Source organism: Glaciihabitans sp. UYNi722, assembly GCF_040549465.1.
Lineage (GTDB): Bacteria > Actinomycetota > Actinomycetes > Actinomycetales > Microbacteriaceae > Lacisediminihabitans.
Genome location: NZ_JBEPTL010000010.1, coordinates 1 through 57,009, shown reverse-complemented (window position 1 = coordinate 57,009; position 57,009 = coordinate 1). Strand labels below are relative to the sequence as shown.

The window sequence follows — 57,009 nt, the reverse complement described above, 5'->3', positions numbered from 1 at the left end:
GGAGCGGATCAAGGCGGCGGTCTCCCTGCGTTCACTCGGTGGTTATAGTGTCAAGAGTCTGTTCAAGCGCTAGGCGGGTGGCGCTGGCAGGGTAGATCGAAATGGGGCTCGACGCGGTGAACTGCACATACTGCGGCACTGAGCTGCCACCCGGCGCGCTGTTCTGCGGCGAGTGCGGTCGGGCGGTGGCACCTGCGGCCTCCGCTGCCAACCAGTCCTCTGCCAACCAGTTCTCCGCTAACCAGTTCTCCGCTAACCAGTCGACGCGTGCCATACGCCTGCCGCTCACCGAGGAGCCGATGTCGCCCGCTGCGCCGGCGTTGAGACAGCCTCCGGTCAAGACCTCTCCGGAAGCCACACTGGCCGACTCCGTGGCAGATAACCCTGCCCAAGCGGATCTGTCCTCTGGCGCCGAGGTGCCAGAGGAGGAGTCGTCGCCCGAACCGCTGGTCGAGCCAGCCTTCGACGGCCTTCGCTGCACCCAGTGCGGTGCCCGGATGTCACCGAACGACATTTTCTGCGGCGAGTGCGGCCATGTCTCACATGAGATCAGCGCGAGTTTCAGTCGACCGAGGGACACCGTCGTCATCGAGCCGCTCTCATTCGCCCTCTCTCCGCCGCCGTCGATTCCGACACCGCCACCCGCGGCTCTCACGCCGCCAACCGATCGTCCGCGGCCGGAAGCTGTCGAGCATTTGGCCGGGACCTCGGATGAATCTTCTGACGCGTCCTCGGATGCCGACGACCTCGAGGCGACGCGCATCGTGAACCCCTCGCGCAAAGGTGGACGATTCATCCTGCAGTTCAGCACCGGTGAGACCTTCACGGTCTACGGATCCGGACTCGTCGGGCGCAACCCACAGCCGGAACCCGGCGAGTATTTCGACCAGCTCATCCGTGTGCTCGACCCCAGCCGGTCGGTATCCAAGACGCACCTCGAGTTCGGCCAGGATTCCGGTGCTTTCTGGCTTAAGGATCGATACTCCGGCAACGGTACGATCGTGCGGGAGCCCGACTCCCCACCCGTGCGCTGCCAGCCGGAGAAACGCGTCCGTATCGTGCGAGGCACCCGCGTAGACATCGGTGAGCAGTTCTTCATCATCAGCTGAGCACCTCTCCCCAACGGAGCGGATTATCGGCCAGGCATCCCCAGATCGCTCTCTGAGGCCTGTTTCGGGCGGCTGGCGGTGGTTGTGTCTCCAGCGTGACGATCGACGCTCAGCCCCGCATTCCACTGCCGCAGCCACCGGACGCCGCCCAGCCGTACAGCTTTCCGGTGGTGGCGTGCATCGCTCCGGTAATCGGCGCCGTGGTCATCTGGGCCATCACCCGATCGTCTTTCACTCTTGTCTTCGCCGCCCTCGGTCCGATCATCGCGATCGCGAGTTTCCTCGATTCGAAGCTGCAGGCGCGGCGTCGCTCGAAACGGGATGGGCTGAGGTTTGAGCGGCAGCTCCTTGAGTGCATCGACAGCATCGACCAGCAGCATGCGAGAGAACGGGCTGCGCTTCTGCGCCTGACCCCTGGATCGGGCGATATTCTCGCCATGTCGGCCGGAGATCCTGAGCGCTGGCGCAGTGACACCGATTCCGGCGTCTTCGTGAATCTCGGCACCGGAACGATCTACAGCGAGGTGCGCCTGGATGGCGCGCCGCGATTAAATGACGACACTGCGGATGCTGCGCTGACGGCCCTGCGTGAACAGGCGGCGGTGCTCGACGATGCGCCGATCGTCGTCGACGCACGACTCGGCATCGGCATCTGCGGACCGGCCACGCTGGCCATGGCGCTTGCTCGCAGTATCCTGGTGCAGCTTGCCACTGTGATCTCGCCGGCGAACGGTGGGATTGCGATTCCGGATGGGGCCGGGTGGGCCTGGCTGGCTGGACTTCCGCATCCGCACTCCGTGTCGTCAACCTCGGCTGTGCGCTGGTCGCTCGGTTCAGATACCTTCACGATCTCGGTCGCCGCGTTCGCCGAGTTGCTGCCCAGCGACTGCCGGGTGGTGCTCCGGGTGGGTGATGGGCGGAGGGTCGAACTGGTCCGCCATGCGAGCCATGAGGCTGGCGACTTCTTCGACGGGGGGTTCGTTTCTGCCGAGGAGGCGCTTCGCGGTGTCGAATTGCTCGCCCGCGCCGCCAGGGATCGTGGGCTCATTGGCGCCGGGTGCGAGCCGGTGAGCCACGATTTCGCCGCACTTCCTTCGAAGGAGGTGAAACGTGGCACGCTGCGATGCTCGTTCGCGTGGCACGATGCCGATCCTCTCTGGCTGGATCTCGTGACGGATGGCCCCCATGCGGTGATCGGCGGTACGACGGGCAGCGGCAAGAGCGAGCTGCTGGTGAGCTGGGTGCTGGCAATGGCGGCGAACGCGGGCCCTGAACAGGTCAATTTCCTGCTGGTCGATTTCAAGGGTGGGTCGTCGTTCGGTCCGATCGAAGACCTGCCCCACGTCGTCGGCCTGATTACCGACCTCGACGAACGGTCCGCTCATCGCGCACTGCTCAGCCTCCGTGCGGAACTCCGGTTTCGTGAGCGACGGTTGGCGGATGCCGGTGCGCGATCGATCGATGACCTCCCACCCGGCGATGAACTCCCACGGCTGGTGCTGGTCGTCGACGAGTTCGCAGCAATGGTGGCCGGTTTTCCAGAACTTCATGAGCTCTTCGCCGACCTCGCTGCGCGAGGGCGATCGCTCGGGCTCCACCTCATCCTGTGTACGCAGCGGCCAGCCGGGGTCGTGAGAGACGCGGTGCTCGCGAACGCGGCGCTGCGTATCTCCCTACGTGTCAACAACCGGGCGGACAGCGTGGCCGTCATCGGCAACGGCGACGCGGCCGAGCTTTCGGTCGAGTCGCCGGGTCGTGCGCTGCTGAGCCTCGCCGGTTCCGAACCGCTGCCGATGCAGGTGGCGCGGGCGACTGCCGCCGATGTCGCACTGATCGCTGGTCGTCGGCGCTCGGAGCTGGACAGCATCCGGCGACCATGGTGCGACGACCTACCGACTGTCATCCGTCTGGAGAAACTCGATCCGGTGGCATCCGGCCTACCGTTCGGTCTTCTCGACCTTCCGGAGCAGCAGCGCCAGCAGACGGCCGTCTACGAACCAGAAGTCGACGGCAACCTGCTCGTCGTCGGCGGCCAGCGATCCGGTAAGAGCGGGCTGTTGGCGACGTTGCAGGCGACGGTTGGTTCGGAGCTCCTTCCGGTGGACATCGAGGCGTCCTGGGATGCCCTCTCCGGCGCTGTCGACCGCGTGCGACGCATGCTCGTCGGCCCGCGGCTGCTCCTCGTCGATGACGTCGACGCCCTCATCGCACGCTTTCCCGAGGACTACCGCGCGCCGTTCGTCGACCTGCTGACCGAGCTCCTGCGTGAGGGAGGATCTGTGGGGCTGCGCGTGGTCATCACCGCCCGACGTCTTCCTCCCTCCCTCCAACCGCTCCTCGGGCTCTGTGACTCGCGGCTCGTCCTGCGGCTGCCGAACCGACAGGAGCACCTGCTGGCTGGCGGCACTCCTGGGGGCTTTGTCTCCGACGGCCGCCCAGGGGCGGGGGAGTGGCGCGGATCACGCCTTCAGCTCGCGCTCGCGGCAGCGCCGCAGTCCATGGTCGTGGCCGCCGTGATATCGCCACTGGACTTCGCCGAACATCGTGGCCTGATAGTCGTGTCGCGGCGGCCGGCCCAGTGCGCACGACGGCTCAGAGAGTCCGCGACGGTGGAGGTGATCGAGCTCGGCACAACAGTTCGCACCACCGAACTCTCCGTCGTGGACGCCGGGGCTTCGGTGATCGTGGTCGCCGATCCCGAGACCTGGCAGTCGCAGTGGTCGCTCCTCGCGTCGCTGCGCGCCAGGACGGCCATCCTGTTCGACGGATGCACCCCCGCCGAGTTCCGCGCCGTCAGCGGGCAGCGCAGGCTTCCGCCGCCGCTCTCCTCAGTCTCCGGAAGCCTGTGGCTGCTCGAGCCGGACGGAACACTCACCAGGACGCAGCTGCGGTGACCGCGCGGCAGGTTAGGCGAGCACGGACTCCAGTGGGCGGGAGGCGAGCCCGTGGGCCGTAGCGACAGGTTCGCTGATCACATCGCCGGCGTGGGCGTTGAGACCGAGCGCGAGAGCGTGATCGGCGCGCAGCGCTTCCTTCCAACCATCATTGGCGATCGCGCGCACGTACGGCATAGTCGCGTTGGTCAGCGCATAGGTGGAGGTGTGCGGCACAGCGCCCGGCATATTCGCCACGCAGTAGAAGAGCGACCCGTGCACCACGAAGGTGGGGTCGGCGTGGGTGGTCGGGTGGCTGTCGGCGAAGCATCCACCCTGGTCCACGGCGATGTCGACCAGAACGCTCCCCGGCTTCATGCGGGAGACGAGGTCGTTGCTGACCAGCTTCGGGGCTTTGGCACCCGGCACGAGAACGGAACCGATCACCATGTCGGCCATCGCGCAGGCCAGCTCGATCTCGAAGCCGTTGGACGCCACGGTGCGAACCCGCCCGGCGTAGAGGGCGTCGAGTTCGCGCAGTCGTTGGATGTTCGTATCGAGCACCACGACCTCCGCGCCGAGCCCGACCGCCACGGACACCGCGTTGGTTCCGGCGACTCCGCCCCCGAGCACCACGATCTTCGCAGGATAGGTGCCGGGCACTCCGGGGACCAGAAGCCCCGGACCGCCGCTGGGCTTGAGCATCGCATTGGCGCCGACGATGGGCGCAAGGCGACCGGCGACCTCGCTCATCGGGGCGAGAAGCGGGAGAGCGCGGGAGGGCAGCTGCACCGTCTCGTAGGCGATGGCGGTGACACGACTGGCGAGCAACTGCTCGGTGAGGGCTCGCTCGGCGGCCAGGTGCAGGTAGGTGAAGAGCAGAAGTCCGTCACGGAAGTAGCCGTACTCGCTGGCGACGGGTTCCTTCACCTTGAGAAGGAGGTCCGCGCTGTTCCAGGTTGACGCGGCATCCGGGCTGATGGTGGCGCCGGCTGCGACGTAGTCGTCGTCACTGATCGAAGAGCCGACGCCTGCCCCCGATTGGATGAGCACATCGTGGCCGTGGGCGACGAGGTCGTGCACTCCGGCCGGTGTTATCGCGACCCGGAACTCGTTGTTCTTGATCTCTGTGGGGACGGCGACTCTCATTGCGCTCCTACCTCTCAGCGGCTGCGCGGTTTGTGGCCGCGCCACACCGCTACGACATCGTGCCCGACACCGGGCCTCGACAACTCTGTCGATCTGTCGTCAAGCGTAGTCGCGGCACACGCACGAATCCGCACCGAAAAGCGGCGTAGCTGTACTGATTTCGTGAAGTTTGTGTTTCGAAATGGGCGATTTGCCCCATTAGTGGTGCGGTCGGCGCCTCCGCTGTGTCAGTATCGACCAACGCGGTTCGCCGGTGTCCGCGTCGATGCTCGCCGTCGTGAAGGAGTTGCCCGCCCATGACCAGAACGATGCCGCAAGACCCGATGATCCTGTCGTTGATCCAGCAAGCAAAGCGGGCGTCGTTCTCCCGCCGGAACATGCTGCAGGGAGCGGGAATCGGAGCTGCGACCCTCGCCCTCGCTGCGTGCTCGACGGGTGGTGCGTCGGCCAAGCCGACAGCCGCGGCCGACAAGTCGTCCACCAACAAGTCTCTCAACTGGGACAACTGGGCTGCCTACCTCGACGAAGACGACTCCGGCAAGACGCACCCGACCCTCGCCGCCTTTGAGAAGAAGACCGGTATCAAGGTCAAGTACGACGTGGCGGTCGATGACAACAACACCTACTACGGCAAGGTCAAGGGCCAGCTGGCGCTCGGCCAGGACATTGGAGCCGACCTGGTCTGTCTCACCGACTGGATGGTGAGCAGGCTCATCAACCTCGGTTACACCCAGGAATTCGATCTGAGCAAGATCCCGAATGCCAAGAACCTCACCCCGGCCCTGCAGAACCCAGACTTCGACCCTGGGCGTAAGAAATCCCTGCCATGGCAGGGTGGCTTCGCCGGCATCTGCTGGAACAAGGCGAAGGTTCCTGGTGGTCTCAAATCCGTCGAAGACCTGTGGGACTCGTCGCTCAAGGGCCGCGTCGGCGTGCTCTCCGAGATGCGCGACACTATGGGCCTTATCATGATGCAGCAGGGGGTTGACGTCAGCGGCAAGTGGAGCGACGACGAGTTCAACACCGCCCTCGATGTGTTCAAGAAGCAGGTCAACGACGGCCAGATCCGCAACATCAAAGGCAACGCCTACCTCGAGGATCTCAAGAGCGAAGACACCCTCGCCGCGATCTGCTGGTCGGGTGACATCACGGTGATCAATGCCGAGGCCGGCGACAAATGGGAGTTCGCCATTCCGACCGGCGGCGGCACACTGTGGAACGACAACTTCATCATTCCCATCGGTTCGCAGAAGAAGTCGGCGGGCGAAGATCTCATCAACTATTACTACGAGCCGGAGGTCGCCGCGGAGGTCGCCGCCTGGGTGAACTACATCACGCCGGTCGAGGGAGCGAAGGAAGCGATGATGAACATCGATCCCCAGCTGGCGGAGAACCAGCTGATTTTCCCGAACGAGGCCACCCTCGCCACCACCAAGGTCTTCCGCACCCTGACGAGTGCAGAGGAGAGCAAGTACGGCGCGTCCTTCCAGTCCGTGCTGTTGGGCTCCTGATGGCCACCGGAGCATTCGCCGAGGCCGGTGCGGACCTCGAACTGGTCGGCATCCAGAAGCGCTTCCCCGGGTTCACCGCCATCGAAGAACTCAGCCTCACCATTCCGGCTGGCTCGTTCTTCGCGCTGCTCGGCCCCTCCGGCTGTGGCAAAACCACCACGCTTCGCCTGGTCGCCGGCCTCGAGGAGGCGACGGCCGGTCGTATCCTCATCGGCGGCAAGGATGTGACCGACACCAAGCCATACCAGCGCCCGGTCAACACTGTCTTCCAAAGCTACGCTCTCTTCCCGCACATGTCGATCGTTGACAACGTGGCATTCGGGCTGCGCCGCAGGAAGATCTCGGATGCCGTCGGCAAGGCCCACGAGGCTCTCCGCCTCGTCGAACTGGACCACCTCGCCGCCCGCCGCCCTGCCCAGCTCTCCGGCGGACAGCAGCAACGAGTCGCACTAGCCAGGGCGATCGTCAACCGGCCGGCCCTGCTGTTGCTGGATGAGCCGCTTGGAGCCCTCGACCTCAAGCTGCGTCGCCAGATGCAGCTCGAACTCAAGTCGATCCAGGAGGAGGTTGGGCTCACCTTTCTGCACGTGACCCACGACCAGGAGGAGGCCATGACCATGGCCGACACCGTCGCCGTCATGAACAGGGGCCGCATCGAGCAGCTTGGTTCGCCTGAGTTACTCTACGAACTCCCGCGCACCGCTTTCGTTGCGAACTTCCTCGGCCAGTCGAACCTCTTCACCGGGCCTGTGGAAGGCACTACCGCAGACCGCATCTCGGTGAATATCGAGGGCAACAAGATCGTGGTGCCCAAGTCACGATCGCAACGTCACGCCGGTGAGGTGACGATCGGCGTCAGGCCGGAGAAACTCAGCCTGCACACCGCGGAGCCGGAGAAGGCCGCGGGCACGAACATTCTCGGCCCCGGCCGTATTATCGACGTGTCTTTCAGCGGCGTGAGCACGCAGTACATCATCGCGGTGCCCGGCCTCGGCTCTGTGGTCGTCTTCGCGCAGAACATGGGTGTCGGCCCGGCGGTCACCGAGGGATCTGAAGCCTGGGTCTCCTGGAAGGTCGAGCACGGATTCGGGCTCGAGGATGAGGCGCCCGCTCTGCCGCGATTCCCCGCCGATGCCGACACGGCATCCATCGCGGTGCAGAAGAAACGCGCGCTGATGTCGGAGCTCGAGGAGGCCTAGCCGTGGCTTTCTCCGCATTCGCGACGGGTACGGCGCAAGAACAGGCTCCGCGTCGCAGAAGTCGCATCGCCCTACTGTTGCTGCTGCCCGGCATCCTCTACCTCGTATTGTTCTTCCTGGTGCCTCTGGTGTCACTGGTGATCACTTCGCTGCAGGAACCCGCCGGCTTCGGCGACATCGGCCAGTACCAGGCGGCATTCAAGTGGGACAACTACGTCACCTCGATCTCGCAGTACGGCGAGCAGATCATCCGCTCCTTCATCTACGCGATCATCGCGACAGTCTTCGCGCTGATCTTCAGCTACCCGCTTGCCTACTTCATCGGGGTGAAAGCCAGGCGGTGGCCGCTGCTGCAGAACCTGATGCTGGTGCTGGTGATCGCACCGTTCTTCATCAGCTTCCTGCTGCGCACGCTGGCCTGGAAGTCGCTGCTCTCCGACGAATCCTTCGTGGTGACAGGGCTCAAGGCACTCTCGCTGCTTGCTCCGGATGCCCACGTCACCGGCACCCCGTTCTCCGTCGTCTTCGGCCTCACCTACAACTTCATCCCCTTCATGACGCTGCCTTTGTATGCCGCACTCGAGAGGCTCGACACCCGCTACCTTGAGGCCGGGAGCGACCTATACGCGCATCCGTTCACGGTCTTCCGCACTGTGACGATCCCGCTCTCCATGCCCGGCATCGTCTCCGGCGTGCTGCTGACCTTCATCCCGGCGGCCGGTGACTACGTCAATGCGAGTCGCGAGTTTCTCGGTGGAACAGGCACGGCGATGATGGGCAACGTGATCGAGAGCAACTTCCTGATCCTGTTGAACTATCCTGCGGCGGCATCGCTGTCGATCATCCTGATGGTCGTGATTCTCGCAATCGTGACCGTGTATGTGAAGCGCAGCGGAACGGAGGACCTGCTGTGAGCACCCAGGAAGGACTCGTGCTCGCGGAGGCGATAGGAGCCCCGCAGAAGCCCCGTACTCGCCGCCCCCGCTTCAGCCTCGGATCGTGGCTGCTTCCGGTCTACACGGCCCTGGCACTGATCTTCCTCCTGGTGCCGATCGCCTACACCTTCGTCTTCTCCTTCAACGATTCCCTGAAGTCGAACATCTCCTGGCGCGGCTTCACCCTCGACAACTGGATCAACGTCTGTGCGGCGCAGGATGTCTGCCAGGCTTTCGGCAACAGCATCCTGATCGGCGTGATCGCCACTGTGATCGCGACGATCCTCGGCACGATGATCGCGATTGCCCTGGTGCGTTACCGCTTCCGCTTCCGTTCGGCGATCAGCCTCCTGCTCTTCCTGCCGATGGCGACACCGGAGGTCGTGCTCGGTGCCGGGCTCGCGGCCGAGTTCCTTGGAGCGGGCGTACAGATGGGGCTGGTCACCATCATCCTGGCGCACACGATGTTCTGCATCAGCTTCGTGGTGGTGACGGTGAAGGCACGTGTCTCGAGCCTTGACCCGGCGCTCGAGGAGGCGGGCAGGGACCTCTACGGCTCTCCTGGCCAGGTCTTCTGGCGCATCACCTTCCCGTTGCTATTGCCAGGGATTGTCGCCGCCGCCCTGCTCTCCTTCGCGCTGAGCTTCGACGACTTCATCATCACGAACTTCAATTCGGGTTCGGCAACCACTTTCCCCAAGTTCATTTACATCGCGGCCGCCCGCGGCATCCCGGCCGAAGCGAATGTCATCGCGTCTGCGGTGTTCATCCTGGCCATCGTGCTGGTGGTGGCGCAGCAGGTTTCGGCGGCCGCCAGACGCAAGCGTCAGGCCAAACTCGGCTGAGCTGGTCTCAGCGATGAACGTCGGCGAACGACCCCCGAGAGCGGATGGCTCACAGGGTTGCGAGCGCCTCGTCGAGCACGCCCAGCGCCTCGGTGAGAAGGGCGTCGCTGATCGCGAGACTGGGCAGGAAGCGGATGACGTTGCCCCAGGTGCCAGCGTTCAGCAACAACACACCGTGCCGGGCCGCGTAGGCGGTGATGACCGTGACAGCGGCAGGGTTCGGTTCGAGAGTGCCCGGCTGCACCAGCTCGATCGCGAGCATCGCGCCGATACCGCGCACATCGCCGATCACCTCGTACTTCTGTTGCAGGGCGAGCAGCGCGGGCTTGAGCAGACGCTCAATGCGCGCGCCCTCGGCGAGGAGTCCTCGGGACTCGATCGACTCGAAGACCGCGACGGCGGCTGCGGCGGCGACGGGATTCCCAGCGAAGGTTCCTCCGAGACCGCCGGGGTGCGAGGCATCCATGATCTCAGCCCTGCCGGTGACCCCCGCGATCGGCAGGCCGCCCGCGATGCCCTTAGCGCTCAGCACCAGGTCGGGCACGATTCCGAAGTGCTCAGAGGCAAAGTACACGCCGGTGCGGGCCATGCCGCTCTGGATCTCGTCGGCGATGAACACAACGCCATTGGCTGCGCACCACTCCTGCAGCGCGGGCAGGTAACCCTCGGCGGGCACGACGAAGCCACCCTCGCCCTGGATGGGTTCGACCACGAGGCAGGCGAGGTCGGATGCCCCGACGGCCTTCTCGAGATAGGCGATGGTGCGTGCTGCGGAATCTGCACCGCTCAGTCCGTCGCGGAACGGGTAGGAGTTCGGCGCGTGATGCACGTCGCTCGCGAACGGACCGAAACCCAGCTTGTATGGCATCGACTTGTAGGTCATCGCCATGGTGAGGTTGGTGCGTCCGTGGTAGGCGTGGTCGAGCACGGCAACGCCGGTGCGTCCGGTGTATTTGCGGGCGATTTTGACGGCGTTCTCCACAGCCTCCGCGCCGGAGTTGAGCAGCACAGTCTTCTTCGGGAAGTCGCCCGGCGTGTGCTGGGCAAGCAGCTCAGCCACCCGCACGTAGCCCTCGTAGGGTGTGATGGTGAACATCACGTGGGTGAACTCGCCGAGCTGGGCGGTGGCCGCCGCGACCACGGCCTCGTCGGTGTGGCCGATGGTCATCACGCCGATGCCCGCTCCGAGATCGATGAACTGGTTGCCGTCGACATCCACCACGATGGCACCGTGGGCACGCTCGATGAACACGGGGAGGGCTGAGGAGACCCCCACGGGAACGACTGCTAATCGTCGCTCGGTGAGCGCGTGAGATTTCGGGCCGGGAATGGCCGTGACGATACGGCGTTCCTGGCTGATTCCGGAGGTCTCTGAGGCGGTTACGAGGGTGTCAGTCATGGTGTTCCGAGCCTATCCCCGCAATGCTGTCGACCCCAAGGTGTAGCGTGCACAGCGTGAATCTCGAGCATCATTTCTCTGTCGGCCTCGAATGGCTCGGCAATCGCGGCACAGGCACCAGCGACTACAGGTCTTATGGACGGGATCATGTCCTTCACGCGGAGGGCAAGCACGACATCAGCGGCTCGAGCGATCGTGCGTTTCGCGGCGACGTGGACCGTTGGAACCCCGAGGAGTTGCTTATCGCCGCTCTCAGCCAGTGTCATCTGCTCAGCTACCTGCACGTGGCCGCCACGAACGGCGTCGTCGTCATCGGCTACACGGATGCGGCGATCGGCACCATGGAGCAGACGGCGGATGGCGGAGGGCATTTCACCTCGGTCACGCTGCGCCCCGTCGTCACGATCTCGTCCGGGAACGCGGATCTCGCGCTCGCCCTGCACCACGAGGCGAGTACGAAGTGTTTCATCGCGAGCTCGGTTAACTTCCCGGTGAGCCACGATCCGGAGATCCGTCTCGCGGAGACCTCACTCGCGTAAAGTTGTGCGCGGCCAGCCCGTTTCAGCTTGCGCATAGGTAGGCGCGGAATACTGGGCTGATCCCAGATGATCTTCAGAAAGCAGAACTGTGTCGAAAATCCTCAGCACGATCGCCATCGCGGGAGTCGTCGCGCTTGCGCTCGTCGGCTGCAGTAGCGGAACGAAGGGCGATGCCAACACGGCGTCGACAGCCTGCGTCGCGACGAAGGCGGGCGACAGCTCAGCGAAGGTGAAGGTCTCCGGCAAGTTCGGCGCGGATCCGACTGTCACTTTCACCACACCGCTGTCGAGCAAGTCCACAGAGCGCACTGTCGTGAGCAAGGGCAGCGGAACCCTCGCCAGCTCCGGAAGCGCCGTGACAGTCACCTACGCCGTTTACAACGGCACAACCGGCAAGCAGATCGACACGACCGGATTCGGCGCCGCCAAGGCCCAGCCGCTCCAGCTCGACGAGAAGTCGATCATTCCGGGTCTCTACAAGGCGATTGCCTGTTCCCCTGAGGGCTCGCGGGTCACCGCCGTCGTGCCACCGACCGACGGCGTGAGTGCCGCCAACCAGACCGGTCTCGGCCTGTCGGCAACCGACTCGATCGTCTTCGTGATCGACGTCGTCAGCGCTAAAAAGCCGGTGAAGACGTTGAGCAAGGCGAACGGCGCGGCGCAGCCCGCACCCACGGGCTACCCCACGGTGAAGCTCGGAAAAGACGGCGCACCGACGATCACCGTTCCGAAGACCGACGCTCCGACAAAACTCGAGATCGCGGATCTCAAGAAGGGCACGGGGGCCACCGTCAAGGAGGGCGCATCGGTCACCGTGAACTACACCGGCGTCGTCTGGGCCACCGGCAAGGTCTTCGACTCCAGCTGGACGGCAGGGCAGCCAGCCACTTTCCCCACCGGCGGGGTGATTCCCGGTTTCGGCAAGGCTCTCGTCGGGCAGAAGGTCGGCTCGCAGGTCATCGCGATCATCCCGCCGGCTGATGGCTACGCCGATAAGGTGCCGGGCAATCAGACGGATATCACCCCGACGAGCACCCTGGTCTTCGTCGTCGACATCCTCGCCACCCAGTAGCGAGTCGCGGGTAGTCTCGAAATTTCGGCAGCGCGACCGGCTAGCGTTGCCTCATGCGTCGCGTCATCATCCTGGGATCAACCGGTTCGATCGGCGTGCAGGCCCTCGAGGTCATCGCCGCGAATCGTGACAGCTTCGAGATAGTCGGTCTCGCCGCGGGAAGCCAGCGCGAAGCGCTGGAGGCCCAGGCGCGGGAGTTCGGCGTCGAACACCTCGCCCTCGGCGAGATCGAGGCCGAGCAGCTCGTGCGCACCGTCGAAGCGGATGTCGTGCTCAACGGCATCACAGGCTCGGTCGGTCTCGGCCCGACCCTGGCCGCGCTCGAAACGGGTACGACTCTCGCTCTCGCCAACAAAGAGAGTCTCATCGTCGGGGGAGAACTCGTGCTCGCGCTCGCCGCACCAGGGCAGATCGTTCCGGTGGATTCCGAGCACTCCGCCATCGCGCAGGCCCTCCGTTCCGGTACCACAGCCGAGGTGAGGCGACTCGTGCTCACGGCGTCTGGTGGGCCGTTCCGTGGCCGATCGCGCCACTCGTTGCGGCACGTGACGCCGGCTGAGGCCCTCGCGCATCCGACCTGGGACATGGGGCTCGTGGTCACTACAAATTCCTCGACCCTGGTGAACAAGGGCCTCGAGGTGATCGAGGCGCACTACCTCTTCGACGTGGGCTACGACGACATCGACGTGACGGTGCATCCACAGTCCATCGTGCATTCGATGGTGGAGTTCGTCGACGGCTCCACCATCGCCCAGTGTTCGCCACCCGACATGCGCCTGCCGATCTCTCTGGGTCTGGACTGGCCCAACAGGGTCGCCGGAGTGGGTGTGTCTCTCGACTGGACCGCGGCCAGTTCGTGGACTTTCGAGCCCCTCGACAACGAGGCATTTCCCGCTGTAGAGCTGGCCAAACGGGTGGGGCGCGAAGGCCGCACCTTCCCCGCCGTCTTCAACGCGGCGAACGAGCAGGCTGTGCACGCCTTCCACGCGGGGACTATCGGGTATCTCGACATCCTCAACACGGTAGAGGCCGTGGTCGACGCACACGCGCCGGAGGAACCGGTGGCGACCCTCGAGGGGGTCCTCGACGCGGAGCGCTGGGCTCGCGCGGAGGCGGATCGGCTGTTGGCGATTTCCCGCTGAGCGCTCGGCTGAGAACTCGGCTGAGCGCTCGGCCAGTCGCCGGCCGCTCAGCCGGTTGAAAGCTTGGGGCGGTTACTCTGTGCAAGTGGAAACCGTCCTTCTCTATGTGCTCGGCGTCGTCATCGTCGCCGTCGGCATAGCCCTGTCGATAGCTCTCCACGAGATCGGCCACCTGGTGCCGGCCAAGCTCTTCAAAGTGCGGGTCGGCCAGTACATGATCGGTTTCGGGCCGACCATCTTCTCCCGTAAGAAGGGTGAGACCGAGTACGGCGTCAAGGCCATTCCGATGGGCGGTTACATCTCCATGGCCGGCATGTACCCGCCGCAGCGCAAGGGCGGAAAGCCGCGCGCCTCCGGCACCGACGCCTTCGTCGCGGAGGCCGAGTACGAAGACGCGGGCCGCACATCGAGTACCGGTTTCTTCCAGACCCTGGTTCAGGATGCCCGCACCGCCAGCGCGGAGACGATCCCGGAAGGCTCAGAGGACCGCGTCTTCTACAAGCTGCCGGTTGTCAAGCGCGTCATCATCATGCTCGGCGGACCGTTCATGAACCTGGTGATCGCCGTGGTGCTGTTCGCCGTGGTGATCTCCGGGTTCGGCACCCAACAGATCAGCACGACCATCAACACGGTGTCGGCCTGCGTACTGCCTGCCACCAGCGACCGCCAGAAGTGCGCGTCATCCGACCCGGAAGCGCCAGCCGCCGCGGCTGGTCTCAAGCCCGGCGACACGATCCAGTCCATCGACGGCACCCCCGCTACCAGCTACGCCCAGACCTCGAAGCTGATCCGCTCCTCCGGCGGCAAAGAACTCACGATCGCGGTGCTCCGCGACGGCAAGCCGCTGACCGTGAAGGCCACACCGACGCTGAGCGAGCAGAGCGTCGCAGATGCTCAGGGTCAGCCGGTCAAGGGTGCCGATGGCAAGCTGGTGACCAAGAAGGTCGGTATCCTCGGCTTCACCTGGGCGTACGAACTGCAGCAGCAGCCGCTGACCGCCGTGCTGCCCGCCGTCGGCAACAACATCGGCCAGGACTTCCACTTGATCCTCAACCTGCCGCAGCGACTGATCGACGTCGCCAAGGCGGCGTTCGGATCGGGCGCGCGCGATCCGAACGGACCCGTCGGTGTCGTCGGCGTCGGGCGACTTGCCGGCGAGGTGGCCGCCACAAATTCCGTCTCGCTGTCCCAGCGCCTGTCGACCCTCATCGGCATCGTCGCGTCGGTGAACGTCGCCCTGTTGGTCTTCAACCTCGTGCCGCTCATGCCGCTGGACGGCGGACACGTCGCCGCGGCTCTCTGGGAAGGCATCCGCAGGTTCTTCGCGAAGCTGTTCAAACGCAGGGATCCAGGCCCGGTGGACGCCGCGCGGATCATCCCGCTCACCTTCGCCGTGGTGATCATCCTCGGTGGGATGAGCCTGCTGCTGCTCTACGCGGACATCGTCAAGCCGATCACCCTCTGACCCGATCATCTTCTGACCAGTCGACTCTGTGTCGCCGTTCAGCCTGCGTACGACCGGCACTCAGCCGGAGTTCACACCGCACGCTTAGAATCGCAGGGTGCCAGCAATCAATCTGGGTATGCCCAAAGCCCCCGAAATACTCGCCCCACGACGCAAGACTCGACAGATCACGGTCGGCAAAGTCGGTGTCGGCAGCGAGTCTCAGGTGAGCGTGCAGTCGATGACTACGACGCAGACCACGAACATCAACGCGACCCTCCAGCAGATCGCGGAGCTAACCGCCACCGGATGTGACATCGTGCGCGTCGCGGTGCCGCACCAGGACGACGCCGATGTCCTCGCAATCATCGCGGCCAAGAGCCAGCTGCCGATCATCGCCGACATCCACTTTCAGCCGCGCTACGTGTTCGCGGCCATCGACGCCGGTGTCGGCGCGGTGCGCGTGAACCCCGGCAACATCCGCAAGTTCGATGACCAGGTTGGTGCCATCGCCAAGGCGGCGAAGGATGCCGGCGTCAGCATCCGTATCGGTGTCAATGCCGGTTCGCTAGAACCAAGCATCCTGCAGAAGTACGGCAAGGCGACCCCCGAGGCCCTCGTCGAAAGCGCCGTCTGGGAGGCCAGCCTCTTCGAGGAGCATGACTTCCACGACTTCAAGATCTCCGTGAAGCACAACGACCCGGTCACAATGGTCAAGGCCTACCGCCTGCTGGCCGAGCGTGGCGACTGGCCGCTGCACCTCGGTGTGACCGAGGCCGGTCCGGAGTTCCAGGGCACCATCAAGTCGGCGACGGCCTTCGGCATCCTGCTCTCCGAGGGCATCGGGGACACGATCCGGGTCTCGCTCTCCGCACCTCCGGTGCAGGAGGTGAAGGTCGGCCTGCAGATACTTCAGTCTCTCGGCCTGCGTGAGCGCAAGCTCGAGATCGTCTCCTGCCCGAGTTGCGGGCGCGCCCAGGTGGATGTCTACCAACTCGCCAACGACGTCACAGCCGGCCTCGAGAAGATGACGGTGCCGCTGCGGGTCGCAGTCATGGGTTGCGTCGTGAACGGACCGGGGGAGGCCCGTGAGGCCGATCTCGGCGTGGCGAGCGGTAATGGCCGTGGTCAGATCTTCGTCAAGGGTGAGGTCATCAAGACGGTGCCGGAGTCGGAGATCGTCGCCACCCTCATCGAAGAGGCGAACCGTATCGCTGCCGAGATGCCGCCTGGAGCGGTCGGTTCTCCCGAGGTCGTCACGCGGTAGCCAGTCGGTGGCGGTTGGACCCTGCTCGGGTCAGGGTCCAACCGCCTGTTTTGATTCGGTGCCGGCGGGGAGAGGGTTTGCCCTCCGGCTAAAGTTGCATGGTGTCCACACGTCTTTCACAGCTTTTCGTCCGCACCCTCCGCGAAGACCCCTCCGATGCGGAGGTGGCAAGTCATCGGCTTCTCGTGCGTGCTGGCTACATCCGTCGGCAGGCTCCCGGTGTTTTCGCCTGGCTGCCGCTCGGCCTGAAGGTACGTCGCAAGATCGAGGCGATCATCCGCGACGAGATGGCCGATGCCGGGGCGCAGGAGGTGCACTTTCCCGCGATGCTGCCCCGCGAGCCCTATGAGACGACCGGCCGTTGGACCAGGTACGGTGACGGCATCTTTCGGCTGAAGGATCGCAAGGGCGCCGATTACCTGCTCGCCCCCACGCACGAAGAGGTTTTCACCCTCCTGGTGAAGGATCTCTACTCGAGCTACAAAGACCTGCCGCTGTCGATCTACCAGATCCAGGACAAGTACCGCGATGAGGCTCGACCGCGGGCTGGGCTCCTGCGCGGTCGTGAATTCACGATGAAAGACGCCTACTCCTTCGACTACACCGACGCAGGGCTGGATGCCTCGTACCAGAAGCAGCGCGACGCCTACGAGCGCATCTTCACCCGTCTGGGTCTCGACTATGTGATCGTCGCGGCGGACAGCGGTCTAATGGGTGGGGCGCGCAGCGAAGAATTCCTGCACCCGACCCCGGTCGGGGAAGACACCTTCGTCCGGAGCGCGGGCGGATACGCCGCCAATGTCGAGGCCTTTCGCACCGCCGCGCCGGAGCCCCGCTCCTGGGAGAAGCTCACGGCCGCCGAGGTGCTCGACACCCCGAACACCCCAACCATCCAGACGCTGGTCGACCTGGCGAACGAGAAGCATCCGCGCCCGGACGGTCGCGCCTGGACCGCCGCAGACACGCTCAAGAACATCGTCCTCGCGGTCACGGCGGTGGACGGTGCACGCGAACTCGTGATCGTCGGGCTTCCTGGCGATCGTGGCGTCGACCTGAAGCGTGCGGAGGTCGCCTTCGCCCCTAACGAGGTCGAGGCAGCGAACGACGCGGACTTCCTGAAGCATCCAGGCCTCGTCAAGGGATACATCGGGCCGTGGTCTGCCGCGGGTGCGGTTCTCGGCGAAGAGTCGAGCACGGGCATCCGGTACCTGCTCGATCCCCGCGTATCGGAGGGGTCCGGATGGATCACCGGTGCGAACGAGCATGGCAAGCACGTCTTCGGCCTCGTTGCCGGTCGCGACTTCCCGTCGGATGGCACGGTCGAGGTGGCCGAAGTGCTGGCTGGCGACCCAGCGCCCGACGGCTCAGGACCGGTCGAGCTGGCACGCGGCATGGAGATCGGGCACGTCTTCCAGCTCGGACGGTTCTTCGCCGACCAGCTCGGGCTGAAGGTGCTCGACGAGAACGGCAAGCTGGTGACCGTGACGATGGGTTCCTACGGCATCGGTGTCACGCGGGTGCTCGGGGTCATCGCCGAAGCGAACAACGACGCCCGCGGGTTGATCTGGCCGAGGAATGTGAGTCCCTTCGACGTGCACGTGATCGCCGCAACCAAGGAGGCCGAGGTGCACGCTGCTGCCGAAGCTCTGGTGACCGAACTGGAAGCTGCAGGCAACGACGTGCTGTTCGACGATCGGCCGAAGGTTTCCCCCGGCGTCAAGTTCGGCGATGCCGAGCTCATCGGGGTTCCCGTGATCGTGATCGTCGGCAAGGGAGTGGTAGACGGCAATGTCGAGCTCTGGGATCGTCGCAGCAACGAGCGCACGCCCGTGGCGATCGGCGAAATCACCCAGGCGATCGCTGCACTGGCCTAACTGTTCACGCGGATGCAGGCGATCGCGCATCGATCATGCAGCTATCACGTGAGTCGTCGAAAATGGCTCCTCCTGTGGCCGAATAGCGCCATTTTCGACGACTGACGGGCTGAGATTCGGGGCTGGCCAGACCGAAACTCGACGGCTGGCGGCTGTGGAGAACCCCAGCGGGCTGGCGCGCATTCACGCACAGTCGTGTGATGCCCAAACGAGTAGAGATACCTGCCGCTCTTCGCGGAACAGCTTTCCGCACCAGTGACCGAGCGGAGCATGGCCTGGGGCGCGGGCGGCTTCGTAATGCGGATGTCCAGCACCCTTTCCACTCGATGAGCGCGATTGACCTCGACCTGCTGACCATCACCGGCATGTGCCGCGCGTACGAGCCGCTCCTGAGCGCAGGGCACTACTTCAGCCACAGCACTGCGGCCGCGTTGTACGGAATGCCGATGCCGGATCGGATGCCCCTGCTGCCGCTTCACCTTTCGACGCGTGGATCCGGAACTCCGCCGCGTCGCGCGGGAGTAAGCGGGCATGCGCTCACTGCCGACGACGTCAGTGTCGACATGGTGAACGGCCTTCCGGTAGTGTCGGCGGCGGATACCTGGTGCCATCTGGCGTCTCAGTTGAGTCGAGAAGATCTCGTCGCGGTCGGCGACTTCCTGATCACGGGTCCACGTCTGCCTGGCGGCTCGAGAGGGCCGGCACCGTGCTCGGTGCAGCAACTCGAGCAGGCGGTCATCCGTCATCGCGGTCGTCGCGGAGCAAAAGTGCTGGCCTGGGCAGTGCCGCGGTTGCGGAGTGGTGTCGACTCGCGTCCCGAGTCGCTGCTTCGCCTGCTGCTGGCGGGATCCGGACTCCCGGAACCTCTGGTCAACGACCCAGTGTTGGTCGACGGTGGGGGCATCACTCTGCACCCGGATCTGCATCTCGAGCGCTGGCATGTGGTGCTCGAGTATGAGGGCGACGGGCACAGGACGAGCAAGCGCCAATTCCGCAGGGACATCCTGCGCCGGGAACTGTTCGAGGCCGCGTCGTATCGCGTGATCCGTGTCACTGCTGCGGATCTGTTCGAGTATCCCGATGCATTTCTCGAACGAGTGCACACCATTCTGAAGGATCGCGAACGACAGGGCTGGTGACCGCGAGTCGTCGAAATTGGCGCGTGTCGCGCTGCGGATGCGCCAGATTTCACGATTCGCGAGCCGGGCGGGGGAGCAAGGAGCAGGTCGGCGGACTTCTGCGGCCTGCTAACTTAGAGGGATACTTCGGGCGCGCGTCTTCGTGCACGACGGACTAGTTGAATAGTGGAGGCACTCGGTGGAGATTGATCTGAGCGTGCTGCGGCTCATGGAGCGCGAACGTGAAATTCCCTTCGAAGAACTGGTCGTGATCATCGAGCAGGCGATCCTGACCGCGTACCTCAAGCACACGTCCACGCCGGAGAGCAAGGACGGCAACGAGGTTGCTCGGGTCGAACTCGATCGCAAGAGCGGTCGGGTGCACATCTACGTGCCAGAACTCAACGACGATGGCGAGGTGATCGGCGAGGCGGAAGACATCCCCGACGACTTCGGCCGCATTGGAGCTTTCGCCGCGAAACAGGTCATCAACCAGCGCCTGCGCGACATCGGTGATGACAAGGTACTCGGCGAGTTCAAGGGTCGCGAGGGCGACATCGTCGCCGGCGTCATCCAACAGGGACCCAACCCGCGGATGATTCACGTCGATCTTGGCACCATCGAAGCGATCCTGCCTCCGGAAGAGCAGGTGCCGGGCGAGGACTATGCGCACGGGTCGCGCATCCGCGTCTACGTGACGAGCGTGAGCAAGGGGCTCAAGGGTCCGCAGATCACTGTGTCACGCACGCATCCATCCCTCGTTCGCAAGCTCTTCGCCCTCGAGGTGCCGGAGATCGCGAGCGGTGTCGTCGAGATCGTGTCGCTGGCTCGTGAGGCCGGACACCGAACCAAGATCGCGGTCAAAGCCAACGAGCCGGGTGTGAACGCCAAGGGTGCCTGCATCGGTGAACTAGGCCAGCGTGTGCGTTCTGTGACAGCTGAACTCAACAACGAGAAGATCGACATCGTCGACTACAACGAAGACCTGGCAACTTTCGTAGCCAACGCCCTCTCGCCGGCCAAGGTCACCTCGTCGTACGTGATCGACGCGGCGACGAAGGCGGTCCGTGCCCTCGTGCCCGACTACCAACTCTCCCTCGCCATCGGCAAGGAGGGCCAGAACGCCCGGCTCGCTGCGAAGCTGACGGGCGCGCGAATCGACATCCAGCCGGATTCGATACTGGAGTCTGACGACTGAGTTGGCGGCTGGTTGTCGATTCGCGCGCCGGATCGACGACGCGTCAGCGTTGGCGGTTCGGTTGCTGCGTGCTACGTGCTGCATGCTGCCGCTCGGGAATGTCACCGCGCCACGGGGCGTTGAGCAAGGGGATAAGATGGAACCCGTAAGAACCTGTCTCGGCTGCCGACGCCGCGCTGATCGATCCTCTCTTCTGAGGGTTGTTGCGCGAAACGGCGAAGTGGTAGCGGATCACTCCGCAACTCTTCCAGGCCGAGGCGGTTGGGTGCATCCCACCCTCGAATGCGTCGAAAACTCGATCAAACGCAGGGCTTTTGGCCGTGCGCTTCGGGTCGACGGCGTGCTCGATGCGGAACAACTCAGACAATCGAAAACACCACCACCAGTCGGCACCTCCAACCAGGTGTCCTGAAGAACAGGCTGAACGGCATAGTGACCAACTAATGAGTGACAACTAATGAGCGGCTCGAAATGAGTCCCGTCCGTAACTAACGGCCTTCTCCTCATCGGGAGTTGGCCCGAGAAGGAGAACAGTGGCAAAACCACGCGTGCACGAGATCGCCGCAGAACTCGGCATAGACAGTAAGAAGGCCCTTGAGAAGCTCAAGGAAATGGGCGAATTCGTCAAGGGACCTTCCTCAAGCATCGAACCACCGGTAGCGCGCAAGCTCCGGGCCGCGCTCGAAGCCGACGGGATCAAAGCGCCTGAAAAGGCCGCTGCTCCCGCTGCTCCGCCGCGCCCGGCGCCGATCGCTGAAGCCCCGGCCGCACCAGCGCCCGCCGCGCCGGAAGCGCCGGTTGCCGCAGCACCTGAGGTGCCAGCTCCGGCCGCGCCAGCAGCACCAGCCGCGGCACCGAGCGAAGGCTCGGGTATCCCGCGTCCAGGAGCCGCACGTCCGGGTAATAACCCGTTCGCGAGCACCCAGGGGATGCAGCGTCCAGGAGCTCCGCGCCCCGGCAACAACCCCTACGCGAGCACCCAGGGTATGAACACCCGCCCGGCTGCTTCGCCGACCGGCATCCCACGCCCGTCTGCGCCTCGTCCTGGCGCGCCGCGCCCCGGCGGGCCAGGCCAGGGCCAGCAGCGTCCGGGCGGCTTCGGCCAGCGCCCTGCCGGTGCCGGCGGTGGATTCCGTCCAGGCGGCCCCGGTCGTCCGGCCGGTGCCGGTGGCGGTTTCCGTCCCGGTGGCGCTCCAGCGGGAGTTCCGGGATCCAACTTCGGCCCGAACCGTCCAGCGGGCGGTGGCGGCCGTGGTCGTGGACCCGGCGGCGGCACCGCCGGCGCCTTCGGTCGCGGTGGCGGTAAGAGCAAGGCTCGCAAGTCCAAGAGGACGAAGAGGGCAGAATTCGAACTGCGCGAAGCACCGTCGCTCGGTGGCGTCAGCGTCCCTCGCGGTGACGGCAAGTCGATCATTCGTCTGCGTCGCGGCGCATCCATCACGGACTTCGCCGACAAGATCGACACCAGCCCCGGAAACCTCGTGACCGTTCTGTTCCACCTGGGGCAGATGGCCACGGCGACCGAGTCGCTGGACGAGGCGACCTTCGACATCCTGGGCGACGAGCTCGGATTCAAGATCGAGATGGTCTCCCCTGAGGACGAGGACCGCGAGCTGCTCGCCGGCTTCGACCTCGACCTCGACCAGGAGCTCGAAGACGAAACCGACGAAGACCTGGTCGCCAGGCCCCCCGTCGTCACCGTCATGGGCCACGTCGACCACGGTAAGACGCGCCTGCTCGATGCGATCCGCAACGCCAACGTCGTCGCCGGTGAAGCGGGTGGAATCACCCAGCACATCGGTGCCTACCAGGTCGTCACAGAGCACGAGGGCCAGGAACGCGCCATCACCTTCATCGACACACCAGGTCACGAGGCGTTCACTGCCATGCGTGCCCGTGGTGCGCAGGTCACCGACATCGCGATTCTTGTGGTCGCGGCGGATGACGGCATCATGCCCCAGACGATCGAGGCGTTGAACCACGCCCAGGCGGCGAACGTGCCGATCGTGGTCGCGATCAACAAGATCGACAAGGAGGGGGCCAACCCCGCCAAGGTGCGCCAGCAGCTCACCGAGTTCGGTCTGGTCGCCGAAGAATACGGTGGAGACACCATGTTCATTGATGTGTCGGCGCTCAACAAGGTCGGCATCCCCGAGCTTCTCGACGCGGTGCTGCTCACAGCGGATGCCGGACTCGATATGCGCGCGAACCCCAACAAGGACGCACGCGGTGTCGCCATCGAGGCGAAGCTCGACAAGGGACGCGGCGCCGTTGCGACAGTGCTCATCCAGTCGGGAACCCTCGAGGTCGGAGATGCGATCGTCGCCGGAACGGCTTACGGCCGTGTCCGCGCGATGTTCGACGAGAACGGCGGTTCGGTGGCGCTCGCGACACCCGCTCGCCCGGTCTCGGTGCTCGGACTGACCTCCGTTCCCCGCGCCGGTGACACCTTCCTGGTCACCGACGACGACCGCACGGCACGCCAGATCGCCGAGAAGCGCGAAGCAGCCGAGCGTAACGCCCTGCTGGCTCGCAGTCGCAAGCGCATCAGTCTCGAGGACTTCACCAAGGCCCTCGAAGACGGCAAGGTCGAATCGCTCAACCTCATCATCAAGGGTGACGTTTCCGGTGCCGTCGAGGCGCTGGAGGAGTCGCTGCTCAAAATCGAGGTGGACGACAGCGTGCAGTTGCGCATCATCCACCGCGGTGTGGGTGCGATCACCGAGAGCGACGTCAACCTCGCAACCATCGACAACGCGATCATCATCGGATTCAACGTGCGTCCCGACACGAAGGCTCGCGAGCGCTCCGCTCGCGAGGGTGTCGACGTTCGCTTCTATTCGGTGATTTACGCGGCGCTCGAGGATGTTGAAAACTCCCTCAAGGGAATGCTCAAGCCCGAGTTCGAAGAGGTGCAGTCCGGTGTCGCCGAAGTGCGCGAGATCTTCCGTTCCTCCAAGGTCGGAAACATCGCGGGTGTTATCGTTCGCTCCGGAATCATCACCAGGAATGCTAAGGCGCGGGTCATCCGCGACGGTGTCGTGGTCGGGGACAACCTGGCGATCGAATCGCTGCGCCGATTCAAGGATGACGTCACCGAGGTCCGCACGGACTTCGAGGCCGGTATCGGACTCGGCAAGTTCAACGACATCCAGATCGGTGATGAGATCGAGACGATCGAACTCAAGGAGAAGCCGCGGGTCTAACCCTCGGGACGTCGACGGATGTCGGTGCCCGGCGCGGAAGCGGAGCTACGCAGGCTCTGCAAGCTTCCTTAGCCGGACACCGACATCCGACGACTCGGTTAGTACCACACGGTGAGAAGGGCTGAATAAACATGGCTGATCCGGCACGCGCCGCCAAGATGGCGGACCGCATCAAAGTGATTGTGGCCAAGACTCTCGAGCGCGGGCTTAAAGACCCGCGCCTGGGATTCGTGACGATCACTGACGTCAAGGTGACAGGCGACCTGCAGCACGCCTCGATCTTCTACACCGTGTACGGCAGCGACGAGGAGCGCCTGGATTCCGCGGTAGCCCTCAAGTCGGCGACCGGCATGCTCCGTAGTGAGGTCGGCAAGAACATCACGGCGCGCCTCACACCGTCGCTCGAATTCATCGCGGATGCCATCCCCGAGAACGCGAAACACATCGAGGCTCTGCTCGCCGAAGCGCACACCCGCGACGCCGAGACCGACAGCCTCAAGAAGTCGGCGCAGTACGCCGGTGACGAGGACCCCTACGTCAAGCCGCGCATCATCGACGACGACGACGACTAATTAACTCCGCTATTTGAGCAGCCGCGACAGCACTCTGTCGGCCAGCGGCTTGCCGCCGGTCTGGCAGGTCGGGCAGTACTGCAGCGTTGATAGAATGTGCACTTCTTGCGCCCTATGGTGCATTGGGTGCCCGGATGTGATCTAATCAAATTTCAACAACAAAACGGCAATTGCCAGTGGCAACCGCACCTCTGTTGAGGATGAGTTGTAGAGCGTTCTAGTTCTCCTCGTTCAAGTCAGGAATCTCTAGCGTCGACCCGCGGTCACGCATTCCATTCACTGACCGTAAGGAGTTGCTGTGAACATCTTGTTCCGCGACATTACTGGAGCCGACCGTGGCTTCAACGTGGGCGCTGACGTGCTCACTCAGACGGCTGATGGCGTGAACTTGAACACTCTGTGGAGTGAATTCAACGACGCGCTGTCGCTCTCGAACGACGCACGAAATCTCATCGCTAGTCTTTTCACTTACGACACCACCGCACCGTCCGACACTCTCGCACTGGACGGCACCGGCTGGGAGTTCGAGAAGGCATCCGAATTTGGCCAGCCGCTCGCAGGCCGAGCGACGCCGGAAGGTTACCTCGTCGGCTTCCCGCTCGAATGGTGGGATTCTTCGACGCGTTTCACTCGCAAGTTCCTTCGCGATGCCACTGCCGAGCAGGTGGCCGCTCAGCACATCTCCGCAATCGCAGCCGACAATCGGTTGCTCTTTCGCATGACCCTTTCGGCGTTGACCGCGCCATCGACTGCTGGTCTTCGCGAGGTGAACGAAAACGGCGTGCAGATCTACTCGCTGTACTCTGGCCAGCCTGACGACAATCCGCCGACATTCGCGGGGCGCAGCGTCGGTGCCAACCACAGCCACTATCTCGTATCGGGTGCTGCGACCGTTGACGGTGGAGACCTTCGCGACTTGATCGAGACCATCCAGCATCACGGCCACGGTCTCCCGGCTCAGAACGAGCGAATCGTCATCATGGTCAACTCCGCGCAGGGCGAGACGATCCGGGGTTTGCGCCGCGATCCGCTGAACCCGCTGATCAACCCCTTCGACTTCATCCCGTCTGTGACTGCGCCCGCGTACCTCACAGATAAGTTGATCGTCGGGGATCGTGCACCGGCGTCGTTCAACGGCCTGCCGATCATCGGAAGCTACGGCGACGCCTGGATCTTCGAAAGCCCGTATGTGCCGAGCGGATACCTTCTGGCTGTCGGCACGGCTGGGGCCAACAGCCCGCGCAACCCGCTCGCGTTCCGGCAGCACCCGCGCCCGGAGAGCCAGGGATTGCGACTGATCCCCGGCGTCCAGGCGAGTGCGAACTACCCGCTGATCGGCAGCATCTACGAGCGTGGACTTGGTGTTGGTGTTCGCAATCGCGGGGCGGCTGCCGTGATGCAGATCAAGGCCTCGGGCGGGTTCGTCAATCCGATCTGGCCGTAACAAGCTGTGCCCTTCTCCGGTCTTGAATCGGTCGATTCTCATGAGTTGGGCACTCACATCGAGCGCCGGTTTTCTTCCCCTTTCCCGGCGTTCACACCGGGGCGTCGTCGCCTGCGGCCCTCGCGGCGGCGCCCCTTTCAAGCTCTGAGGGCCAGACAGAAGGCCGCAGCATGACATTTCACGAAACCAGGACCCCAGAAGAACTCGCCCGGCTCAGCGTCGAACATCACGCCCGACTCGATGCGCAAGCCAGTCCCTTGGCCGACCAGTTCGACGCTGAGTGGGCTGAGGTAGTCAGGGCGCGGCTAGTCGCTCCCCGTGAGAACAAATTTCTCCGAGACATCGATGAGATTCGTGAAGTGCTTCGCATTGGCTATGCGTCTCGTGACCGCAACGTCGAGGCAACGACTGGGCCTATCCCCGTTATTCGACTTCGCCCTTTCTTTCATACGGATGGATCAGTCGAGTACGAACGCGCTGGCAGTGACCCAATCAGCAACGACGCGCCGATTCGCTATTGCCATGCTTGCGACGAAAAGACGCCCAATTCATTGCCGTTCTGGATCGCCTACGGGGCATGCGTGATCCAGCTCGACTTTTGCGACAAGTGCGCCGAGTATTACTTGGAGCTCGGAGCAAAAGCTCAGCTCGGTCTTCCGGAGGACTGATCGTGTCCGCGAAACGTCAATGCGCCGGTGTGATCGTCAACCCGAAGTCGCCAAGTCTCGGCGAACCCTGTAGTCGGTGGGCGGTCAACGGATCGGATATGTGCGCTGTGCATGGAGGCTCCGACAAGCTGGGGTTGCTGAGTCCGCAAGACCTCAAGAATCGGTGCGTTGCTCATTCGACGCGATCCGGCGACCGCTGTAAGAAACCGGCTATCAACGGCGGCACCGTTTGCACCACTCATGGTGGGTCTGCGGGTCACGTCAAGAAAAAAGCCCGCGAGCTGATGGACCGCATGGTTGAGCCGGGACTGCATCAACTCCGAGAAATCATGCTCAAGCCGGGAACCTCCGACAGCGACCGACTGCGGGCCGTGCAGATGATGCTTGATCGTTCCGGCTTCGGCCCCGGCGTGTATGTCGAGCACGAGGTTCGACCGTGGGAGGCGATGATGCCAACCCTCTTCAAGCAGACCAATGTCGTCGTGATCCGCGACCTTCCAGACGATATGCGCGCAGCGATGGAATCCGCGCCCGATTACACCGTTTCGATGGAAGACATCGAAGACGCAGAGGTCGTGGAAGACGACCGAGACCGGCTCGAACGTCTTGGCATTCCTCGGATCGTCCCGCCCTTTGGCCCTAACGACAAGGCAACCATTCGCGGATCGTCACACCCGCCGAAACGCGACCGATAGGAGTCCCATGAAAGACAAGCTGCCCAAGTCAGAGTTCTCACCAGATCCGTTGCCATACGAAGCACCGGAGCCGCTCGCGCCGCCGAGCGTGACTAGGCGATCGGTTACGACGGATCAGTATTTCCCGCCGACCGAAGAGCGCAGAATCTCATGAGTGACGACCACGACCTCACCACTTGGCGGATACGCACGATCAGTAGCGGCAACGTCAACCACGTCGCCACTTCGCCAGGCTGTCCGAACTCGCCGCACGCGATGCGTGACTGCCTGTGCCGGACGTTCAGCCAACGCCGCCGAGCTGATGCGTATATCCGCGATCAATCCAACAAAGACAACGACTGACCCTCAGTAGGTGTCCTGAGCGACACTGAGGCTCGCGCGTTGCGAGGTCGAATCGAATATCGACCGGCGACGCAAGCGCCTTAGATGTCAATGCTTGTAGAGGTTTGCAATCGTGCGATAGCGGCGATTATTATTGAATTATTCGAGGCCCGCTTGGTTCTGCATCCCGCTCGAATAGCACCGCTCAAAAGGTGTGGACCCTAGCCGACTGATCGCGTTCAAGCGCTCGCACCAGCCGTAGACAAACTGGCACTCAGCCAAATGTCTACGCGAGCGCGGATTGATCATCATGGGCCTTCCACGTCGGCGGCAACAGCTCGCCAGGGAGATGCATTACCGCGACCTCTCGTATCAAGATGTTGCAAACGCACTCGGCATCACCACGAATCGAGTTGCCAACCTCTGCAAAGGCGGCACCTATCCGTCGCCGGACGAGTGCTGGGCGTTGCAGCGACTGTTCGGCACGTTGCCCTACCAAGTTCTCTTCGACGAAGAGCTACTTGAGTACTTCGACAACTGGCCGCCGCCGCGCGGTATGGCGATGTACTTCGCTCGCCACCCCAAAGAGTCGAGCGAGTGATGTCTGCCGCGAACCAGTCCGCTGCCGAACTCGCATTCGATCGGACTGTCGTTGACCGAGTGATCGCCTTCCTCGATGCGCTGGAGGTCGATGACAGTGACGAAGGCTGACCTCAAACATGGGCCGCTCCGGTACCTCCCGCTGAGCCGTGGAACAAACCGCCCGGCCGTTCGCGAGTGGCAGCATCGCGCCAGTTCCGACCCAAACGATTGGGACAAGTGGAGCCATGAAATCCCCGGCTGCAACTGGGGTGTTCTCACCGGCGACGGCGTTGGGGTGCTCGACCTCGACACAAAGAATGCACCGGAGGGTGACGCTGGCGGGTTCGGCTCACTGATCGACGTTGAGGAAGTCCTCGACATCGACCTCAGCAACCTTCCTCTAGTTCAGACAGCCAGTGGCGCGCACTTGTACTTCCGGTATGAGGGCACACTTCCGTCAAAACTGCCTTGGATTCCTCACTTGGACGTGATCGCTGATGGTGGGCGACAGGTCGCAGCACCGGGCAGCGTCCGAGAGGTCAACGGTGCCGAGAGGGTCTACACGCTGCTTCGCGGGTCTCTGGAAGACATCCCCTTCGCGCCAGAGGTTTTGGTGCAGTCAATTCGCCAGTGGAGAATCGCCTGGTCGTCGGGTGGAGGGACGCGTGGTGGCTCAATGGGTCATCTAGAAGACCTCAAGCCGGTGTCGCATTATCTCGATCATGGTCTCGGTGAACCGGGGGAGCGCGACAATACCTGCTATCGGCTCGCCTGTTCTCTGTGGCGAAAACATTGGAACGATCCTCGACTGGTTGAGGCGATCATCGCTGACGCGTGGAAGGCCACACAGCAGGGATCGCACCAGTTCACGTGGCGCGAAGCCAAGTTCAAGATCGACCGCGCTCGCGAGTTCGTTCAGCATCAAGTGGACGCAGAGAACACGCTGCTCCGTAACTTTGGGGGAGCGCCATGAGCGACGACAACCTGGACCAACCGAACATCACTCTTGCTGATCTAGAGGACGACCCGGACCGGGTGTTCCGCTCCCACCTTCGGATCGCCTATCGCTTCGCCAAGGCGTGCGGCTCGGAGTTCCTCTTCGTTTCAGGGATTGGGTGGTACTTCTGGGACGGGAGGCGGTGGCAAGAATCGGAGCGTGGCGAGGTTCAGCAGGCTCTGTTCGCTGTGCTGAAGAAGGCGTGGTCCGAGTCGATGGGCGACGCTAATCTCATGGCTGATGTCCGCTCGGCACAGTCGTCCGGCGGTACTGATGGTGTCCTCAAGCAAGCGTCTCGGCTGCCGATCTTCGCTCGCACCGCGAACGATTTGGATCGTGATCCGTACCTCCTGAACGCGCTAAACGGCACCTTCGATCTGCGCAGCATGAAAATGCACGATCACGAGCCGGGCGAACTCTGCACCCATCTCGTGAATGGCGAGCTGAGCCGTGAAGCGATTGCGCCGCGCTGGCTAGCTTTCTTGGAACAGGTGCTGCCCGATCCAGAAGTGAGGTCGTTCCTCCAGAGGTACGTAGGCGTTTCGCTGTTGGGAAAGGTGCAGGAGCACAAGCTGCTCATCTTGCTCGGCGACGGTCGCAACGGAAAGGGAACCTTCTACGGGGCAATCAGCCACGCGCTGGGCGACTACGCCATCTCGGCGGAACCAGAGCTGTTCATGCATAAGGAGGGCGCACACCCAACCGGCCAAATGGATCTGCTCGGACGCCGCTGGGTGGTCGTCTCGGAAACCGAACGTGGACGCCGATTGAACTCAGCAACGCTCAAGCGGCTGACCGGTGGTGATCGGATTCGAGCGCGACGGATGCACCGGGACTACATCGAGTTCGATCCGTCCCACATGGCTGTGATGGTCTCCAACTTCCTTCCGAAGGTGAGTGGCGACGACTCGGCTGTTTGGGCACGCATTCGCGTTGCCACCTTCGGCGTGACCATTGCCGAGGACAAGCAAGACAAGCACCTCTCGGAAGACCTTGAACGTGAAGCCGATGGAATTCTGCTGTGGGCAATCGAAGGCTGGGAGGACTACTTACGGCGGGGGAGCAGCCTAGATGAGCCGGCCACGGTGATGACGGCGACGGATGAGTATCGCGAAGACAACGACGATATCGGACACTTCCTATCCGAGTTCTACACCCTGGACAGCGACCACGGTGCTAATCGCGAGACCCAGAAAGGCGTCAGAGGCGTCTACGACATTTGGCGAATATCGCAGGGTGGGCCGCAATTGAGCCCTCGCGAATTCGCCCGCGTCATGGTGCGGCATGGCATCGAAAGCGCCAAGGGAACCAACAACGTCGCCATCTTCACCGGTCTTCGGAGGAAGAGTCTGGGCGACGTGTGAGGTCGAAATAGTTATCGAGTTACCCATAGTGATCGTTTTTTGACTTATCCCTTATAAGGGAAATATTTGAACATTCGAAAAACAGATCAACTTGAGTAACTCGATAACTATTGGCCACTTTCGAGCTTTTTTGAAGCCGCCCAACCTATGGACCGTCGAAGCCATAAAGGCCGTTTGGGGCCGATCTTGGACATCGACGCCTGGATTCCGTAGACCCTCGCGACGACCAACCTTCCTCACTTTTTTGATGCCACGCAATTGCCATATCGACGCCGAGCCGTTTGGCAACTGCTTAGGCATCAGGCGGCTCGCTGAGGCGACGTGCAGTTGAGGTCGATTGTCGCTATCACTGTGCCGGTTGGTGTCTTAGATGCGCCTACGTCGCATCAGCATTTGGTGGTGACACGTGAGTAAACCTCGATTATTGTCTAATAAACACTCAACAATTGGACAGGCCTTTGTTTGCCTAGCCAGGAGGGCAAGACAATGCAAGCATCACAGGCTCGAAAGGTGGTCGCCTATATGCGGACCTCCACAGACGAGCAAGACAACGGGATCGAGGTACAGCGCGACGCTATTCGCCGCGCCGCCGAGTTCTACGGCTGGGAGATCATTCAGGAGTTCGAGGACAAGGTGTCGGGTGGGGTAGATCTTGCCAAGCGTCCTCGCGGTGCACTCGCCCTCGGCATGGTGCGAGAAGGATTGGCTGACGCGCTGGTAGTTGCCAAGCTGGACAGGCTCAGCCGTTCCGTGCCCGACTTCGGGCGCATCCTTGAGGACGCTCGGAAAGAAGGGTGGGGTGTGGTGGTGTTGGACCCCAACATCGACACGACCTCCGCGAACGGTGAGTTGGTGCTGAACGTGCTGATCAGTGTGGCGCAGTGGGAGCGTCGCATCATCGGTGAGCGCACAAAGGCTGCACTCGCTGTGATCCGTGCCAAGCCGGACGGTAAACCGTTGGGTAGACCGCGTGCCATTCCAGAAGACATCGTGGCTCGGATGCTGCGCGAGTCTGGCGAGGGTAAATCAGCACGACAGATAGCGCGTGAATTGACAAGCGACGCCGTGCCAACTGCGCAGGGCGCGGCGAGGTGGACACACCAGACAGTGCAGGCCGTTCTCGCGAGGGAGACAGCAGCATGACCGCCATCTTGCCCTCGGCCACAGCTGGGCAGTACATCAAGGATGTCTTCGATAAGCTCGATAGGGATGTGAAAGTGTTCCGGTTAGACATGCTCACTGTTGAGTATCACGACAGCTTCTTCACCAGAGGGCAAACCAGGCCCCTTTTCGTCGCCTCTCGCGACGAATGGGTTGCGCGGTTCCGGGACTTGGTAGGACCGGAGGGTCACGCGTTCCGCGGACGGCCCGGACCGGGGAATGTGATCCGCCTTTGGCGAGGCACCCAGCATGCAGAGCACAAGGATGGGCTTTCGTGGACAGCCAGAAAGTCGGTCGCCAGTGACTACGCGAGCCAGGGTGATGCACCTGGCCAATTGTGGCGTATAGACAGTGTGCCGATGCATGCCATCTTGCGCTACGACGGGATCGGCAGGGTTTTGTCTGAGTTCTTGGTTGACACGACCGGTCTCACCATCGTTCAAGAGGACCTATGACAAGCGCGAGCACGACCGTCAACGGTTGCGGCGACGGTTGGGTTCGCGGTCCTGGCGGTGAAACGCGCTGGGCATATACGGCGCGGCTGGTCTACTTCTGCACTAGTAGCCATATCGTTCCCATGAAACATTTGACTGTTGACGCCGTCCGATCTTGTCTGTCCAGACCACGATGAATGGGACGCCAAAGTCGTGACCGGCTTGGGTTGGTGCTCCTTTGAACACAACGTTATCGGTCCCGATGACTTCCGACCAATCCATCGCAGATCCAGCTAGGAAGACGCTGTTGTCGACGTGCAAAGAGACCTCTTTGGCGATGCTCCGATCTGCTGTGTTGAGAAGCTTCCACAGGAATTGGTCTTCCTTATCAGAAATGATGACCCACTGTGGGCGAATTATGTGTACGTATTTGTTCGCCTCCAGTTCGGCTTCCAGCTCACCGCGCCCGTCAGTTCGTGCTTTCTGCAATGTCGCAGCTGTAGTCAACGGTCGCCACTTCGCGACGTTTCCCCAAGTGGTCTTGCGCCAATTCGGAAGTACGAATGTGAGTATCAGCAGCGCTACACCGGCGCCCACGACGTATGCCCACCATGGGAAAGTGGAGTTGCCGAGCCAGTCCAGACCTTTCGTCGCCACGGTACCCGCGATAGCCGCGGCGACAGCAATGATCCAGTCCCGTTTGCCACTGACATTCTCTGGTGTCGATTCGCTCACATCGGAATGCTATCGAACACCGAGGACGCCCTAAGTGGGGTAGTCGACAGACAACCTCTGCTATCGGCTCGCCGTTAGTATCGGCATATGGCGAAAGAAGAGAAGCTCATCGGTCAAGCTCGGCCTCACCTGGACGCTGACGAGGAAGTATTGGCCTCTGCGGTAGGAACGTATGAAGCCAAAATACTGGGTAACGACAGCATTCGATCTGGAATCCTGATGGCTACCCAGCACAGAGTTGTCTTCTTTGCGAAGAAACTCGGCGGGCATGAGTTGGAGTCGTACGCCTACAAAAGCATTTCGTCCTTCGACTCAGGCAAAACGATGATGGGGTACACGATCACGTTCTTTGCCTCTGGCAACCGCGTCAACTTGAAGTGGATCCAGCCGGCCGAATCGGCACTCAAGCTTGTGGAGACTGTCAGAGAGCAGATGAAGGTCTCTTCTGTCCCTGTCCAGCAGCAGAGCCAGCCGCAAGAAGACATCATTGGCAAGATCCAGCAACTCGGCTCGCTTCGTGACTCAGGGATTCTTACAGAAGAAGAGTTCTCTGTTAAGAAGGCCGAGCTTCTGGCTCAGATCTGATCGACGCCTGGCAGCGGTCGCACCACCACGCCCCAACGACGGCTTCCATCGGCTCAAGGCAGTTCGGGCGCGTTTGACGCCCCTAAGTGGGGTAGTCGTCGGGCAAGCTATTCAATCGGTGCGCCGATAGCCTGAAGCCATGAATCACAGAATAGCCACCGCCGTCGGTTCCATATCGTTGATCGCAATGCTCGCCCTCACTGGGTGCGCGAGCAGCAATACCGCTGACGCTGGTTCTGGTGCGGGTGCGAAACCGAAAGCGGCCAGTCCTTCTGCAACGCCGTCGCCGTCACCCTCGGAGTCTGTATCAGATATCGACGCAGCAGTTCAAACGTTCACGAAGGCGCTCGACGATCTTGGGATTCAGCACACAGAGCCTGTCCGTGCCGAAGCTGGCTTGTCTGGTGCAAAGGCACGATTTGACATCACCGTCGACAATTTCGAAGCGGGAATCAACGTGTTCCCGGACGCCGATACTCTGGCGACTTGGGGGAAAGCCAGCGATTCATTCGGGGGAATTTACATCGCCTCCGGTAATGCAGTCCTTTCCCTGAATTCAAGCGACGGCGTTGCCGATTCAGCCGCGATTGCACCGAAGATCGCCACAGCGGTCAAGGGTGAGGCGCACGGCGTATAGGACGTTCGTCCAGATCGTCCCTACGCTCGCGCCGATGTTAGGCGAGTCGACGGATCGGCGCATATGGGCTGTGGAGAAGTCTCACGCGATCATCTGACGACACGAGGGGACCAGCGCGAGGTGTAATCGCACTGGTCCATTCCTCGCATCGCAGGCGCTTCTACGACTTCACGGCTGACTCCTCGGAAACGAGCGGAGCAGCGATTCGATAGATCGCGCCCATTTCGCCTTCCTGCTCTCCTTCTGCGAGGTAGCGCTTCACGAGCCAGCCCGCATCCTCCGCGGCCTGAGCGGGGTCGAAGATCTGCCCTTCAGACAGACCTCCGACGTAGCGCTTGTCACTGTCCCCGAAATAGTCGTCCTCGATGCTGAGTGCAAACGAGCCGTCGCCTTCGCGAGTGACCTCGACGACGAGCCTGATGCTGTTGCTGTCCACGATGGGACCTGCCTTTCATTTCATTTGGTGCGCCGCGAGACTCAGACCTCACCGTGCGATGAAATGAAAAAAGCACCGAGAGACATAAGTCTCGCGGTGCTTGGGTACCTCGGGGCGATTGCATTTCCCGAGCGTTTATACCTGGTGCCGTATGATCGGCCCTCCACGTGATTTCAAGATAACATGAATGTCATTCGGAACGCAAGTCATCAAGCGGGTGAATCGTAACGCGCTTCTTCAAAGCATCGCGAGCAGCGGTAGACCGCCGCAACTTGAACTGGTCTGTCGTCTCGTTCTTCTTCGGCAACGTTGTCGTTGGGATGCCTCGCGGCCAGTTGCCTACCTCGATCTTGTCTATGAGCATGCTCAAAAAGAGGCGCTGCTCGCCAGGCTGCCATTTGGCCCACGCCTTGAGCTTCGACTCCCGCCCCGCCCACACATCGCGTGCAGAAGGTCCGCCCGAGGAGGTGTCGATCTTCTGATTGATCGCGGCTAGCTCGGCATCGACAATCGCCAAGTCCGCCACCAACCGCACGTCGCTGATGGCTCCGACTCGATGCTGGGTGAGCACCCTCTCGCGTTCAAACTCCTTCGCCTTCCGCGTATCGCGATGCTTGGCGGTATCGCTGCCAGCATCGGCCCGTTTTCGCTTCTGGTCCTCCCAGTAGGCCGAGTCATTCAGATGTTCGAATGCTCTCTCGAACGCGTACTCCAGAAGTCCGTCGTGGTCGATCTTCACCCGATTGGTTGACCTCCCGTCAAAACCGGTCGTGTGATTGTCCTCATCACTACCGTTAAGGAATGACCGGCACACGAGCTTGACTTCTTTGCGGTCGCCAACGTTGCGAGCGATTGCCGACAACGGTTTACCGCACCACCCGCATACGACCAGGCCACCGCCTAACGCATACTTGGCGGACTTCCGGCCATCCGGGTTCATGGCTACGCGCCGAGGGTCGATCAGCTTGTCCTTGAGTCGTTCGAAGGTGTCGACGTCAATGATTGGGTCCCAGGCCGGAACTCCGGCGCTGTTCAACCCGATCAACGCCTGATTGGTAAGAGCGGCGCGCAGAGCCGAGTGACGCCAGGTCGTGCCGTTCGGCTTTGTCTTACTTACGCGGGTTACCGTGCCTCGCTGGACCCAGCTCTTCACGATCGAATACAGGGACTCATCAAGATCGAGGAGGCGTCGCGTAGCTTCCTCGACCAACGCAACTTCATCTGGGTTCGGTATCAGTCCTTTGTCTTCGCGTTTGTAGCCGAAAGGCGGGACCCCTCCTATCCAACCGCCGTTCGCGAGGCGATGCCTTGCCGCTGCGCTCACGCGTTCTCCGGTCCGTTCGGCTTCGGCAGCGTCGACGTTGCCTTTGATTCGTGCGACCATCCGACCATCTGCGGTGCTCAGGTCGTCGTCGCCGGAGACAACCGTTCTGATCCGCACGCCGTAGCGTTCGGAGAGGTGGATAAGGTCTTCCACCTCTCGCGGTCGCCGCGTCAGCCGTGAGTTGCTGTACGCAAGCAGGTGGGTGAACTCGCCGCGCTGCGCACGGTCGAGCATGTCTTCAAACTGCGGCCGCGCCTTCGTAGATCGAGTTGATGCACCGATGTCGTTATCCGAAAACGTCGCGACGACATCGAGATTGCTGCTCTCGGCTAGGGCAATACAGTCAGCGAGTTGACGAGCGACGCCTACCTTCTCGCCTTCCGTATCTTTTGAGATGCGCGTGTAGATCGCTGCGCGGCCTGGCACGACTGGGATGGGTTTGCTCATATGTCAATTATCGACCATAGGGCGCAAGAAGTGCACTTTCAGGAATCGGCGAAGGTCACCTGACGCACTGTGTCGCCGCAGACAGGGCACGGTTCTCCGGCGCGCCCGTGCACCTGAAGATTGGATTTCTTCTCCTTTTTGAGCTCCGAAGCGGCGAGTCCATCAGCGCGGATGATGGCTGCCCTCAGCGTTCCCTGCATCGCCTCGTAGAGCCGTTCAACCTCATCCGGAGCCATCGCGGCGGGTTTGAACGGCGACATCCTGGCAGCGTGCAGGATCTCGTCGGAGTAGGCGTTGCCGATGCCGGCGATGATCGACTGGTTGCGCAGCACGCCCTTGGTCTGGGAGCGACCGGCAGAGCTGAGGATGTCGGCGAAGCGTAGCTCGGTGAACGCATCATCGAGCGGGTCAGGGCCGAGCCTGGCGATTCCCGGAACCTCCCGGGGGTCAGCGACGAGATAGATCGCGAGGCTCTTCTTGGTGCCGGCCTCGGTGATGTCGAGACCCGAGCCATCGTCGAGCACCAGTCGAGCGGCCAGCGGACCCTTGCCCGGCCGGCCCGATTGCACCGGCGCGCTCTCTCGCCAGCGGATCCATCCGGCCCGCGCAAGATGCATCACCAGGTGAAGCTCTCCCACGGCGATGTCGAGAAACTTGCCATGGCGCGACACGCCCTCGATGTACTGTTCGGCGATGCTCGAAACTGGTGGATTAAAAGTCTTGAGGGCGGCGAAAGACACGACGTCGAGACGCTCGACCTTCCTGCCGTTAAGTCGCGCGCCCAGATCGACCACGAGGGCGTGCACTTCCGGCAGTTCGGGCATCTATCGATTGTCCTCCTGACCGGCGACATACGTCCATCGACGGATGTGTCTAGCGGGCCGTTTTAGGAAGGCAGGTCGTAGCCGTCTTCTGGCGAGCCGACGACCAGGCCGTCGCGCAGCAGTCCGGCCAGCGCCCGCGAGAACTGGGCCGCATCCGCCGATACCGGTTCGAGTTCGGCGAGGGTGACAGGTACGTCCGACGCGCGCAGTTCGGCCATGATCAGGCCGCGCACCTGCCGGTCGGATCCTTCGAACTTCTTCTGTGCCGCCTTCTTCACGCCGCAGAATTCCGGGTAGCCGGCGCTGCGCCATGCGCACTGGTCGGCGATCGGGCATGCGTCGCATCGCGGTGACCGGGCTGTACAGACGATCGCGCCGAGCTCCATGACCCCGGCGTTCGTGATCCGCGCCTCGACAGGGTCTTCTGGCAGGATCGCCTCCATCGCGGCCAGGTCACGTTTCGACGGCGGTGCGGGTTCGCCCTGGCCGTCAATGGCCCTGGCCATGACACGCCGCACGTTCGTGTCGACGACCGGATGCCGATGGCCGTACGCGAAGGCGGCGATCGCCCGCGAGGTGTAATCACCGATCCCGGGGAGCGCGAGCAGCTCGTCGACATCGTGCGGAACCACTCCACCGTGCCGTTCGGTGATTGCGATCGCCGCGGCGTGCAGGTTGAGCGCGCGGCGTGGATAACCGAGCCGGTCCCAGGCCCGCACCGCCTCGCCCGACGGCACCGCCGCCAGGTCGGCCGGCGTCGGCCAGCGCGCCAGCCAGTCTTCCAACCGCGGGATCACCCGGGCCACTGGTGTCTGTTGCAGCATGAACTCGCTGACCAGGGTTCCCCAGGCGGTGAATCCGTCACGTCGCCACGGCAGGTCCCGACCGTTCGCCACGAACCACGCGTTGACGGCCGGTGCGATGCTCACCCCACCACTCTAGGTAACGCTGTCGTGGGGGGGGGGGGGGGGGGGGGGGGGGCGCGCCGCCCCCCCCCCCCCCCCCCCCGCGCCGCGGGGGGGGGGGGGGGGGGCCCGCGGGGCCCCCCCCCCCCCCCCCGGGGCGCCCCCGCTCGGCCGCTCTCCTTGCGCCCCCCCCCCCCCCCCCCCCCCCCCCCGCGGGGGGGGGGGGGCGGGGGCCCCCCCCCGCCCCCCCCCCCCCCCCCCCCCCCCCCCCACACGACAGCGCACAGTGGGTTCGAGCGCCGTAGCCGATCGGTCCGTCACAACGGTCACCGGTGAGGCCACCGGCGTAGTCTGGGCAGATGGCCAGATGGGCACCAGAAAAGAGCGACACCCTCGACGCGCTCGCTGCCGAGATCCTGCACAGCTATGGGGTCGGTCGCGCGATCGTAGCTGTGGACGGCACCTCGGCCGCGGGTACCGGCGTCTTCGCCGACGCCCTCGCGGAGCAGCTGCGCAAGGGAGGTCGCAAGGTCTTCCGGGCATCCATCGACGACTTCCACAAACCGCACACCGCGTGGGAAAACCAGGATCTCGACTCACCACAGGCCTACTACGCCGAGGCTTACGACTACTCGGTCTTCCGCCGCGTGCTCATCGATCCTTTCCGCGCCTCGGGCAGCACCGGCTTCGTGCTGGCGGCCTACGATGCCAAGCGGGAGGCGGCGATCCAGCCGAAATGGATGAGCGCCGGTTCCGACGCGGTTCTGATCGTCGACGGTGTGTTCCTCAACCGTAAGGAACTGGCGGGTCTGTGGAGCTATTCGATCTTCGTCGAGGTGCCGGTGGAGGAGAGCAATCGCGAGACGCGCGCTGACGCGCTTTACCTGGCGGAGGTACGACCCCGAGCGGCAGTTGTCGCCATCATCGACAACCGTGACGAGGAGCATCCCCGCAGGGTCTTCGCCGATTCCTGCTGATTCGTTCGCTGCGCCTGTCGAAGCGGACTGGGCTGCGTGGGGCGCCTCGACAGGCTCCGCGACCTGGTGGTCAGAGCGACTGTACCCGCGCTATCACTGACTCAGCCGCGATGAAGTCGCCGGTCTTCTCGACCTCGTGCACCATCGATACGAGTAGCTTGCTGACGGGCGTCGGTACACCGAGCAGGTCGCCGTGGTGCACGATCGCCCCGTTGAGGTAGTCGATCTCGGTCGGTAGTCCACGACGGATGCTCTGCAGCGTCGAGCCTGGATTCGGACGCTTTCCCATCCTGCGTTTCATCAGCAGCGGCAAGAGCTGACCGAAGGCTGTCGGCAGCCGCAGCAGCGCCCGCAGCGTCCCGTTGGAGAGTCCCTGCACCTTTTCGAACACGATGCCTTTGGCCACGCCCACCCGGACAGCTTCGCGCATACTCTCGGTCATTACACGTCGTAGGCCGCGGTTGGAGATGACCTCCTGCACGCTCAGACCGGTGATCGCCGAAAGGGCGTTCACATGATTGACGATCAGTTTGGTCCACTGGGCACCCTCGAAGTTGCCGGTGACGGTGGTGGGCATGACCGCGCCGAGGATGCGGGACGCATAGACGGTCGGCAACAGTTCGCCGCCGAGGTAGGTGGAGCCGCCCGTCGTTACGGTGACCTGGCCCGGGGAGAGGAACGAGGCTGCGTAGAGCACCAGGCCTCCGACGATGTCCGACCGCGGGGCGCCGCGATGGGCGCTCTCGATACCCTCCAGGCCGTTCTGCATCACGACCACGGGGATGCCGACGAGGAAGGCCGCGTTGGAGCGCAGGGCGGCCTCCGCATCCTGGGCTTTCGTGGCGACGACGGCGAGATCGGGACTCCTGGTCAGCGTCTCACAAGCGCTGACGCGGGCGACGTAGTCGCCCCAGACGCCGCCGAGGTGGATGCCCTCGCGCACGATCGCCGCGAGATGCTCGCCACGCGCCGTGACCTGTACCTCGTGACCGTCGCGGGCGAGCAGTGCGGCGATTGTGCCGCCGACCGCCCCCGCGCCGATGACCGCAACCCTCATGGTCCGAATACTACTTGGCTGCGGTCTGACCGCTTCGGGTCAGCGTATTCTGGCGTCGTGACGGGTTCATGGGTGTGTACCGCTTCCTCCGGTCTGAGGCCGGCTTCGATCCCGACGAGGTACAGAGCTTCCTGGCGGGTGGCATGCTGGTGAACACGATGATCGGGCTGCGGATGACTGATGACTATGACGATCCCGACGTGCGGGAACTGCTGGCGGTCGCCTTCCCCGAGAAACTCGATCTGGTGCTCGAACTGGGCGCCAGCCACGCGCGGGACGAACGGTGACCGGGGCGAACCGCAGCGGCATCCTTCTCGTCGACAAGCCTCAGGGCATCACGAGCCACGATGTCGTCTCGCGCACCAGAAAGCGGGCGGGCACCCGCAAGGTCGGTCATGCCGGCACTCTCGACCCGATGGCGACCGGCCTTCTGGTGCTCGGCATCAACAGTTCCACACGCCTGCTGACCTTCCTGGTCGGGCTCGACAAGGAGTACTTCGCCACCATCCGTCTCGGGGCGTCGACCTCGACGGATGATGCAGAGGGCGAGACTCTGCGCACGGCAAACGCCGAGAGCGTGGCTGCGGTCCATCCCGAAGCCATCCGCACTGCGCTCGACTCGCTGAGCGGGGTGATTAGCCAGGTACCGAGCAGCGTGAGCGCCATCAAAGTGGATGGCAAGCGCGCCTACACGCTGGCACGGGCGGGGGAGACCGTCGAACTCGCCGCGCGAGCCGTCACGATCTCCGCCTTGGAGCTCCTCGGTTCGCGCGCCACAGACGGCTTTCTCGATCTCGACGTTCGCGTGGAATGCTCCTCCGGCACCTACATCCGGGCGATCGCCCGCGATCTCGGGGAGTCGCTCGGCATCGGCGGCCATCTCACCGCACTGCGCCGCACGAAGATCGGCCCTTTCTCGGTGTCGAATGCGGCGGAACTCGAGACCCTCGACGTCGCTGCATCCCTACTCGGCCCAGCGGATGTCGCATCCCGCCTGTTCCCGGTGTACACCCTGAGTGCGGCCGAGGCCGTAGACCTCGGTCACGGTAAGCGCTTGCACGCCATCCGCCCTGTCGACGGTGAGGGACCGGTCGCCGCCATCGCACCGGATGGTCGGCTGGTCGGACTCGTCGAATTTACCGCCAGCATCGCGAAGCCGCTGGTGAACTTTCCCACCGACGAGGTTCTCGCGTGATCGAGTGGTTCACCTGGTTGCAGGTGGCGGTAGCCGTTCTGGCGGCCCTGCTCTGCCTGGTGCTCGGTCTGGTCGGTCGCACTCCCAACGATTACAGCCTGGGGGCCACCCTCCTCGTCGAGGTGCTGCTGATCGCGCAACTGGTGGTGGCGATCGTCGCTCCGCTGGCCGGCAACCCGCCGACCGGCAGCCTTCCCGAGTTCTACATCTATCTGATCTCCGCACTCGTGCTACCGCCGCTGGCCGGCTTCTGGGCACTGATCGAGCGCAATCGGTGGAGCACCGTCGTGCTGGGGGTCGTCTGCCTTGCTATCGCCGTGATGGTCTACCGCATGTATCAAATCTGGGCCCTCCAGGTGGCCTAATCTTGATCTGATGGCAACAACTACCTCTTCCCGCGCTGTGGGCATCGGGCGTGTACTCGTCGCGGTCTACGGGATCCTCGCGCTGGCCGCAACTGGACGCTCGGTCTTCCAGATCATCGACCGTTTTGGCGAGGCTCCGATCGCCTTCACGCTTTCTGCCATCTCGGCGGTCGTCTACATCTTCGCAACCGTCGCGTTGCTCATGCCGGGGGACACCTGGTATCGCATCGCCTGGTACACGATCGGCTTCGAGCTGCTCGGTGTGCTGGTCGTCGGCACCATCAGCGTTGCGGCCCCTGCCGTTCTCGGCCTGCACAGCATCAACCCGTTCGGCCGGGAGGCTACAGTGTGGTCGGCCTACGGTCTCGGCTACCTGCTGATCCCGCTGGTGCTTCCGATCCTCGGCATGCTGTGGCTCTACCGTCGTCGACCCGTCGCGGTCGCTGAGGCGGCCTGAGATGCGGTTCTACAGTTCTCTCGAGGATCTGCCGGGAGACTTCGGTCCAGCTGCGGTCACCATCGGCAAGTTCGACGGCGTGCACGCCGGCCATCGCCGCGTGATCAGGCAGTTGCGCGAAGCGGCGGAGGCCGCGGAACTCGTGTCGACCGTGCTCACCTTCGACAGGCATCCGCTCGCCCTGCTCAACCCCGACAGGGTACCGGTAAGTCTCACGAGCAACGCCCAGAAGCGTGAGGTGCTGGAGAGTACCGGTGTCGATGCCGTCGTGATGGTCGCTTTCACCAGGGAGTTCAGTCGGCTGAGCCCCGAGGAGTTCATCCAGCGGGTGCTGGTCGATGCCGTGCACGCGCGACTCGTCTTCGTCGGTTCCGACTTCCGCTTCGGCCAGGGTGGGCGGGGCAACGTCGACCTGCTGATCGAGCAGGGGGGCGCCCACGACTTCGAGGTGCGGATCATCGAACCCGTGCGCCCGGAGGGCGATCGTGCCATCTCGTCTACCTGGATCCGCGACCTGCTCTCTGAGGGCCGCGTCGACGAAGCCGCGAAGCTCCTCGAGCGCCGTCCTTCGGTGCGCGGCGAGATCGTGCACGGCGAACAGCGTGGACGTGAACTGGGCTACCCGACGGCCAACCTGTCCGCCGCTCTCGAAGGCTTTATCCCTGCGGATGGGGTGTATGCCGCCTACGCCACTGTCGATGACAGAACGATGCCCGCCGCCGTCTCCGTCGGCAACAACCCCACCTTTGTCGGAGTGCCGGAGAAGCAGGTCGAGGCGCACATTCTGGATGAGACTCTGGACCTCTACGGGGCGACCGTCGAGGTGTCATTCGTGGAGTTCATCCGCGGCATGGTCAAGTTCTCCACCATCGACGAGCTCGTAGCGCAGATCGGCCGTGATGAGGAGCGGGTGCGCGAAATACTGCAGGTGCCCGCGCGACCGAAGGCGGCGCGCTAAACCCGTCGGGTTCGTCCGTAGAGGAAGAGGATCAACGCCTTCGCCCGCTGGCTCAGTGGCAGGTGCTGAGAAATGTCGTTCACCAACGACCTCCGTCAGGCCAAAGGTTGCCCGTCGATAGAATGGTGAAAATGTCTGACTCCCGCCCGCTGCCTCTGTGGGCGGGCCGCACCGTCGCCCTTGTCGGGATCCTTCTCGTCGCACTCAACCTCCGCACGGCGGTCGCGGTGATCTCGCCGATCGTCTCGGAGATCGACGTCGACATCCACCTCGACAGCGTGGAGCTCGGCGTGCTCGGCGCTGTGCCTCCGATCGCCTTCGCGCTGTCGGCGCTGTTCGGCGCGCTGATCGCCAAGCGGGTCGGCCTCGAGCGCCTGCTCGTGCTTGCGCTCCTGGCCATGATTGGCGGCCAGCTACTCCGATCGGTGTCGGCGAACTATGCCGTGCTGCTGATCGGAAGCCTCATCGCCCTGGTCGGAGCTGGCACGGGCAACGTGCTTCTCCCGCCCATCGTCAAGCGCTACTTCCCCGACCGCATCGGCCTCATCACCTCGCTCTACGTGACGCTGCTCTCCATCGGCACCGCCGTCACCGCGGCGCTCACGGCACCGATCGCCGATTCTGTCGGATGGCGGATGTCGCTGGCCGTCTGGTCGATCATGGCGCTGGTCGCCCTCGTTCCGTGGGTGACCGTGCTGTTGCGTCATCGCCGCGAGCGCGCGGCCGCACTCCTCGACCATGCCCCGGAGATCGAGGAGCCGCCGGTCGACGCGATCGGCCGGATCTGGCACTCGAAGACCGCGTGGACGATCGCCGTCGTCTTCGCCCTCTCGTCCTTCCACGCTTACTCGGCCTTCGCCTGGCTGCCGCAACTTCTCATCGACTTGACCGGTGTGACTCCGGTGCAGGCCGGAGCGCTGCTCGGCCTATACAGCGTGATCGGGCTTCCGGCGGCGCTCATCATCCCGCTGCTCACGGCACGGCTCAGGAACGTCGGCTGGGTCATCCAGAGCGGCATCGCCTTCTTCGTCCTCGGCTACCTCGGGCTGCTATTTGCGCCGACCGCGGTTCCGTGGCTCTGGGTGGTGCTCATCGGCGCCGGTCCACTGCTGTTCCCCGCGGCCCTCACGCTGATCAACCTGCGTTCGAGAACGCACGAGGGTTCCGTGGCCCTGAGTGGTTTCGTGCAGACGATCGGTTACACGCTCGGTGCACTCGGCCCGCTGCTTGTCGCCCTGCTGCACGGTCTCACCGGTGGCTGGACCGGGGCGCTCATCCTGCTGATCGTCACGGCACTCGCCGTCACCATTCCCGCCTCGCGCCTCGCGAAGCCCACCTACGTCGAAGACGACATGGCTCGTCTCTAGCGCTAGACGACCACGTCTGCACGGTGCACGAGCGCTGCGGCACCGATCAGTGGTCCGTCGCTCGACAGGCCGGATGGCACGATCTTCACCTTCGTGACGAAGGCGAACTGTGTGCGGGTTGCCACGGCCGTGCGCATGTGATCGAAGAGATCGGGGGTCACCTGGGAGAACCCGCCTCCGATCGCCACGATATCGAGGTCGACAAGGGCCGTGGCGGAGGCGATGCCCTGGCCGATGGCGCGCCCAGAGCGTTCGACGGCTGCGGCGGCAATGGCATCGCCCGCACGGTAGCTCGCGCTGAGTTCTTCGCCGGTGCTGCCCGTCCAGCCCTGTCGACGCGCCCAGGCGACGGTGTGCGGTCCGGAGGCGATCGCCTCGACGCAGCCGATTCCGCCACACGGGCATGGATCGTCGAAGCCGGCGACTTCGACATGGCCGATATGGCCGGCGTTTCCGGTGGGTCCCGACACCGTGTTGCCGTGCAGGATGAGACCGCCGCCGACCCCGGTGGAGACGATCATGCCCATGACGTTGTCGTAGCCGCGACCGGCGCCCACCCAGTGCTCGGCGAGGGCGATGCAGAGGCCGTCCATCCTGAGGGTGACCGGGATGTCGGGCAGCGCGGCGATCACCTGGTCGCGTAGCGGGTAGTCCCGCCACACAGGCAGGTTGAGTGGCGAGACCCGGCCTTCAGCCTCGTTGATCGGTCCGGCTGATCCCACGCCGGCGCCGATCAGGGTGGCGCCGGAGGGCACGGTGGCGAGCACCCTGGCGACAACCTCATCCACTGACGCCGCGAGCTGTTCCGAACTTCGGCCCGGTCCGGTCGGCGCGCGAAAACGACTGTTCGCCAGCACGCCGCCGGCAGGATCGACGAGTGCTGCCTCGACTTTGGTGCCGCCGAGATCGATGGCGATGGCGAAATTCAGGGTCACGAGACAGTCCTTGATGCGATGAAGAGAATCACGTAGTAGAAGACGAAGATGGCGACAATCCCCGTGAACGGCTGATGATCACGCCGGCCACGATGTCGAGATAGACGGGTTCCCGATTGCGGACGGTGCGGCCAGCGACACCGCCGAAGTTCGTCACCATGCTCAAAGCTTATGGGAAGCAGCCGGGCGTAGAGTTGCTGCCGTGTCAGCCTCAGACCTGTTGTTCGAGCGCGAAATCGACCTGCCGAGGGTCATCGTTTTCGACGCCCTCGTCGAGCCGGACCTGGTGGTCGGTTGGCTCGCCCAGGCGATCGTGGAGCCGGTCTCTGGCGGGCGCTACGATCTCGAATGGCTCGGGCCCGATGCCCAGCCGCCGACGGCGGGAATCATCGTGGACCTGGATGCGCCGACCGCCCTGTCGGTGCAGACCGACGACCACGGCCTGATCGAGTTTGCTCTCACCACCGTGGAGGGCGGGTTGCGGGGGAGCGGAACTCTGCTGCGGCTGCGCGTGAGGCTCGATATGGAGCGCGCTTTTGCTGGCCCCGTCCGCGACGCATGGGAGACGAGACTCGACAGGCTCGAAGAACTGTTGCGTGGACACCCTGTTGGCTGGACGGCCCTGCCCTCGACCGACGAGGTCGGTAGTCCCGAATCCGACGACAGGTTCGGCGGCACTCCCGGTTGACCCGCTCGGATGCGCATGGCCAGTCGCAGTCGCTGCTCATCTGAGCAAGAGATCAACATTCGTTGCTCCGCATCGATGCCACGCTTAGGCTGGAGCCGATGGAAAGCACGAGCATGACTGCGAGCGACGAGATGCTCTCCGTGCGCGCTGCGGAGCTCTACTACGAGGATGCTAAAACCCAGGACGAGATCGGTTCCCTCCTCGGAATCACCCGCTGGAAGGTAGGTCGCCTTCTCGGCCAGGCCAGGGACCACGGCATCATCCGCATCGAGATTGTGCACCCGCGCGCCCGTCGCCTTCCGCTCGAGCGTGAGCTGCGCGAGCGGTTCGGCCTCGCTGATGCGATCGTGGTGCCGAACCCCTCCGATGCTTCCACTCTCCAGCTGCGAGTCGCAGAAGCGGCAGCCGACTACCTGCAGGCGCTGCGCCCCGTGCCGAAGACCCTCGGCGTGAGCTGGGGGAGAACCCTGGACGACATTGCGGCAGCCCTGCCAGAGGGATGGGCTCGTGGTGTGGACGTGGTGCAGATCAACGGCGGCGTGAGCCTCAACAAGCGGGCGGGCACGGCGGCGACCACTGCCGTGACGATCGCGCAGAAAGGCGGAGGGCACGCGACGCTGCTGCCGAGTCCCGCGATCCTTGAGCGGCGAGAGACCAGGCTCGCGATCGAAGCGGACCGCACGGTCGCCGGCGTTCTCGAACGCGCAGCGTCGGCATCCGCCTATCTCTACAGCGCCGGTGTCGCCTCGGCCAGTTCGGTGCTGGTCGACAGCGGCTACCTGACCCCGGATGACGTGGCAGAGTTGGTGCGCAAAGGGGCGGTTGGCGACGTGGTCGGCCGCTATATCGACGCGAACGGCAACATCGTCGATCCGGGGTTGAACGAGCGTACGGTGGGCCTCGGGCTCACCCAGTTGCGCGCAGCACAGACCAGCATCGCCGTGATCGCCGGCGAAGCGAAACACCATGTTGCCCGCGCGGTCGCGAGCAGTTCACTCTGCACTGTTCTCGTCACCGACGAGGCGACGGCACTGGCATTACTGGAGGAAGGCAGACAATGACCATCGAACAATCGGTGGCGCTCGCGCCAGCCGAGAGGGCCAACCAACTCATCGGCGGTGAGCTCACCGAAAAGAGCCTGAAGCTGCATCTGGACGGTTTGCCGGGCGTCGATGCTGTCGGACTCGAGGCCCGCGCAGCCGACCTCGGCACGCGATCCATCAAGACGACGTCGAAGGCCTGGGCGCTCGACAGGATCATCGGACTCATCGACCTCACGACGCTCGAGGGTGCAGACACCCCTGGCAAAGTACGGTCGCTGGTGGCTAAGGCGATGACGCCCGACCCTTCCGACCTGACGGCACCGCGGGTGGCCGCAGTCTGCGTCTACGGGGACATGGTCCCGTATGCGGCAGAAGCACTCGGCTCTGCCGGTGGGTCCGGCGGGATCCAGGTGGCCGCGGTCGCCACGGCATTTCCGAGTGGCCGAGCCTCACTGCCGGTGAAGCTCGCCGACACGAAGGATGCCGTCGGCGCCGGCGCGGACGAGATCGACATGGTCATCGACCGTGGTGCGTTCCTCTCCGGCCGCTACGGTGTGGTGTTCGACCAGATCGTCGCGGTCAAAGAGGCCTGCCGCCGGGACGACGGCAGCTATGCACACCTCAAGGTGATCCTCGAGACGGGAGAGCTCACCACCTACGACAACGTGCGCAGGGCCTCCTGGCTCGCGATCCTGGCCGGCGGCGACTTCATCAAGACCTCGACGGGAAAGGTGGCGCCGGCGGCGACACTGCCCGTCACGCTGTTGATGCTCCAGGTCGTGAACGACTGGTACCGCCTCACCGGGGAGAAGATCGGTGTGAAGCCAGCCGGCGGCATCCGTACTTCGAAGGACGCGATCAAATACCTGGTGACCGTGGCCGAGACTGTCGGCGAAGACTGGCTGCAGCCGCAGCTGTTCCGCTTCGGCGCCTCAAGCCTGCTCAACGACGTGCTTCTGCAGCGACAGAAACTGACAACCGGCCACTACAGCGGCCCTGACTACGTGACGGTGGACTGATGACTGCTTCTGACAAGCGCTGGCTCGACTACGCGCCAGCCCCCGAATCCACGGCGATTCTCAACCTCCGCGACTCTTACGGGCTCTTCATCGACGGCAAGTTCGTTGACGGCCACGGCACACCCTTCTCCACGATCTCCCCGGCGACCGAGGTGAAGATCGCCGAGATCTCTTCTGCCAACGCCCAGGACGTGGATGTCGCGGTCGCCGCCGCCCGTCGTGCCTACGATCGCACCTGGTCGCGCTTGTCAGGGGCAGACCGTGGCAAATACCTGTTCCGGATCGCGCGCCTGGTGCAGGAACGCGCTCGCGAACTGGCCGTCGCCGAGAGTCTCGACAACGGCAAGCCGATCAAGGAGAGCCGCGACGTCGACGTTCCGCTGGTCGCGGCCTGGTTCTTCTACTACGCAGGGTGGGCCGACAAGCTCGACTACGCGGGTCTCGGACCCAACCCCCGTGCGCTCGGCGTCGCGGCCCAGGTGATCCCGTGGAACTTCCCGCTGCTCATGCTGGCCTGGAAGATCGCGCCGGCGCTCGCCGCGGGCAATACCGTGGTCATCAAGCCGGCCGAGACGACGCCGCTCACGGCGCTGATCTTCGCCGAGATACTGCAGCAGGCCGACCTTCCTGCCGGTGTCGTGAACATCGTGACGGGCGCGGGCGACACCGGATCGCTGCTGGTCAATCATCCGGATGTCAACAAGGTCGCTTTTACGGGGTCCACGGCTGTCGGGCGTGCAATCGCTCGCTCCACGGCCGGCTCGGGCAAAAAGCTCACGTTGGAACTCGGCGGCAAAGCAGCGAACATCGTCTTCGACGACGCGCCGATCGACCAGGCCATCGAGGGCATCGTCAACGGCATCTTCTTCAACCAGGGGCATGTCTGTTGCGCCGGCTCACGGCTTCTCGTGCAGGAGAACATCCAGGACGAGGTCGTCGACCGGCTGAAGGCACGGCTGTCGACCCTGCGACTGGGGGATCCGCTCGACAAGAACACCGACATCGGTGCGATCAATTCGCGCGAGCAGCTCGAACGCATCCGTGAACTCTCCGACATCGGCGAGCAGGAGGGTGCGGAGCGCTGGACGGCGGAATGCGCCATCCCGAAAGACGGCTTCTGGTTCGCGCCGACCATCTTCACCAATGTGTCGACGAGTCACCGCATCGCACGTGAAGAGGTCTTCGGGCCGGTATTGAGCGTTCTGAGCTTCCGAACGCCGGCTGAGGCGATCTCGAAGGCGAACAACACGCCGTACGGGCTGTCGGCCGGCATCTGGAGCGACAAGGGCAGCCGCATCCTCGGCGTCGCGGACAAGCTCCGCGCGGGCGTGGTCTGGGCGAACACCTTCAACCAGTTCGACCCGTCGTCGCCGTTCGGCGGCTACAAGGAGTCGGGTTACGGCCGAGAGGGCGGTCGCCACGGTCTCGCCGCCTATCTCGAGTCCGCTGGATGGGGTACTCCGCGGGTCGCTTCGGTCGCGTCGTCGCGTGCACGAAAGGGAGTCACCACATGAGCCGCCTCGCCGTTCCGAAGACCTACAAGCTCTACATCGGCGGCAAGTTCCCGCGCAGCGAGTCCGGTCGCGTCTACGAGGTCGCGACCGCCAATGGCGCCTTCCTGGCGAATGCGGCCAAGGCGTCGCGCAAAGACGCCAGGGATGCCGTGGTCGCCGCTCGTGCCGCTGTTCCCGGCTGGTCTAGTGCCACCGGTTATCACCGCGGCCAGGTACTGTATCGCATCGCCGAGTTGCTCGAGGGGCGTCGTGCCCAGTTCGTGGAGGAACTGCGGCAGAGCGAGGGCCTCACACCGGCAGCAGCCGGAAGCCAGGTGGATGCCGCGATCGACGTCTGGGTCTGGTACGCCGGTTGGGCCGACAAATACGTGCAGGTCGCCGGCAACGGAAACCCGGTGAGCGGACCGTACTTCAACGTCTCGACCCCGGAGGCGACAGGAGTCGTCGCCGTGATCGCGCCGCAGGAGTCCTCCCTGCTCGGGCTGGTGAGCGTCGTGGCCCCGGCCCTCGTCAGCGGCAACGCCGTCATCGTGGTTGCGAGCGAGAAGGCTCCCCTTGCCGCCATCAGCCTGAGCGAGGTTATGGCGACAAGCGACGTGCCTGGTGGCGTGGTCAACATCCTCACCGGTTCTGCCGCGGAGATCGCGCCATGGCTCGCCAGCCACGCCGATGTCAACGCACTCGATCTGGCCGGTGCCGGTGCCCTGGACTGGGTCGACCTCCAGATCGCTGCTGCGGAGACCCTCAAGCGCGTGCTGCCCCCCGAGGACGGCATTCCCGCGCCTTCGGTGGAGCGCGTCACCTTCTTCACCGAAACGAAGACGGTCTGGCATACGAAGGGGCTGATCTAGGGTTCTAGGCTGGTCGGATGATTCCCTCAGAGTGGACCGAGTACCGCAGGGACCACGATGACGAGTTGCTCGGCTACCTGGTTCCGCGCGGCGACGACTTCGAGCCGGTGACCGTTTTCGGCTACTCCCTGGCCGAGCCGAGCGCGATGGCGGACGCGGAGCGCGTGCTCGATTCTGTCGGTCTCGGCTATCTGGCCGACGACTGGTTCCTCGACGTCGACGGCGAATGGTTCACAGTGCGGCTGAGTGAAGCATCTCCCGAGCGGCTCAGGGTCGCGATAGCCGACTACGGGTTCGCTGGCGACATCGGTACGCGGTTCGAGCTACCTGTACCAGTCGACGGACGACTACGGAAAACCTTTCTCGGCTGAAAGACGCATCATGCGTGGGACCCTGTGCCCGGTTGTGGGCCAGGCCGGTTTTCCCACGCCTGCCCGTAGGCTGAAGGCATGGTCACCGAGGGAAAGTCGATGGCGCGCGGGCTGCGCGCCTGGTTCCTCGTCGTGCTCCTGGCGATCGCGGGGGTTACCTCTGTCGGTGTCACTGCCGCCTCCGCGGCCGAGATCCAGAACGCCGCCACAGACGCTCCGGCCTCCTTCCCCGTCGGATACATCATCGGAATCGTTCTCGTGCTAATCGGTGTCGCCGGCGGCATCTATGGTCAGGTGTTGCGCCGTCGAGGCCGTCGACCACCGGGTAGCTGACCGTTTCCCGAGTTCTGCCAGCCTGTTCTGCTGCCCGCGTAGTTTGACAGCATGGCTAATCGTGTACTCGTGACCGGAGCGACAGGCTACATCGGCGGTCGCCTCGTCCCGCGCCTGATCGCAGCCGGCTATGACGTGCGTGTGCTTGTGCGCAACCCGGCGAAGCTCAGTGATGTGCCGTGGGCGAAGGACGTCGAAGTCGTCATCGGGGACCTGTCAGACGCGGCATCCCTCGTGCCCGCTGTCGACGGTGTGGACGTGCTCTACTATCTCGTTCACTCGATGGGCTCCAAGGGCACCTTCGAGAAGACCGAGCGCACGGCCGCGGTCAATGTCGCTCGTGCAGCCAGGGAGGCCGGCGTGGGGCGGATCGTCTACCTCGGCGGCCTGCACCCCGACGGCAAGCTCTCCCCACACCTGCGTTCGCGCGCCGAGGTGGGACGCGTGCTGCTCGAGTCTGGCGTCCCTACGGCGGCACTGCAAGCGGGAGTGGTCATCGGCTCCGGTTCCACCTCGTTCGAGATGATCCGGCACCTCACCGACGTGCTGCCGTACATGCCGGCGCCCAGGTGGGTGCGTAACTTCATCCAGCCGATCGCCGTCCGCGATGTTCTCTACTACCTGATCGCTGCCGCCGAGCTGCCGGCAGAGGTAAACCGCACCTTCGACATCGGTGGCCCTGACGTGTTGCGGTACGGCCAGATGATGAACGGCTACGCCCTCGAAGCGGGACTCAAGCAGAGACCGATCGCAGCCCTTCCGGTGCTCACGCCGTGGCTGGCGTCGCAATGGGTCAACCTTGTCACTCCGATCCCGCGGGATCTCGCCGTGCCGATCATCGCCTCGCTGCAGTACGACTGCTTTGTGCGCGAGCATGACATCGAGCGCTATATCCCGGATCCGGATGGCGGCCTCACCAGCTATCGCAGGTCAGTTCGCCTCGCTCTCGAACGCATGCGCGACGGCGAGGTCGAGACGAGTTGGCAGGATTCAGCTGTCCGCGGCGCGGCCAGCGACCTGCTGCCGAGCGATCCCGACTGGTCGGGACACACCGTCTTCACCGACCTGCGCGAGAAGCATTCGGATGCTGCCGCCAGCGAGGTCTGGCGTGTTATCGAGGGCATCGGCGGCGACAACGGGTGGTATTCCTTCCCGCTGGCCTGGGCGGTGCGCGGGTGGATGGACAAGATCGTGGGAGGGGTGGGGCTCCGTCGCGGTCGCCGCAACGCCACGCGCCTGAACACCGGCGATGCGCTCGATTTTTGGCGTGTGGAGGAACTGCGCCGGGGAAGCTTCCTCCGGCTGCGCGCCGAGATGAAGGTCCCTGGCATGGCATGGCTGGAGATGAGTGTCGAGCCGGATGAGGCGGGCGGATCCCACTACCGGCAGCGCGCCGTCTTCTTCCCGCAGGGTCTCGGCGGACGGCTCTACTGGTTCAGCATCCTGCCTTTTCACGGTGTGATCTTCGCCGGAATGGCCAACCGGATCACCCAGACGGCGGAACGCGAGAACTCGACTCCCTAGAATTTCCCAGCGCGGCGCGCGATGATGGGGTGACGCGTCGTGTCAACGGCGCTGCCATGGAGGTCATGCAATGACTGCAGACACAGTTCTTTTTCTCGGGGACAGCATCACGCAGGGTGGCGACTGGGGTGCCTGGTTTCCTGACAAGAACGTTCTCAACTTCGGCATAGGCGGCAACTCCACCGAAGACGTGCTCGCTCGTCTCGAATCGGTGACCGAAGCCCAGCCCGACGAGATCGTGCTTTTGATCGGCACCAACGACTTCGGCATGCGGCGCAGCGTCGAAACGCTGGTGCGCAACGTACAGACCATTCTGGTGGACCTGCGTCGTGACCTTCCAGGGTCACGGATGCTGGTGCAGTCGGTCATGCCGCGTGGCAGGGAGTTCGCCGAACGCATCCGCGAGGCCAACATCCACCTCCGTCAGTTCTCGGCGACAGTGCACGCGCAGTTCCTCGACCTATGGCCGGCGATGGCCCTGGACGATGGCGAACTCAACCCGGTCTTCTCCGACGACCGGCTGCATCTCAACGACGCGGGCTACGAGACCTGGCTCTCCGAGCTGCGTCCCGCACTGGAACGTCTTCGCGATGAGCCGCCGATGACGCGCCCGTTCCAGGCCATCATCTTCGACGAGTACGCCCGGCCGAACTCCTGACCTAAAGCACGCACAAATCAGAGCCTGCCGATGAGGGTCGTGTAGAAGGCGACCCCGCGCAGCAGCGTTGCGGTGTGGATCCGTTCGTTCTTCGCGTGCAGTGTGCCGCGTTCGTCTTTCGACATCTCGAAGGGGCTGAACCGGTAGACGTGGTCGCTGATCCGCGTGTAGTGACGGCTGTCGCTGGCCGCCATCATGACATAGGGAGTGACGATGGTGCCGGGGAAGGTCTCTTCGATCGATCCTTTGACGAGGTCCCAGGCCCGTCCGTTCGTCGGCGAGATCGGTGACGGTTCATTGGGGTGGATGACGGTGATGTTCACCAGCGGATCGCCGATCGCCCGCCGTACATGCTCGACGGCGGCCGCCACCGAAGAATCGATAGCGACGCGGATGTTCACGGTCGCTATCGCACGCTCCGCGAGGGCATTGGCGGCCTGGCTGCCTTCCAGCATGGTCACGGCCTGCGTGGTGCGGATCATCGCGCTGGTTTCGTCGCTCAGCCGCGAGAACAGCACAAGCAACAGCGGTTTGGTCAGCCACAGGTTGGTGAAGACGGCACGGAACGGATTTCTCGCGTGGGCGCCGAGGGTACGCACCATTTCGAGCGTCGTCGGGGTGAAGCCCGCGCGAAACGGTCGCCGGTTAAGGCGCACGATCGCGGTGGCGAGGCGCGCGGTCGCCGAGAGCTTCGGCGGAGTGGAGGCATGCCCGCCGCCCTGCTCGACGGTGAGCACCAGACTCAGGATGCCCTTCTCGCTCACGCCGACGACAGCGATGGGGCCGCTGACGCCAGGGAAGATATTCTCGACCACGGCGCCACCCTCGTCGATCACCAGGCCGGGCCGGATGCCGCGCCATTCCAGTAGGTCGACGATGGCTCGTGCGCCGCTGCCCTCCGTCTCCTCGTCGTGGCCGAAGCTCAGGTAGATGTCATGCTCTGGCCGGTGACCGGCGAGCACCTGTGCCTCGACGCCCTCGAGCACGCTGACAAGCGAACCTTTGTCGTCGAGCGTGCCGCGCCCCCAGAGGAGCTGCTCTGCACCCTCGCCCTCGAGGTCGGCGCCGAAGGGCGGATGCGTCCAGCCATCATCGGTCGCCGAGACGACGTCGTAGTGGGCCATCAGCACTGTCGTCGGTCCGTCAGACCTGCCTTTCCAGCGATAGAGCATCGAGTACTCGTTGACAAGCTCGCGGGTTAGCGTTGCATGGGCCGCCGGATAGAGCGCGGGCAGCGTCTCGATGAACTCGGCGAACGGTGCCCAGTCGGTGTCGTGCAGGTCGAGGCGGGAGATCGTCGGAAGGCGCACAAGCGTGCGGAGATTGGCGATCGGATCCGGCATGGGGCAATTCTCCACCACGCACACGAAAGAATAGCCTCATGACCTCTTACCCCACGCCGGAGTTCCGTCGCACGGCTCTCGCCCCGGGAATCCTCGGTGCGATCGTGCTGCTGGCGGGGCTCGCGCTGCTCGACAACGCCGGCGGCTACCTGTTCATCCGCTTCGCCGTCTGCATTCTCGCCCTCATCATGTGCGTGTTCTCCTGGCAGGCGAAGCAGTGGTGGTGGATCGTCGGGCTGCTCGCGATCGCTGTGCTGTGGAATCCGATCGTGCCATTCGAACTGCACGGCCAGGTCTGGGTCGCCCTGCAGTTCGTCGGAGCGTTGCTGTTCATCGTGGTCGGCATCCGGGTGAAGGTGAAGAACCCGGAGGACCGCAACCGTCGTCGCTGAGGGAGCCCTCTCGTCGAGCGTGGGCTTTCTCGCCAAGCCATGGCCCTTTCTCGCGAAGCCATGGCGGAGTACGGTGCGAAGATGACTTCCCTCTGGCTCGACAACGCGCGCACGATCGATACCGACAGCTTCACTCCCGACGGCAGATACGACGTCGTCGTGGCCGGCGCCGGTCTCACCGGCTTGGTCACCGGGTTGCTGTTCGCACGGGCCGGGATGCGAGTCGCGATCCTCGAGGCGCGTTATGTCGGTGCCGCGGCATCCGGCAACACCACGGCGAAGCTCAGCCTGCTGCAGGGTACGCACCTCTCCGAGATGCTCAGGCACACGACGCTGGCCACCGCGGCAGCCTATGTCGACGGCAACCGTGAAGGCATGATGTGGCTGCTGCGCTATTGCGGGGAGCACGGTGTGCCTGTCCAGCGCAGGGATGCCTTCAGCTATGCCGCGAGCCCTGCGGGCATCGATCGGGTCGATGAGGAATATCGGGCCGCCGTGTCGCTGGGTCTCGATGTCACACGCGAAGCGACACTCGATGTTTCATTCCCTAGTCACGGTGCTGTTGGACTCTCCGACCAGGCGCAGTTTGATCCGATGGACGTGCTCACCGCGCTCGCCGCGGACTTCTGCTCCCACGGCGGCCAGCTGGTCGCGGATGTCCGGGTACTGCGGGTGAAACCCGGCTACCCCAGCGTCATCAGCACCAATCGCGGCACAGCCTTCGCCGACAGGGTCGTGCTCGCGACCGGAACGCCGTTCATGGATCGCGGCTTCTACTTCCTCAAGCAGCAGGCCCTTCGTTCCTACGGGCTCGCTTTCCGGGTTCCCGGCGCCGTTCCCGAGGGCATGTACCTTTCCGTCGATCAGCCGTCGCGGTCCATCCGCACGGCTCCGGTGGGTGGCGAGGAGCGGCTGCTGGTCGGTGGTAACGGGCACCCGGTGGGGAGGCATCGGTCACCGGCGAGTCTCGTCGACGACCTCACCCGCTGGACCCAGGAGTATTTTCCTGGTGCCGAGCGCACCCATTCCTGGTCGGCACAGGACTACGAGCCTGCCGGTCGCATCCCGTTCATCGGCTGGCTGCCGCGAGGTCGCGGACGGGTATTCATCGCGACCGGTTACGACAAATGGGGGATGACGAACGCGGTAGCAGCAAGCCTCACCCTGGCCGCCGACATCCTCGGTGGTCACCTGCCGTGGGCGCAGAAGCTCCACCGTCGCGTGACCACCCCAGCTGATGCGGGAGCCTTAATCGGCGCGAGCGCTGCGGTCGCGGTAGCCGCCACGAAGGGGTATTTCGGCGCATGGTTCGCGCCACGACTTACCGGCGCACCAGTCGAGGGGAGCGGTGTCGTGACCCACGATCGGCTGCGACCGATCGGCGTCTCGACCGTTGACGACACAACCTGCACGGTGTCGACAGTCTGCCCGCACCTCTACGGCGTCCTCGCTTGGAACGACGCAGAACTTTCCTGGGACTGCCCGCTTCACGGTTCCCGGTTCAGCGCGGAGGGGCAACTGCTCGAGGGGCCGGCGACGAAGGACTTGCGCAGACTCGCATAGGGGTTCCATAGCCTTCTGGGGGTTGGCTCCGGGTTCTCGCCGTGGCGTCGCATAGCGGATGCGGCGAGAGTGAGTATCTAGTCGGGCGCCGGGCGACGCGACCGAACCCCGAGACAAAGGAACCACCCATGGCCGATCAAACCACACCGGAACCGAACGATGAGCCCGAGGCGGTCACCGCACCCCAGACCCGACCGGCGGGGACCGTGCCTCCCGCGACCTCCCAGCCCGTATATCAAGCGCCGGTTGCTGCGGCACCGGTCGCCTCACGCAGATCCACTCAGGGACTCGCACTAGATGAGTGAGTCCTAATGGTCGTAGGCGATGAGAGATCGTTTGTGGTGGGCTCCGATGAGCCAGTTGTGCCAGATTCCGGCGGCGAGAGCAA

58 protein-coding genes and 1 pseudogene (1 of these 59 only partly in view) are annotated in these 57,009 nt (G+C 63.9%); 48 read left to right on the top strand and 11 right to left on the bottom strand.

All coding sequences use genetic code 11. The annotated features are described in order from the left end of the window. The 4 genes and pseudogenes from ABIB56_RS09290 to ABIB56_RS09275 form a co-directional block, all read left to right on the top strand. A protein-coding gene (locus tag ABIB56_RS09290; RefSeq protein ID WP_354568920.1) for a transglutaminase domain-containing protein crosses the window boundary here: on the top strand, positions 1-73 show its final stretch. Its footprint begins 2,246 nt before the window's first position; 73 of the gene's 2,319 nt are visible here — the last part of the coding sequence; its start codon lies off the left edge, out of view; its stop codon occupies positions 71-73. 28 nt (positions 74-101) lie between these two features. Next, positions 102-182, top strand: a pseudogene (locus tag ABIB56_RS09285) (zinc-ribbon domain-containing protein); the annotation flags it as partial. 3 nt (positions 183-185) lie between these two features. Further along, positions 186-1,109, top strand: a complete 924-nt coding sequence (locus tag ABIB56_RS09280) for an FHA domain-containing protein (RefSeq protein ID WP_354568986.1) — start codon at positions 186-188, stop codon at positions 1,107-1,109. 95 nt (positions 1,110-1,204) lie between these two features. Then, positions 1,205-4,003, top strand: a complete 2,799-nt coding sequence (locus ABIB56_RS09275) for an FtsK/SpoIIIE domain-containing protein (RefSeq protein WP_354568919.1) — start codon at positions 1,205-1,207, stop codon at positions 4,001-4,003. A gap of 12 nt (positions 4,004-4,015) precedes the next feature. Here ABIB56_RS09275 and ald read toward each other — a convergent pair whose 3' ends face one another. Then, positions 4,016-5,131, bottom strand: a complete 1,116-nt coding sequence (gene ald, locus ABIB56_RS09270) for an alanine dehydrogenase (protein WP_354568918.1) — start codon at positions 5,129-5,131, stop codon at positions 4,016-4,018. 296 nt (positions 5,132-5,427) lie between these two features. Between ald and ABIB56_RS09265 the strand changes: the two genes are divergently transcribed. The 4 genes from ABIB56_RS09265 to ABIB56_RS09250 are packed head-to-tail and all read left to right on the top strand — an operon-like array spanning position 5,428 to position 9,621. Continuing rightward, positions 5,428-6,642 (top strand): ABC transporter substrate-binding protein, encoded by a 1,215-nt coding sequence (locus ABIB56_RS09265; protein WP_354568917.1) that lies wholly within the window; start codon positions 5,428-5,430, stop codon positions 6,640-6,642. Then, entirely contained in the window at positions 6,642-7,841 is a 1,200-nt protein-coding gene (locus tag ABIB56_RS09260; protein ID WP_354568916.1) for an ABC transporter ATP-binding protein, read from the top strand. Before ABIB56_RS09265 ends, ABIB56_RS09260 begins: the two co-directional genes overlap by 1 nt. 2 nt (positions 7,842-7,843) lie before the next feature. Beyond that, positions 7,844-8,755 (top strand): ABC transporter permease, encoded by a 912-nt coding sequence (locus tag ABIB56_RS09255; protein ID WP_354568915.1) that lies wholly within the window; start codon positions 7,844-7,846, stop codon positions 8,753-8,755. A 32-nt stretch (positions 8,756-8,787) separates the two neighbouring features. Next, positions 8,788-9,621, top strand: a complete 834-nt coding sequence (locus ABIB56_RS09250) for an ABC transporter permease (protein WP_354568985.1) — start codon at positions 8,788-8,790, stop codon at positions 9,619-9,621. A 49-nt stretch (positions 9,622-9,670) separates the two neighbouring features. Here the strand turns inward: ABIB56_RS09250 and gabT are convergent, their stop codons facing one another. Beyond that, a complete protein-coding gene (gene gabT / locus ABIB56_RS09245) occupies positions 9,671-11,020 on the bottom strand; it encodes a 4-aminobutyrate--2-oxoglutarate transaminase (protein ID WP_354568914.1) in 1,350 nt (449 codons plus the stop codon). 56 nt (positions 11,021-11,076) lie between these two features. Between gabT and ABIB56_RS09240 the strand changes: the two genes are divergently transcribed. The 19 genes from ABIB56_RS09240 (at position 11,077) to ABIB56_RS09150 (ending at position 32,139) form a co-directional block, all read left to right on the top strand. After that, complete coding sequence (locus ABIB56_RS09240) at positions 11,077-11,559, top strand: OsmC family protein (RefSeq protein ID WP_354568984.1); 483 nt, start codon at positions 11,077-11,079, stop codon at positions 11,557-11,559. 88 nt (positions 11,560-11,647) lie between these two features. After that, positions 11,648-12,631 (top strand): FKBP-type peptidyl-prolyl cis-trans isomerase, encoded by a 984-nt coding sequence (locus tag ABIB56_RS09235; protein WP_354568913.1) that lies wholly within the window; start codon positions 11,648-11,650, stop codon positions 12,629-12,631. 53 nt (positions 12,632-12,684) lie between these two features. Then, entirely contained in the window at positions 12,685-13,773 is a 1,089-nt protein-coding gene (gene dxr, locus ABIB56_RS09230; RefSeq protein WP_354568912.1) for a 1-deoxy-D-xylulose-5-phosphate reductoisomerase, read from the top strand. 85 nt (positions 13,774-13,858) lie between these two features. Next, positions 13,859-15,238 carry a M50 family metallopeptidase gene (locus tag ABIB56_RS09225; RefSeq protein WP_354568911.1) on the top strand — a complete coding sequence of 460 codons (1,380 nt, stop codon included), beginning with the start codon at positions 13,859-13,861 and terminating at the stop codon, positions 15,236-15,238. Positions 15,239-15,335: 97 nt separating this feature from the next. Beyond that, on the top strand, positions 15,336-16,484 hold the full coding sequence (gene ispG / locus ABIB56_RS09220; protein WP_354568910.1) for a flavodoxin-dependent (E)-4-hydroxy-3-methylbut-2-enyl-diphosphate synthase: 1,149 nt from the start codon (positions 15,336-15,338) through the stop codon (positions 16,482-16,484). Positions 16,485-16,585: 101 nt separating this feature from the next. Then, positions 16,586-18,358 (top strand): proline--tRNA ligase, encoded by a 1,773-nt coding sequence (locus ABIB56_RS09215; RefSeq protein ID WP_354568909.1) that lies wholly within the window; start codon positions 16,586-16,588, stop codon positions 18,356-18,358. A gap of 200 nt (positions 18,359-18,558) precedes the next feature. Next, positions 18,559-19,497: a putative endonuclease domain-containing protein gene (locus ABIB56_RS09210; protein WP_354568908.1), complete on the top strand. Its 939-nt coding sequence runs from the start codon at positions 18,559-18,561 to the stop codon at positions 19,495-19,497. Between the two features lie 178 nt (positions 19,498-19,675). Continuing rightward, positions 19,676-20,674, top strand: a complete 999-nt coding sequence (gene nusA, locus ABIB56_RS09205; protein WP_354568907.1) for a transcription termination factor NusA — start codon at positions 19,676-19,678, stop codon at positions 20,672-20,674. An 82-nt stretch (positions 20,675-20,756) separates the two neighbouring features. Further along, complete coding sequence (locus tag ABIB56_RS09200) at positions 20,757-21,086, top strand: YlxR family protein (RefSeq protein ID WP_354568906.1); 330 nt, start codon at positions 20,757-20,759, stop codon at positions 21,084-21,086. Positions 21,087-21,207: 121 nt separating this feature from the next. After that, complete coding sequence (infB, locus tag ABIB56_RS09195; RefSeq protein ID WP_354568905.1) at positions 21,208-23,880, top strand: translation initiation factor IF-2; 2,673 nt, start codon at positions 21,208-21,210, stop codon at positions 23,878-23,880. A 131-nt stretch (positions 23,881-24,011) separates the two neighbouring features. Next, on the top strand, positions 24,012-24,452 hold the full coding sequence (rbfA, locus tag ABIB56_RS09190; RefSeq protein WP_354568904.1) for a 30S ribosome-binding factor RbfA: 441 nt from the start codon (positions 24,012-24,014) through the stop codon (positions 24,450-24,452). A 298-nt stretch (positions 24,453-24,750) separates the two neighbouring features. Next, on the top strand, positions 24,751-25,896 hold the full coding sequence (locus ABIB56_RS09185; protein WP_354568903.1) for a hypothetical protein: 1,146 nt from the start codon (positions 24,751-24,753) through the stop codon (positions 25,894-25,896). Between the two features lie 170 nt (positions 25,897-26,066). Further along, positions 26,067-26,564, top strand: a complete 498-nt coding sequence (locus ABIB56_RS09180) for a hypothetical protein (RefSeq protein ID WP_354568902.1) — start codon at positions 26,067-26,069, stop codon at positions 26,562-26,564. Between the two features lie 29 nt (positions 26,565-26,593). Continuing rightward, a complete protein-coding gene (locus ABIB56_RS09175; protein ID WP_354568901.1) occupies positions 26,594-27,259 on the top strand; it encodes a hypothetical protein in 666 nt (221 codons plus the stop codon). Positions 27,260-27,890: 631 nt separating this feature from the next. After that, positions 27,891-28,181, top strand: coding sequence for a helix-turn-helix transcriptional regulator (locus ABIB56_RS09170; RefSeq protein ID WP_354568900.1), 291 nt, complete (start codon positions 27,891-27,893; stop codon positions 28,179-28,181). A 90-nt stretch (positions 28,182-28,271) separates the two neighbouring features. Beyond that, complete coding sequence (locus ABIB56_RS09165; protein ID WP_354568899.1) at positions 28,272-29,135, top strand: bifunctional DNA primase/polymerase; 864 nt, start codon at positions 28,272-28,274, stop codon at positions 29,133-29,135. Further along, positions 29,132-30,523 carry a DNA primase family protein gene (locus ABIB56_RS09160; protein ID WP_354568898.1) on the top strand — a complete coding sequence of 464 codons (1,392 nt, stop codon included), beginning with the start codon at positions 29,132-29,134 and terminating at the stop codon, positions 30,521-30,523. Before ABIB56_RS09165 ends, ABIB56_RS09160 begins: the two co-directional genes overlap by 4 nt. Positions 30,524-31,009: 486 nt before the next feature. Further along, positions 31,010-31,666, top strand: coding sequence for a recombinase family protein (locus ABIB56_RS09155; protein ID WP_354568897.1), 657 nt, complete (start codon positions 31,010-31,012; stop codon positions 31,664-31,666). Continuing rightward, positions 31,663-32,139, top strand: a complete 477-nt coding sequence (locus ABIB56_RS09150) for a hypothetical protein (protein WP_354568896.1) — start codon at positions 31,663-31,665, stop codon at positions 32,137-32,139. Before ABIB56_RS09155 ends, ABIB56_RS09150 begins: the two co-directional genes overlap by 4 nt. 102 nt (positions 32,140-32,241) lie before the next feature. Here the strand turns inward: ABIB56_RS09150 and ABIB56_RS09145 are convergent, their stop codons facing one another. Continuing rightward, positions 32,242-32,853 carry a hypothetical protein gene (locus ABIB56_RS09145; protein ID WP_354568895.1) on the bottom strand — a complete coding sequence of 204 codons (612 nt, stop codon included), beginning with the start codon at positions 32,851-32,853 and terminating at the stop codon, positions 32,242-32,244. An 87-nt stretch (positions 32,854-32,940) separates the two neighbouring features. On the opposite strand from ABIB56_RS09145, the gene ABIB56_RS09140 reads away from it, so the two are divergent. Together ABIB56_RS09140 and ABIB56_RS09135 are read left to right on the top strand one after the other, a co-directional pair. Continuing rightward, entirely contained in the window at positions 32,941-33,438 is a 498-nt protein-coding gene (locus tag ABIB56_RS09140; RefSeq protein WP_354568894.1) for a PH domain-containing protein, read from the top strand. Positions 33,439-33,577: 139 nt separating this feature from the next. Beyond that, positions 33,578-34,075 carry a hypothetical protein gene (locus tag ABIB56_RS09135; protein WP_354568893.1) on the top strand — a complete coding sequence of 166 codons (498 nt, stop codon included), beginning with the start codon at positions 33,578-33,580 and terminating at the stop codon, positions 34,073-34,075. 160 nt (positions 34,076-34,235) lie between these two features. On the opposite strand, the gene ABIB56_RS09130 is transcribed toward ABIB56_RS09135, so the two are convergent. The 4 genes from ABIB56_RS09130 to ABIB56_RS09115 all read right to left on the bottom strand — a co-directional run bounded on the left by ABIB56_RS09130 (position 34,236) and on the right by ABIB56_RS09115 (position 38,035). Further along, positions 34,236-34,511 carry a hypothetical protein gene (locus ABIB56_RS09130; protein ID WP_354568892.1) on the bottom strand — a complete coding sequence of 92 codons (276 nt, stop codon included), beginning with the start codon at positions 34,509-34,511 and terminating at the stop codon, positions 34,236-34,238. A gap of 190 nt (positions 34,512-34,701) precedes the next feature. After that, a complete protein-coding gene (locus ABIB56_RS09125; protein WP_354568891.1) occupies positions 34,702-36,282 on the bottom strand; it encodes a recombinase family protein in 1,581 nt (526 codons plus the stop codon). Between the two features lie 38 nt (positions 36,283-36,320). Next, positions 36,321-37,106: a DNA-formamidopyrimidine glycosylase family protein gene (locus ABIB56_RS09120; protein WP_354568890.1), complete on the bottom strand. Its 786-nt coding sequence runs from the start codon at positions 37,104-37,106 to the stop codon at positions 36,321-36,323. Positions 37,107-37,168: 62 nt separating this feature from the next. After that, a complete protein-coding gene (locus ABIB56_RS09115) occupies positions 37,169-38,035 on the bottom strand; it encodes an iron-sulfur binding domain-containing protein (RefSeq protein WP_354568889.1) in 867 nt (288 codons plus the stop codon). Between the two features lie 335 nt (positions 38,036-38,370). On the opposite strand from ABIB56_RS09115, the gene ABIB56_RS09110 reads away from it, so the two are divergent. Beyond that, positions 38,371-38,988 (top strand): nucleoside/nucleotide kinase family protein, encoded by a 618-nt coding sequence (locus ABIB56_RS09110; RefSeq protein WP_354568888.1) that lies wholly within the window; start codon positions 38,371-38,373, stop codon positions 38,986-38,988. Positions 38,989-39,058: 70 nt separating this feature from the next. On the opposite strand, the gene ABIB56_RS09105 is transcribed toward ABIB56_RS09110, so the two are convergent. Further along, complete coding sequence (locus ABIB56_RS09105; protein WP_354568887.1) at positions 39,059-40,045, bottom strand: ketopantoate reductase family protein; 987 nt, start codon at positions 40,043-40,045, stop codon at positions 39,059-39,061. A 68-nt stretch (positions 40,046-40,113) separates the two neighbouring features. Here ABIB56_RS09105 and ABIB56_RS09100 point away from each other — a divergent pair, with 68 nt between their 5' ends. The 6 genes from ABIB56_RS09100 (at position 40,114) to ABIB56_RS09075 (ending at position 44,387) form a co-directional block, all read left to right on the top strand. Next, entirely contained in the window at positions 40,114-40,332 is a 219-nt protein-coding gene (locus ABIB56_RS09100; protein WP_354568886.1) for a hypothetical protein, read from the top strand. Continuing rightward, positions 40,329-41,240, top strand: coding sequence for a tRNA pseudouridine(55) synthase TruB (gene truB / locus ABIB56_RS09095; protein WP_354568885.1), 912 nt, complete (start codon positions 40,329-40,331; stop codon positions 41,238-41,240). Before ABIB56_RS09100 ends, truB begins: the two co-directional genes overlap by 4 nt. After that, positions 41,237-41,605: a hypothetical protein gene (locus ABIB56_RS09090; protein WP_354568884.1), complete on the top strand. Its 369-nt coding sequence runs from the start codon at positions 41,237-41,239 to the stop codon at positions 41,603-41,605. The genes truB and ABIB56_RS09090 overlap by 4 nt, the downstream gene beginning before the upstream one ends. A gap of 10 nt (positions 41,606-41,615) precedes the next feature. After that, positions 41,616-42,062 (top strand): hypothetical protein, encoded by a 447-nt coding sequence (locus ABIB56_RS09085; protein WP_354568883.1) that lies wholly within the window; start codon positions 41,616-41,618, stop codon positions 42,060-42,062. A 1-nt stretch (position 42,063) separates the two neighbouring features. Continuing rightward, positions 42,064-43,020 (top strand): bifunctional riboflavin kinase/FAD synthetase, encoded by a 957-nt coding sequence (locus ABIB56_RS09080; RefSeq protein ID WP_354568882.1) that lies wholly within the window; start codon positions 42,064-42,066, stop codon positions 43,018-43,020. A gap of 131 nt (positions 43,021-43,151) precedes the next feature. Beyond that, entirely contained in the window at positions 43,152-44,387 is a 1,236-nt protein-coding gene (locus ABIB56_RS09075; RefSeq protein WP_354568881.1) for an MFS transporter, read from the top strand. A 2-nt stretch (positions 44,388-44,389) separates the two neighbouring features. Here the strand turns inward: ABIB56_RS09075 and ABIB56_RS09070 are convergent, their stop codons facing one another. Both ABIB56_RS09070 and ABIB56_RS09065 read right to left on the bottom strand, forming a co-directional pair. Then, a complete protein-coding gene (locus ABIB56_RS09070) occupies positions 44,390-45,322 on the bottom strand; it encodes an ROK family protein (protein WP_354568880.1) in 933 nt (310 codons plus the stop codon). A gap of 28 nt (positions 45,323-45,350) precedes the next feature. Next, a complete protein-coding gene (locus ABIB56_RS09065) occupies positions 45,351-45,482 on the bottom strand; it encodes a hypothetical protein (RefSeq protein ID WP_354568879.1) in 132 nt (43 codons plus the stop codon). A gap of 42 nt (positions 45,483-45,524) precedes the next feature. On the opposite strand from ABIB56_RS09065, the gene ABIB56_RS09060 reads away from it, so the two are divergent. From ABIB56_RS09060 to ABIB56_RS09020, 9 genes are all read left to right on the top strand, one after another. Then, positions 45,525-46,010 (top strand): SRPBCC domain-containing protein, encoded by a 486-nt coding sequence (locus tag ABIB56_RS09060; protein ID WP_354568878.1) that lies wholly within the window; start codon positions 45,525-45,527, stop codon positions 46,008-46,010. Between the two features lie 98 nt (positions 46,011-46,108). Further along, positions 46,109-47,071 carry a sugar-binding transcriptional regulator gene (locus ABIB56_RS09055; RefSeq protein ID WP_354568877.1) on the top strand — a complete coding sequence of 321 codons (963 nt, stop codon included), beginning with the start codon at positions 46,109-46,111 and terminating at the stop codon, positions 47,069-47,071. After that, positions 47,068-48,072, top strand: a complete 1,005-nt coding sequence (gene deoC / locus ABIB56_RS09050) for a deoxyribose-phosphate aldolase (RefSeq protein WP_354568876.1) — start codon at positions 47,068-47,070, stop codon at positions 48,070-48,072. Before ABIB56_RS09055 ends, deoC begins: the two co-directional genes overlap by 4 nt. Further along, positions 48,072-49,586 carry an aldehyde dehydrogenase family protein gene (locus ABIB56_RS09045; RefSeq protein ID WP_354568875.1) on the top strand — a complete coding sequence of 505 codons (1,515 nt, stop codon included), beginning with the start codon at positions 48,072-48,074 and terminating at the stop codon, positions 49,584-49,586. The genes deoC and ABIB56_RS09045 overlap by 1 nt, the downstream gene beginning before the upstream one ends. Continuing rightward, entirely contained in the window at positions 49,583-50,437 is an 855-nt protein-coding gene (locus tag ABIB56_RS09040) for an aldehyde dehydrogenase family protein (RefSeq protein ID WP_354568874.1), read from the top strand. The genes ABIB56_RS09045 and ABIB56_RS09040 overlap by 4 nt, the downstream gene beginning before the upstream one ends. Before the next feature lie 17 nt (positions 50,438-50,454). Next, positions 50,455-50,808, top strand: a complete 354-nt coding sequence (locus ABIB56_RS09035) for a hypothetical protein (protein ID WP_354568873.1) — start codon at positions 50,455-50,457, stop codon at positions 50,806-50,808. A 78-nt stretch (positions 50,809-50,886) separates the two neighbouring features. Further along, positions 50,887-51,141, top strand: coding sequence for a hypothetical protein (locus tag ABIB56_RS09030; protein WP_354568872.1), 255 nt, complete (start codon positions 50,887-50,889; stop codon positions 51,139-51,141). A 51-nt stretch (positions 51,142-51,192) separates the two neighbouring features. Further along, the gene (locus tag ABIB56_RS09025) at positions 51,193-52,665 is read left to right on the top strand and encodes an SDR family oxidoreductase (protein ID WP_354568871.1); all 1,473 of its coding nucleotides are present in this window, start codon (positions 51,193-51,195) and stop codon (positions 52,663-52,665) included. A 70-nt stretch (positions 52,666-52,735) separates the two neighbouring features. Beyond that, positions 52,736-53,323 carry a GDSL-type esterase/lipase family protein gene (locus ABIB56_RS09020; protein WP_354568870.1) on the top strand — a complete coding sequence of 196 codons (588 nt, stop codon included), beginning with the start codon at positions 52,736-52,738 and terminating at the stop codon, positions 53,321-53,323. 17 nt (positions 53,324-53,340) lie between these two features. Here ABIB56_RS09020 and ABIB56_RS09015 read toward each other — a convergent pair whose 3' ends face one another. Beyond that, positions 53,341-54,666 carry a M20/M25/M40 family metallo-hydrolase gene (locus ABIB56_RS09015; protein WP_354568869.1) on the bottom strand — a complete coding sequence of 442 codons (1,326 nt, stop codon included), beginning with the start codon at positions 54,664-54,666 and terminating at the stop codon, positions 53,341-53,343. A 38-nt stretch (positions 54,667-54,704) separates the two neighbouring features. Between ABIB56_RS09015 and ABIB56_RS09010 the strand changes: the two genes are divergently transcribed. The 3 genes from ABIB56_RS09010 (at position 54,705) to ABIB56_RS09000 (ending at position 56,926) form a co-directional block, all read left to right on the top strand. After that, positions 54,705-55,058, top strand: a complete 354-nt coding sequence (locus ABIB56_RS09010) for a DUF6804 family protein (RefSeq protein WP_354568868.1) — start codon at positions 54,705-54,707, stop codon at positions 55,056-55,058. A 39-nt stretch (positions 55,059-55,097) separates the two neighbouring features. Beyond that, entirely contained in the window at positions 55,098-56,621 is a 1,524-nt protein-coding gene (locus ABIB56_RS09005) for an FAD-dependent oxidoreductase (RefSeq protein ID WP_354568867.1), read from the top strand. Positions 56,622-56,749: 128 nt separating this feature from the next. Further along, positions 56,750-56,926 carry a hypothetical protein gene (locus ABIB56_RS09000; protein WP_354568866.1) on the top strand — a complete coding sequence of 59 codons (177 nt, stop codon included), beginning with the start codon at positions 56,750-56,752 and terminating at the stop codon, positions 56,924-56,926. Positions 56,927-57,009 lie beyond the last annotated feature (83 nt).

Excerpts from the sequence above, each read along its gene's own strand:
- ABIB56_RS09040 (WP_354568874.1), top strand. The coding sequence starts at position 49,583 with ATGAGCCGCCTCGCCGTTCCGAAGACCTACAAGCTCTACATCGGCGGC.
- ABIB56_RS09015 (WP_354568869.1), bottom strand. The coding sequence starts at position 54,666 with ATGCCGGATCCGATCGCCAATCTCCGCACGCTTGTGCGCCTTCCGACG.
- ABIB56_RS09030 (WP_354568872.1), top strand. The coding sequence starts at position 50,887 with ATGGTCACCGAGGGAAAGTCGATGGCGCGCGGGCTGCGCGCCTGGTTC.
- ABIB56_RS09170 (WP_354568900.1), top strand. The coding sequence starts at position 27,891 with ATGGGCCTTCCACGTCGGCGGCAACAGCTCGCCAGGGAGATGCATTAC.
- deoC (WP_354568876.1), top strand. The coding sequence starts at position 47,068 with ATGACCATCGAACAATCGGTGGCGCTCGCGCCAGCCGAGAGGGCCAAC.
- gabT (WP_354568914.1), bottom strand. The coding sequence starts at position 11,020 with ATGACTGACACCCTCGTAACCGCCTCAGAGACCTCCGGAATCAGCCAG.
- ABIB56_RS09100 (WP_354568886.1), top strand. The coding sequence starts at position 40,114 with ATGGGTGTGTACCGCTTCCTCCGGTCTGAGGCCGGCTTCGATCCCGAC.
- ABIB56_RS09025 (WP_354568871.1), top strand. The coding sequence starts at position 51,193 with ATGGCTAATCGTGTACTCGTGACCGGAGCGACAGGCTACATCGGCGGT.
- ABIB56_RS09080 (WP_354568882.1), top strand. The coding sequence starts at position 42,064 with ATGCGGTTCTACAGTTCTCTCGAGGATCTGCCGGGAGACTTCGGTCCA.
- ald (WP_354568918.1), bottom strand. The coding sequence starts at position 5,131 with ATGAGAGTCGCCGTCCCCACAGAGATCAAGAACAACGAGTTCCGGGTC.
- ABIB56_RS09085 (WP_354568883.1), top strand. The coding sequence starts at position 41,616 with ATGGCAACAACTACCTCTTCCCGCGCTGTGGGCATCGGGCGTGTACTC.
- ABIB56_RS09140 (WP_354568894.1), top strand. The coding sequence starts at position 32,941 with ATGGCGAAAGAAGAGAAGCTCATCGGTCAAGCTCGGCCTCACCTGGAC.
- ABIB56_RS09120 (WP_354568890.1), bottom strand. The coding sequence starts at position 37,106 with ATGCCCGAACTGCCGGAAGTGCACGCCCTCGTGGTCGATCTGGGCGCG.
- ABIB56_RS09265 (WP_354568917.1), top strand. The coding sequence starts at position 5,428 with ATGACCAGAACGATGCCGCAAGACCCGATGATCCTGTCGTTGATCCAG.
- ABIB56_RS09010 (WP_354568868.1), top strand. The coding sequence starts at position 54,705 with ATGACCTCTTACCCCACGCCGGAGTTCCGTCGCACGGCTCTCGCCCCG.
- ABIB56_RS09035 (WP_354568873.1), top strand. The coding sequence starts at position 50,455 with ATGATTCCCTCAGAGTGGACCGAGTACCGCAGGGACCACGATGACGAG.
- ABIB56_RS09055 (WP_354568877.1), top strand. The coding sequence starts at position 46,109 with ATGGAAAGCACGAGCATGACTGCGAGCGACGAGATGCTCTCCGTGCGC.
- ABIB56_RS09155 (WP_354568897.1), top strand. The coding sequence starts at position 31,010 with ATGCAAGCATCACAGGCTCGAAAGGTGGTCGCCTATATGCGGACCTCC.
- ABIB56_RS09150 (WP_354568896.1), top strand. The coding sequence starts at position 31,663 with ATGACCGCCATCTTGCCCTCGGCCACAGCTGGGCAGTACATCAAGGAT.
- ABIB56_RS09125 (WP_354568891.1), bottom strand. The coding sequence starts at position 36,282 with ATGAGCAAACCCATCCCAGTCGTGCCAGGCCGCGCAGCGATCTACACG.
- ABIB56_RS09110 (WP_354568888.1), top strand. The coding sequence starts at position 38,371 with ATGGCCAGATGGGCACCAGAAAAGAGCGACACCCTCGACGCGCTCGCT.
- ABIB56_RS09045 (WP_354568875.1), top strand. The coding sequence starts at position 48,072 with ATGACTGCTTCTGACAAGCGCTGGCTCGACTACGCGCCAGCCCCCGAA.
- dxr (WP_354568912.1), top strand. The coding sequence starts at position 12,685 with ATGCGTCGCGTCATCATCCTGGGATCAACCGGTTCGATCGGCGTGCAG.
- ABIB56_RS09005 (WP_354568867.1), top strand. The coding sequence starts at position 55,098 with ATGGCCCTTTCTCGCGAAGCCATGGCGGAGTACGGTGCGAAGATGACT.
- ABIB56_RS09105 (WP_354568887.1), bottom strand. The coding sequence starts at position 40,045 with ATGAGGGTTGCGGTCATCGGCGCGGGGGCGGTCGGCGGCACAATCGCC.
- ABIB56_RS09065 (WP_354568879.1), bottom strand. The coding sequence starts at position 45,482 with ATGGTGACGAACTTCGGCGGTGTCGCTGGCCGCACCGTCCGCAATCGG.
- ABIB56_RS09180 (WP_354568902.1), top strand. The coding sequence starts at position 26,067 with ATGACATTTCACGAAACCAGGACCCCAGAAGAACTCGCCCGGCTCAGC.
- ABIB56_RS09165 (WP_354568899.1), top strand. The coding sequence starts at position 28,272 with ATGACAGTGACGAAGGCTGACCTCAAACATGGGCCGCTCCGGTACCTC.
- ABIB56_RS09210 (WP_354568908.1), top strand. The coding sequence starts at position 18,559 with ATGCCCAAACGAGTAGAGATACCTGCCGCTCTTCGCGGAACAGCTTTC.
- ABIB56_RS09135 (WP_354568893.1), top strand. The coding sequence starts at position 33,578 with ATGAATCACAGAATAGCCACCGCCGTCGGTTCCATATCGTTGATCGCA.
- ABIB56_RS09200 (WP_354568906.1), top strand. The coding sequence starts at position 20,757 with ATGCTGCCGCTCGGGAATGTCACCGCGCCACGGGGCGTTGAGCAAGGG.
- ABIB56_RS09000 (WP_354568866.1), top strand. The coding sequence starts at position 56,750 with ATGGCCGATCAAACCACACCGGAACCGAACGATGAGCCCGAGGCGGTC.
- ABIB56_RS09075 (WP_354568881.1), top strand. The coding sequence starts at position 43,152 with ATGTCTGACTCCCGCCCGCTGCCTCTGTGGGCGGGCCGCACCGTCGCC.
- ABIB56_RS09020 (WP_354568870.1), top strand. The coding sequence starts at position 52,736 with ATGACTGCAGACACAGTTCTTTTTCTCGGGGACAGCATCACGCAGGGT.
- ABIB56_RS09260 (WP_354568916.1), top strand. The coding sequence starts at position 6,642 with ATGGCCACCGGAGCATTCGCCGAGGCCGGTGCGGACCTCGAACTGGTC.
- ABIB56_RS09160 (WP_354568898.1), top strand. The coding sequence starts at position 29,132 with ATGAGCGACGACAACCTGGACCAACCGAACATCACTCTTGCTGATCTA.
- rbfA (WP_354568904.1), top strand. The coding sequence starts at position 24,012 with ATGGCTGATCCGGCACGCGCCGCCAAGATGGCGGACCGCATCAAAGTG.